45 protein-coding genes (2 of these 45 running past the window's edge) are annotated in these 57,671 nt (G+C 49.6%); 21 read left to right on the forward strand and 24 right to left on the reverse strand.

From position 1 onward, the window contains the following. The 3 genes from ACFVU8_RS26620 to ACFVU8_RS26630 all read left to right on the forward strand — a co-directional run. Positions 1–578: the 3' portion of a carbohydrate ABC transporter permease gene (locus ACFVU8_RS26620; RefSeq protein WP_175372069.1), read on the forward strand. Its footprint begins 307 nt before the window's first position; only the last 578 of its 885 coding nucleotides appear in the window; the start codon falls outside the window, past its left edge; its stop codon occupies positions 576–578. Positions 579–628: 50 nt separating this feature from the next. After that, entirely contained in the window at positions 629–2,260 is a 1,632-nt protein-coding gene (locus ACFVU8_RS26625; protein ID WP_379467019.1) for a type 2 periplasmic-binding domain-containing protein, read from the forward strand. Between the two features lie 72 nt (positions 2,261–2,332). Continuing rightward, positions 2,333–3,682 (forward strand): glycoside hydrolase family 30 protein, encoded by a 1,350-nt coding sequence (locus ACFVU8_RS26630; protein ID WP_387431341.1) that lies wholly within the window; start codon positions 2,333–2,335, stop codon positions 3,680–3,682. 96 nt (positions 3,683–3,778) lie between these two features. Here ACFVU8_RS26630 and ACFVU8_RS26635 read toward each other — a convergent pair whose 3' ends face one another. Further along, positions 3,779–4,162 (reverse strand): hypothetical protein, encoded by a 384-nt coding sequence (locus ACFVU8_RS26635; RefSeq protein ID WP_175372066.1) that lies wholly within the window; start codon positions 4,160–4,162, stop codon positions 3,779–3,781. A 161-nt stretch (positions 4,163–4,323) separates the two neighbouring features. On the opposite strand from ACFVU8_RS26635, the gene ACFVU8_RS26640 reads away from it, so the two are divergent. The 3 genes from ACFVU8_RS26640 to ACFVU8_RS26650 all read left to right on the forward strand — a co-directional run bounded on the left by ACFVU8_RS26640 (position 4,324) and on the right by ACFVU8_RS26650 (position 7,486). Then, positions 4,324–5,025 (forward strand): coiled-coil domain-containing protein, encoded by a 702-nt coding sequence (locus ACFVU8_RS26640; RefSeq protein WP_387431343.1) that lies wholly within the window; start codon positions 4,324–4,326, stop codon positions 5,023–5,025. A 190-nt stretch (positions 5,026–5,215) separates the two neighbouring features. After that, the gene (locus ACFVU8_RS26645) at positions 5,216–6,313 is read left to right on the forward strand and encodes a polysaccharide deacetylase family protein (protein ID WP_387431346.1); all 1,098 of its coding nucleotides are present in this window, start codon (positions 5,216–5,218) and stop codon (positions 6,311–6,313) included. 21 nt (positions 6,314–6,334) lie between these two features. Continuing rightward, on the forward strand, positions 6,335–7,486 hold the full coding sequence (locus ACFVU8_RS26650) for an MFS transporter (RefSeq protein ID WP_379467024.1): 1,152 nt from the start codon (positions 6,335–6,337) through the stop codon (positions 7,484–7,486). 240 nt (positions 7,487–7,726) lie between these two features. Here the strand turns inward: ACFVU8_RS26650 and ACFVU8_RS26655 are convergent, their stop codons facing one another. The 6 genes from ACFVU8_RS26655 to ACFVU8_RS26680 form a co-directional block, all read right to left on the reverse strand. After that, complete coding sequence (locus ACFVU8_RS26655) at positions 7,727–9,058, reverse strand: 6-phospho-beta-glucosidase (protein ID WP_379467025.1); 1,332 nt, start codon at positions 9,056–9,058, stop codon at positions 7,727–7,729. A 5-nt stretch (positions 9,059–9,063) separates the two neighbouring features. Continuing rightward, positions 9,064–10,059, reverse strand: a complete 996-nt coding sequence (locus tag ACFVU8_RS26660; RefSeq protein WP_379467026.1) for an N-acetylglucosamine kinase — start codon at positions 10,057–10,059, stop codon at positions 9,064–9,066. 73 nt (positions 10,060–10,132) lie between these two features. Continuing rightward, positions 10,133–11,122, reverse strand: coding sequence for a LacI family DNA-binding transcriptional regulator (locus tag ACFVU8_RS26665; RefSeq protein ID WP_379467027.1), 990 nt, complete (start codon positions 11,120–11,122; stop codon positions 10,133–10,135). Positions 11,123–11,254: 132 nt separating this feature from the next. Next, positions 11,255–12,634 carry an ABC transporter substrate-binding protein gene (locus ACFVU8_RS26670; RefSeq protein ID WP_379467028.1) on the reverse strand — a complete coding sequence of 460 codons (1,380 nt, stop codon included), beginning with the start codon at positions 12,632–12,634 and terminating at the stop codon, positions 11,255–11,257. 53 nt (positions 12,635–12,687) lie between these two features. After that, positions 12,688–13,566 (reverse strand): carbohydrate ABC transporter permease, encoded by an 879-nt coding sequence (locus ACFVU8_RS26675; protein WP_387431349.1) that lies wholly within the window; start codon positions 13,564–13,566, stop codon positions 12,688–12,690. Continuing rightward, a complete protein-coding gene (locus ACFVU8_RS26680) occupies positions 13,563–14,420 on the reverse strand; it encodes a carbohydrate ABC transporter permease (protein ID WP_175372119.1) in 858 nt (285 codons plus the stop codon). Before ACFVU8_RS26680 ends, ACFVU8_RS26675 begins: the two co-directional genes overlap by 4 nt. A 556-nt stretch (positions 14,421–14,976) precedes the next feature. Between ACFVU8_RS26680 and ACFVU8_RS26685 the strand changes: the two genes are divergently transcribed. Continuing rightward, positions 14,977–15,726 (forward strand): YdcF family protein, encoded by a 750-nt coding sequence (locus ACFVU8_RS26685; RefSeq protein ID WP_387431484.1) that lies wholly within the window; start codon positions 14,977–14,979, stop codon positions 15,724–15,726. 295 nt (positions 15,727–16,021) lie between these two features. Next, positions 16,022–17,119, forward strand: coding sequence for a threonine aldolase family protein (locus ACFVU8_RS26690; protein ID WP_387431352.1), 1,098 nt, complete (start codon positions 16,022–16,024; stop codon positions 17,117–17,119). A 124-nt stretch (positions 17,120–17,243) separates the two neighbouring features. Here the strand turns inward: ACFVU8_RS26690 and ACFVU8_RS26695 are convergent, their stop codons facing one another. The 3 genes from ACFVU8_RS26695 to ACFVU8_RS26705 all read right to left on the reverse strand — a co-directional run bounded on the left by ACFVU8_RS26695 (position 17,244) and on the right by ACFVU8_RS26705 (position 26,632). Next, the gene (locus tag ACFVU8_RS26695) at positions 17,244–21,398 is read right to left on the reverse strand and encodes a S8 family serine peptidase (RefSeq protein WP_387431355.1); all 4,155 of its coding nucleotides are present in this window, start codon (positions 21,396–21,398) and stop codon (positions 17,244–17,246) included. Positions 21,399–22,023: 625 nt separating this feature from the next. Next, the gene (locus tag ACFVU8_RS26700; RefSeq protein WP_387431358.1) at positions 22,024–25,740 is read right to left on the reverse strand and encodes an S-layer homology domain-containing protein; all 3,717 of its coding nucleotides are present in this window, start codon (positions 25,738–25,740) and stop codon (positions 22,024–22,026) included. Positions 25,741–25,819: 79 nt separating this feature from the next. After that, the gene (locus tag ACFVU8_RS26705; RefSeq protein WP_387431360.1) at positions 25,820–26,632 is read right to left on the reverse strand and encodes a hypothetical protein; all 813 of its coding nucleotides are present in this window, start codon (positions 26,630–26,632) and stop codon (positions 25,820–25,822) included. A gap of 601 nt (positions 26,633–27,233) precedes the next feature. Here ACFVU8_RS26705 and ACFVU8_RS26710 point away from each other — a divergent pair. Continuing rightward, on the forward strand, positions 27,234–28,601 hold the full coding sequence (locus tag ACFVU8_RS26710; RefSeq protein WP_387431362.1) for a dicarboxylate/amino acid:cation symporter: 1,368 nt from the start codon (positions 27,234–27,236) through the stop codon (positions 28,599–28,601). A gap of 145 nt (positions 28,602–28,746) precedes the next feature. After that, the gene (locus tag ACFVU8_RS26715) at positions 28,747–29,601 is read left to right on the forward strand and encodes a protein-glutamine gamma-glutamyltransferase (protein WP_387431365.1); all 855 of its coding nucleotides are present in this window, start codon (positions 28,747–28,749) and stop codon (positions 29,599–29,601) included. Positions 29,602–29,778: 177 nt separating this feature from the next. Here the strand turns inward: ACFVU8_RS26715 and hflX are convergent, their stop codons facing one another. The 5 genes from hflX to ACFVU8_RS26740 all read right to left on the reverse strand — a co-directional run bounded on the left by hflX (position 29,779) and on the right by ACFVU8_RS26740 (position 38,142). Further along, the gene (hflX, locus tag ACFVU8_RS26720; protein ID WP_387431486.1) at positions 29,779–31,044 is read right to left on the reverse strand and encodes a GTPase HflX; all 1,266 of its coding nucleotides are present in this window, start codon (positions 31,042–31,044) and stop codon (positions 29,779–29,781) included. 609 nt (positions 31,045–31,653) lie between these two features. Continuing rightward, complete coding sequence (locus ACFVU8_RS26725) at positions 31,654–34,686, reverse strand: DEAD/DEAH box helicase (RefSeq protein WP_387431488.1); 3,033 nt, start codon at positions 34,684–34,686, stop codon at positions 31,654–31,656. A gap of 2 nt (positions 34,687–34,688) precedes the next feature. Beyond that, entirely contained in the window at positions 34,689–36,329 is a 1,641-nt protein-coding gene (locus tag ACFVU8_RS26730; protein WP_387431367.1) for an SWIM zinc finger family protein, read from the reverse strand. A 185-nt stretch (positions 36,330–36,514) separates the two neighbouring features. After that, entirely contained in the window at positions 36,515–37,546 is a 1,032-nt protein-coding gene (locus ACFVU8_RS26735; RefSeq protein ID WP_387431369.1) for a M23 family metallopeptidase, read from the reverse strand. 170 nt (positions 37,547–37,716) lie between these two features. Then, positions 37,717–38,142, reverse strand: coding sequence for a VOC family protein (locus tag ACFVU8_RS26740; RefSeq protein ID WP_379467037.1), 426 nt, complete (start codon positions 38,140–38,142; stop codon positions 37,717–37,719). A 119-nt stretch (positions 38,143–38,261) separates the two neighbouring features. On the opposite strand from ACFVU8_RS26740, the gene ACFVU8_RS26745 reads away from it, so the two are divergent. Then, positions 38,262–39,209 (forward strand): helix-turn-helix transcriptional regulator, encoded by a 948-nt coding sequence (locus ACFVU8_RS26745; protein WP_387431372.1) that lies wholly within the window; start codon positions 38,262–38,264, stop codon positions 39,207–39,209. 234 nt (positions 39,210–39,443) lie between these two features. On the opposite strand, the gene ACFVU8_RS26750 is transcribed toward ACFVU8_RS26745, so the two are convergent. Continuing rightward, positions 39,444–41,138 carry a DUF4127 family protein gene (locus tag ACFVU8_RS26750; protein ID WP_387431374.1) on the reverse strand — a complete coding sequence of 565 codons (1,695 nt, stop codon included), beginning with the start codon at positions 41,136–41,138 and terminating at the stop codon, positions 39,444–39,446. A gap of 257 nt (positions 41,139–41,395) precedes the next feature. On the opposite strand from ACFVU8_RS26750, the gene ACFVU8_RS26755 reads away from it, so the two are divergent. After that, positions 41,396–41,734, forward strand: coding sequence for a sigma factor-like helix-turn-helix DNA-binding protein (locus tag ACFVU8_RS26755; RefSeq protein ID WP_175372049.1), 339 nt, complete (start codon positions 41,396–41,398; stop codon positions 41,732–41,734). Continuing rightward, positions 41,686–41,922, forward strand: coding sequence for a helix-turn-helix domain-containing protein (locus ACFVU8_RS26760; RefSeq protein ID WP_379467040.1), 237 nt, complete (start codon positions 41,686–41,688; stop codon positions 41,920–41,922). The genes ACFVU8_RS26755 and ACFVU8_RS26760 overlap by 49 nt, the downstream gene beginning before the upstream one ends. A 153-nt stretch (positions 41,923–42,075) precedes the next feature. On the opposite strand, the gene ACFVU8_RS26765 is transcribed toward ACFVU8_RS26760, so the two are convergent. Further along, positions 42,076–43,785, reverse strand: coding sequence for a glycosyltransferase family 2 protein (locus tag ACFVU8_RS26765; protein WP_387431377.1), 1,710 nt, complete (start codon positions 43,783–43,785; stop codon positions 42,076–42,078). Then, positions 43,782–44,897, reverse strand: coding sequence for a tetratricopeptide repeat-containing glycosyltransferase family 2 protein (locus tag ACFVU8_RS26770; protein ID WP_387431379.1), 1,116 nt, complete (start codon positions 44,895–44,897; stop codon positions 43,782–43,784). Before ACFVU8_RS26770 ends, ACFVU8_RS26765 begins: the two co-directional genes overlap by 4 nt. 342 nt (positions 44,898–45,239) lie before the next feature. On the opposite strand from ACFVU8_RS26770, the gene ACFVU8_RS26775 reads away from it, so the two are divergent. The 6 genes from ACFVU8_RS26775 (at position 45,240) to ACFVU8_RS26800 (ending at position 51,128) form a co-directional block, all read left to right on the forward strand. After that, positions 45,240–46,853, forward strand: coding sequence for an ABC transporter substrate-binding protein (locus ACFVU8_RS26775; RefSeq protein WP_387431382.1), 1,614 nt, complete (start codon positions 45,240–45,242; stop codon positions 46,851–46,853). Positions 46,854–46,921: 68 nt separating this feature from the next. Next, positions 46,922–47,872 (forward strand): ABC transporter permease, encoded by a 951-nt coding sequence (locus tag ACFVU8_RS26780; RefSeq protein ID WP_066375232.1) that lies wholly within the window; start codon positions 46,922–46,924, stop codon positions 47,870–47,872. Between the two features lie 4 nt (positions 47,873–47,876). Next, positions 47,877–48,722 carry an ABC transporter permease gene (locus ACFVU8_RS26785; RefSeq protein WP_387431384.1) on the forward strand — a complete coding sequence of 282 codons (846 nt, stop codon included), beginning with the start codon at positions 47,877–47,879 and terminating at the stop codon, positions 48,720–48,722. A gap of 15 nt (positions 48,723–48,737) precedes the next feature. Then, positions 48,738–49,742, forward strand: a complete 1,005-nt coding sequence (locus tag ACFVU8_RS26790) for an ABC transporter ATP-binding protein (RefSeq protein WP_379467045.1) — start codon at positions 48,738–48,740, stop codon at positions 49,740–49,742. Continuing rightward, on the forward strand, positions 49,739–50,647 hold the full coding sequence (locus ACFVU8_RS26795; protein WP_387431387.1) for an ABC transporter ATP-binding protein: 909 nt from the start codon (positions 49,739–49,741) through the stop codon (positions 50,645–50,647). Before ACFVU8_RS26790 ends, ACFVU8_RS26795 begins: the two co-directional genes overlap by 4 nt. A gap of 31 nt (positions 50,648–50,678) precedes the next feature. Next, entirely contained in the window at positions 50,679–51,128 is a 450-nt protein-coding gene (locus ACFVU8_RS26800; RefSeq protein WP_387431390.1) for a hypothetical protein, read from the forward strand. Positions 51,129–51,267: 139 nt separating this feature from the next. Here the strand turns inward: ACFVU8_RS26800 and ACFVU8_RS26805 are convergent, their stop codons facing one another. The 6 genes from ACFVU8_RS26805 to ACFVU8_RS26830 are packed head-to-tail and all read right to left on the reverse strand — an operon-like array spanning position 51,268 to position 56,465. Beyond that, the gene (locus ACFVU8_RS26805; RefSeq protein ID WP_387431392.1) at positions 51,268–52,134 is read right to left on the reverse strand and encodes a metallophosphoesterase family protein; all 867 of its coding nucleotides are present in this window, start codon (positions 52,132–52,134) and stop codon (positions 51,268–51,270) included. Between the two features lie 47 nt (positions 52,135–52,181). Next, complete coding sequence (locus tag ACFVU8_RS26810; protein WP_379467048.1) at positions 52,182–52,523, reverse strand: DMT family transporter; 342 nt, start codon at positions 52,521–52,523, stop codon at positions 52,182–52,184. Further along, positions 52,520–53,308: an HAD family hydrolase gene (locus ACFVU8_RS26815; RefSeq protein WP_387431394.1), complete on the reverse strand. Its 789-nt coding sequence runs from the start codon at positions 53,306–53,308 to the stop codon at positions 52,520–52,522. The genes ACFVU8_RS26810 and ACFVU8_RS26815 overlap by 4 nt, the downstream gene beginning before the upstream one ends. 15 nt (positions 53,309–53,323) lie before the next feature. Then, complete coding sequence (locus tag ACFVU8_RS26820) at positions 53,324–54,673, reverse strand: ABC transporter substrate-binding protein (RefSeq protein WP_387431490.1); 1,350 nt, start codon at positions 54,671–54,673, stop codon at positions 53,324–53,326. 41 nt (positions 54,674–54,714) lie between these two features. After that, positions 54,715–55,557, reverse strand: coding sequence for a carbohydrate ABC transporter permease (locus tag ACFVU8_RS26825; protein WP_066375200.1), 843 nt, complete (start codon positions 55,555–55,557; stop codon positions 54,715–54,717). Positions 55,558–55,586: 29 nt separating this feature from the next. Next, on the reverse strand, positions 55,587–56,465 hold the full coding sequence (locus ACFVU8_RS26830) for a carbohydrate ABC transporter permease (RefSeq protein ID WP_387431396.1): 879 nt from the start codon (positions 56,463–56,465) through the stop codon (positions 55,587–55,589). Positions 56,466–56,680: 215 nt separating this feature from the next. Here ACFVU8_RS26830 and ACFVU8_RS26835 point away from each other — a divergent pair, with 215 nt between their 5' ends. Then, positions 56,681–57,238: a GbsR/MarR family transcriptional regulator gene (locus ACFVU8_RS26835; RefSeq protein ID WP_379467181.1), complete on the forward strand. Its 558-nt coding sequence runs from the start codon at positions 56,681–56,683 to the stop codon at positions 57,236–57,238. Between the two features lie 181 nt (positions 57,239–57,419). After that, on the forward strand, positions 57,420–57,671 hold the 5' end (the start) of the coding sequence (locus tag ACFVU8_RS26840; RefSeq protein WP_379467050.1) for an AI-2E family transporter. 765 nt of this gene lie beyond the right edge of the window; 252 of the gene's 1,017 nt are visible here — the first part of the coding sequence; the start codon lies at positions 57,420–57,422; its stop codon lies off the right edge, out of view.

The following is a 57,671-nucleotide window of genomic DNA, read 5'->3' on the forward strand; positions in this document are numbered from 1 at the left end:
TTAGCAAGAAGCATCTTCGTGGCCGTAAGCTGTATGTCGTTATGGGTGTTATTACGATGTTCTTCTCTGGCGGTATGATTCCTACTTACTTGCTGATCAAATCTTTGGGTCTATTGAACAGCTTCTGGGTGTACATTATCCCGGCGCTCTTCAGTTACTACGATGTTGTCATTCTCATGAACTTCTTCCGGAATGTACCGGACGCCCTTGAAGAATCCGCCAAAATTGACGGTGCGGGCGAATGGCGGGTGTTCCTGAAGATCTTCATTCCACTGTCTATGCCGGCTATGGCGACTATCGCCTTGTTTAACGGAGTTGGGCAATGGAACGACTTCATGACAACAAAGTTATATATCACCGACCAAGCCTTGTATCCGCTACAGATGAAGCTGTATGAGGTTATCGTGCAGTCTCAGACACAGTCTATGCAGAATATTGGTTCAGTCATGATTGAAACCACCACCAAAGGGGTTCAACTGGCAACCATTGTTATTACCACCCTGCCGATTGTGCTTATGTATCCATTGCTGCAGAGATACTTTATCTCCGGTATGATGCTCGGCGCTGTTAAAGAGTAAGCTTTCTAGCTAGCAAAACATGTGTATTTACCAAAATGGAGGTTACTAACATGAAGAGATTTGCAAAAGGAATCAAACTCAGTTCGGCTCTCCTGGCCGTTGCACTGACCGTTAGCGCGTGTGGTGGTTCAGGTGGATCAAACACGGCGAGCAGCGAATTGCCAGCACTTGGTGATCGCTATACGCCAAATGCGGATACCCCGGCATGGCAGTTGGATACAAAAAAAGAGACAACTGACCTGACCTGGTATGTGAACGCAGATTGGTGGAATACCGATTTTGGCAAAGATTTGGTGACCAAGAAGATTAAAGAAGACTTGAATATCAACATTAAATTCATTACCGGTGACGATACGAAGCTGAATACCTTCTTTGCCGGAGGAGACATGCCGGACGTAATTACAGTATTCGATTCTAACTCTGCGGTAGCACAGAAGGCGTCTACTTGGGCTTGGCCTTTGAACGATCTGGCTGAGAAATATGATCCTTACTTCAACAAAGTCGCTGCTCAAGATACGATCAATTGGTTCCAGCAAAAAGACGGCAAAACTTACGGATATCCAGACTATTCTAATACACAAGCTGACTATGACAGTGGTGATATTCCAGCTAAACAAGCCTTTATTATCCGTAAGGATGTGTATGAGGCAATCGGCAAGCCTAGCATGAAGACACCAGAAGAATTTATCGCAGCTATGAATAAAATCAAAGTTCAGTTCCCTTCCTTGACTCCATTTGGCTTCAACGCGATCGGTACTGGCTCCGGCTCCTTGGGTGACGGATTCCAGGATTACCTGGGTGTACCGCTCGAAGATAAGGATGGCAAGTTCTACAACCGTAACCTGGATGAAAGTTATTTGGCTTGGCTGAAAACGCTTAATACTATCTATCGTGATGGCGATATTAGTGACGACAGCTTCGCGGATGATGGTACTGCTTTTGATGAGAAAGTGAAGTCCGGTAAATACGCGGCTATATACTTAGATGGTACACCACAGCAAGGTGGTAACCTGCAAGTCTTCATGAGTGCGAATCCGGGTAAAGAGTACATCGCTATTGATGGCCCGGAGAGCACCGTTGGCAACCAGCCGATCCTTAATCAGACCGGTATTACCGGCTGGATGATCAGCTACATCACCAAAAAGGCTAAAGATCCAGCGAAAGTGATGCAAATCTTCACCTACCTGCTTAGTGATGAAGGCCAAATGCTGATGAACTTCGGGATCGAAGGCGAAACCTATAAGAAGAATGCTGATGGCAAAGTAGAATTCCTGCCAGCAATCAAAGATCTTCAGGAAAACAACGCAGATAAGTATAAAAAAGAGTACCGGATCGGCGAGTTCATCTTCTTCGGTCATGACCGTTACAAAGCCCTTAGTGATGATTCCTTCCCGGAATCCATCCGTCAGATGCAAGAGTGGGGTAAAGGCAAGCTGACACCACACTTCATTCTGGAAAATATCAATCCGGACCCGGGTACACCGGAAGCACGTTCTTTGACAGCGATCGACACGACTTGGTATTCCACAATGGTCAGCTTGATCCGTTCTAAGAGCGACGATGATTTCAACAAATCGTTGGATGCCTACAAGAAGGCCCTTGACGATAACAATTGGGCTAAAATCGTAGAAATCCGCAGCGAGAAAATGCAGCAGAACAAAGAAAAGCTTGGCATGAAATAATCAGGATATAACAAAAGGTGCCCCTCTAAAGGGGCCCTTTTCATAACTTGAATGGTTGGAGGGATAACGATAATGACTGAACTTATCATTTATGAGTCCAAGGGAGAAGGCGATCTGTTCGTTGAACGGACCGTGGAGGCTTTAACTCCGGTTGCAGCGGGAGCGGGTCAGACGGAGATTAACCTGGATATAAACCAAACTTATCAGGAGATGGACGGCTTTGGCGCCTCCTTCACCGATTCATCCGCCTATCTGATTCACCAAGTGCTGACTGCGGAGCAGCGGACGGAAGCGATGACCCGTTTGTTTGATGCTCAGAAAGGGATTGGCCTCTCCGTTCTGAGAAACCCGATGGGTGCTTCAGATTATGCCAGAATGATCTATAGCTATGACGACAGACCAGAAGGAGAGACCGACCCATCACTGGAGCATTTCACCATTGCTCATGATGAAGAGGATGTCATTCCACTGGTAAAAGAAGCTTTGAAGCTGAATCCGGCCATCAAGCTGTTCGCTTCACCATGGAGTGCGCCAGCATGGATGAAAACCAGTAGCTCCATGAAGACTGGTGAACTGAAGCAAGAGTTCTACTCGTCTTATGCAGATTATTTTGTGCGGTTTATTCAAGCATATAAGGATAAAGGGCTTCATATTTACGCGGTAACTCCGCAGAACGAACCCTTGTATGAGCCAGCTCACTATCCAAGCATGCTGATGCTGCCGGAGGCACAGGCTGATTTTGTTAAGAATCACCTGAAGCCTAGTTTTATCAAGGGCGACCTGGATACTAAAATTCTCTGTTACGATCACAACTGGGATCGGCCGGATTATCCATTGACCGTACTGGAGCAAGCCAAGGATAGTGTGGACGGTGTAGCCTGGCACTGGTACGGTGGTAAGCCAGCGGCTCAGAGCGACGTGTTCGAGGCTTTTGCGGGTAAAGAAGTACATTTCAGCGAAGGCTCCGGTGGAGAATGGATTCCTCCCTTCGAGCAGGCGTTCTCCAATGTGATGCGGACGGGGATTGAGATTCTCCGCAATCACAGTAAGTCCTTCATTCTGTGGAATATGGCGCTCGATGAGAAGAATGGTCCGACGGTACCGGGCTTTGGCAAAAGCACCTGCCGTGGCATTCTGCTGATTAACCAGCAGACCGGTGAACTGGAGTATACACTGGACTACTATGCGCTGGCCCATTTCAGCAAAGTCATCCGTCCAGGTGCCCTGCGAATCGGCTCAAGTGCAAGCAGTGAGCATATTCGTTCCGTGGCGTTTACCAATACAGACAACTCCGTTGCCATCGTGCTATTCAATGATAGTGATAAAGCGGAGAATGTTAGCATAAAGCTGCAGGGGCAAGAAATTCTGGCCTGCAATCTGGTGGGTAAAAGCGCGGTTTCCGTTCTTGTGCCTCATCAATAATCAGTTAAAAGGCCAGTTTGGCCGAATACAACTAAGTAGTATACGAAATGCCCTCGAGACCGCTGGTACAGCGGGAACGGGGGCATTTTTTTCTCCTTATCCCATTAATCCCTTCAGCTCACCGATGAAAGGCCGGATGGTTTTGATCATATTATAGCCCATCTTCATTAGCGGCATGGTCTTTTGGATCATTCCAAAGAAACCTAGACCGCCGAGGCCGCCACTTGCTTCCCCTGAGCCAAAGCCGCCACCAAATAATGAACCTAACAGTGGCATGAACCCGGAGACCTCCGCTTTCTTGGAACGAGAGCGGCCCTTCTTTCTAGATTTGGGGCTGCGGCTTGGTCTTGAGAGCACCAAAGCTTCTTTTTCAAGCCCAGTTATAAATCCCACATACGACCGTCCATCATGCAGTGTGATGCAGACCGGGCGGCCCTGTAGCTGTTTTGCCTGCTTGCGGATTTTGGTCGATTTTCCCATCTGTGGATCACCTCATTGTTCTTTTTACTATATATTACTCAGGTTTTGAGCCGCTGCTTGTGCGAAGTCACTATCTTTCCAGGCGGTTACATTAACTCTATCTTTGAACAGTCTCTGTAGTTTATAATAGATGGGTTAATTAACCAAAAATGGGGTGCATCATGAAAGTGAAAAAGATAAGTATGTTAATGAGTACGATTGTCCTTGCTGTGTCGCTCACCGGGTGTTCTGGCAACAATACTAGCGCTGCAGGGGAAGAGGCGGAGCAGTTGAAGACCCAGATTGCGAAGCTCCAAGAGGAGAATAAGCAATTAACAGAAGAGAACAACAAATTGAAGGAGGCCGCGACTGCAGTAACGACCGCTTCAGAAGAAGAGCCAGAGAAAGCCCAGTCGGATAACGCGAATCCTGCGGGGGAAGAAACGAAGGCCATTGTAAAGGGACAGCCGTTAGTGTTGGACGGAGTTGCCGAATACACAGTCACGAAGACTTCATTTACTAAGAAAATCGTTCCTTCCAAACCGGGTACATTCTATACATACTACGAAGCCAAGGAGCCTGATACCACTTATCTGGCTATTACGCTGAAAGTAAAGAATCTGGGTGGTTCAGGAAAAGGTGCGGATACGTTCGCCGATATCACTGTCAAATACGATAACCAGTATGAGTACAGGACCTCCTCGACGATTGAAAACAAGGGAGGAGAAGACTTTACCTACACCAACATTACGAGTGTCGAGCCATTAAAATATGGCACGCTGGTGTTCTTCGCCACGGTGCCTACGGAAGTGCAGACAAGTGATAAACCACTTTATGCCGACATTAATATTGAAGGTCAGTCTTACAGATACACGATACGCTAATTCGTTATGCAACAAATAATGGTGAGCTGATGCATGCACTCTAAAGTCCATAGAAGACAATATCAGGATGCCTGGGAAAACTTAATGTTTCCGGCATCTTTTTGTCGTGAAAAGGGTCCAGTAATACGTGGAAAAGACCCCCATCCTCCACTATAATAAATGTATATAATCATAGAAATGAGGCGGCAATATGTCAGCTAAGGCGGTTTGGAGCGGAGATGCCAATCAGGCGATTTGCGCGTTTACGTTTGACGATGGGCCTTCCCGGCTTCCACTTGAATTGTGGCTGGGTGTTCTGGAGGAAGAGGGCGCGGTAGGCACCTTTTTCTTCACAGGAGAATGGATGGATCGCCACCCGGACAAGGCGCGGGAGATTCTGTCCAGAGGACATGTGCTCGCTCCCCATACCTACCATCACCGGCGGATGGCTCAAGTTCCGAAACCAGTGTTTCTGGAGCAGTTAAAACTGACTGAGCTGGCATATCAGGATGCAACCGGTCTGGCGTGTCCCAGCTTCATGCGTTTTCCGTATTGTTCGTTCCGCGAGGAGAACCTGGATTGGCTGGCCGAATGGGGCGGTTATTTGGATATTGAAGGTGTGGATTCGGGCGATTGGGCAGGGATTTCTGCAGAGGAGATTGTTACTCGGGTAGAGCCGGAGCTGAAGAATGGCACGATTGTAGTCATGCATAGCAATGATATCGCAACAGGATCACCGGAGGGGCTGAGACAGCTTATCCGCATTGCCAAGCAAAAGGGGCTGCAGGCCGTAGGTGTTCCTGAAATCCTGGACTCCATTGGTGCTGAGACCGAGTATAGACCATGGAAAATCACCGTGCAGGTTCCGGCTGAGCTGGATCATCCGGTGGAAAAGTGGGTGTCGCTTCAGAACGATAAGCAACTCGCTGATTTGGCGACCCAGACGATTCAGTGGAGCGCTCCACAGTACACCCTTCAATTCTCCTCGGAAAGTGAGTGGCTGGAACATCTGAAGATGCCACTAGAGGAGTTTGGTGTGGTAGAGGACAGGGCAATGTTCACCCTTAGAGAGTTCGATGGCAGCTATTGGGGATACCTGCGCGCTGGAGTCCGTGGCGATACGTTGGTATTATTAGATTTTTCCGCTAAGGAGGCGCAGGCTGACACACTAGTGTATGTGCTTCGCTGGGCAGCTGAAAAAGCGATGTCCCTCGGATTAACCCATATTGAAGCCAGACAGGATCTTCGCAAGATGTACGAGATGTGCAGACAGCTCGGCTGGAGTGCAGAAATCGAAGAGGATCGTTAAGAAAGAGGAGCAGTGTCATTCGTGAGGACATTATCAAGCTATTATTTTTTATATTACCTGGCCATGTCTGTTCTGATGCCGTATACAAGTCTGTATTTCAGTGAGAGAGGCTTCAGCTTTACTGCCGTAGGCTTGATTCTGTCCTTATGGGCACTGGTCAGTGTGGTTGCTCAACCGGTCATGGGGCTCATTAACGACCGTTTGGGTAACCCCAAACAAATCATGCTACTCTCTTCGATCCTGGCTGCGGTGCTGGGCTTTGGCTTTAACCTGATGGAGGGCTTGACCGGAATCATTGTGTTGTCCTTGTTCTTTGCCTGGTTTCAATCCTCAGTTGGACCGGTGGGCGATGCGTTAGCAGTGGAAATTGCCAGCCGTGACGGTTTTTCTTTCGGAAATGTGAGGTTGTTCGGGGCTTTAAGCTATGCGATTGGTACATTCACTACAGGGATTCTGTATGAGCGATTCGGTTATAGTCATATTTTTGTCTATTATCTAGTTATCAGTATGATCGTGTGCGTGACGATTCTGTTCCTGCCCACAACGAAAGTGTCTCGCAGAAAGGTGACGCTATTCGGACAAATGGGTGAGGTTGTCCGCAATAAGCCATTTATGATATTTGTAGTCACCAGTACGTTAATGATGATGTCCGCTTCTATTAATTTGAACTTTCTACCACTGTACTTCAAGGAAATGGGCTTCAATAAAAGCTGGATCGGCAGTGCCTTCGCCATTGCCGCTATTATTGAGGTACCGATGTTCTGGGTAGCCACCCGGCTCAGCAAGGCTATCGGAAGATATCCGCTGCTGTGTCTGGCCGCTGCGATCTATGGCAGCCAGTACCTGGTCATGTTCCTGTTCTCTAATGTATCGCTTACGCTCGCGGTTCAACTGCTGAACGGTGTTGCCTTTGCTTTTGCCGCAGGAACCGCTGTGGAAGTGGTTCAGAGCTACGCTACAGAAGGGACCAAAGCGACATTGCAGACGGTTTATGCAGCGGTGACCTGGGGTCTCGGTGGCATTGTCGGAAATGCTGTCGGGGGAGTTGTCACGGATCATCTGGGCGCGAAATTTCTGTACCTGATCCTCTTCTGCCTGTGCGCCGCAGCCTCATTGTTGTTTATCGTGAACAGGCATCATCAGCCGTCGGTTAACCAAGAGCTTGCCGGGTAGGAAAGTGGCTGGGTGGTGAGGTGCGACGGATATCAGTTTGGAGACAGCGGGATTGTATCCCGGAAGACCGGCTCCCGAATAAGGGGGCGCGGTCTTTTTTAGCCCTATTTTTCGCATAAAAAAACCACTGCCCGTATCAGCAGAACATCCTGCGTACGCGACAGCGGTTTGAATAGGAGGATCTACCCTTCTCATAGTGCAGAGAAGGCCCTACCTTAAACCGTAATCATTGTTTATAAATTATTGTGCAGCAGATGTAGTCTCTTTGGTGAAAAAGTTCGGCAAATACTCTTTGTTCGCTTCCAGCATCTCATCTAGCATCTGAATCGCCACTTCCACGGATGGAACCAGTGGATGATGGGCCAGTGCCTGAATCGCCAGCTCGCGGCTGCCGGTCACAGCGGCTTCAATCGCCAGCTGTTCGTAGGTTTTGACTGCATGAATGAGTCCCTTGGCCATAGGTGGAACGGTAGTCAGCGGGAGTGGCAATGGGCCGTTCTTTGTGACGACACAGTTCACTTCAATGCTGGCATCATCAGGCAAGAAATCCAGAATACCGTTGTTGGCGACATTCAGCGTCTGGATATCATTCGCACCGTTATACAGCGAGCGCATCAGGTTGACAGCTGCCTCTGAATAAAAGGCGCCGCCGCGTTGTTCCAACTGCTTCGGTTTTTCTTTTAGCTCCACGTTGCTGTAGATTTCGAACAGCTCTTCTTCCACACGCTTAACCACCTCAGCTCGGTTACCGCCCTTCTTGAAGGACTCCAACTGTTCTTCTAACATAGCATCGGTCATGTAGAAGTACTTCAGGTAGTAGGAAGGCAAAGCGTGAAGGGAGTTCAGGAATTCCGGGTTCCATTCACGGGCAGGCACGTTCTTGGCGCCATAAGCAGTTGTATCAGCCAGCATTTCATCCAGCTTGCTCTCGCCCTCAACATCAATGCGGGTAATCCAGTGCAAGTGGTTGAGACCCACAAATTCGGCGTATACCCGATCAGGGGCTACGCTGTATTTGGAGGAGACTTGCTTGATCAAGCCGATAGGGGCGTTGCATAGGCCGATGCTTTTGACATTGGAGTATTTCAGGACAGCTTCCGTAACCATCCCTGCCGGATTGGTGAAGTTGAGCAGCCATGCGTTTGGAGCCAGTTCCTCAATATCGCGGCAGACGTCAAGAATCACAGGAATCGTGCGCAGAGCTTTCATCATGCCTCCGGGACCGGTGGTCTCCTGGCCAATAACACCATATTTGAGCGGTATGGATTCATCGCGGGCACGGGCATCCAGCATGCCGACACGCATCTGTGTGCTGACAAAGTCAGCGCCTGCGATGGCTTCGCGGCGGTCTGTCGTCAGATGGACTTCGATTGGGAGTCCGGATTCTTCAACCATCCGTTTTGCCAGGTTGCCGACAATGTTCAGCTTGCGCAGTCCGGGTTCAATGTCCACCAGCCATAGTTCACGAATAGGGAGTTCCTTATGATGAAGAATGAATCCCTCTACGAGTTCCGGTGTGTACGAAGAGCCTCCGCCGATGACGGCGATTTTCAGTCCTTTATTAGCTGTCACAATAATCACTCCTGTCTGGTAGTTTGTTTAATGGATTCGAATTCCTGAAAACCCTTCATCTTGTCATAGACTTCACTACTGATTGTCATCCCGTCGCTTTCCATGGCTGACCATACCGCACCGACCACCGGTTCGGTGGTTAGGGTGACCACGGTTGCCTGTGGGGCAGCAATGGCTACGGCTTGTTCGATGGGGCTACGAATCCAGCCCCGGTCTCCCCGGGTCAGCAGGCTTCCGGCCAGCACGACATCGAAGACGTCCTTTTCCATGCCTAGCCGGTGGATGACAGCGGCAGCAGACTTGCCCAGCTCTACACCTTGCCGGTGCAGGATCTCCAGAGCCACAGCATCGCCCTCAGCTGCAGCCGCGAACAGCAGGCGGGCAGCATCTGTAGGCACGTGCTTCCCGTGATCCAGGAAATCATTGAACATGCGCTCCACAGTCTCATATCCCAGCAATTTTAGCAGCGGGGCAGTCAGGAGGGTAGCTTGTTCCCGCCCGTCCCAAGCCCGAATGACAGAGCGGAAAACTTCAATGTTGAGCGAGCCGCCTCCGCCAAAATCACCATACATATAGTCAAAGCCACCACATTGATAATGCTGTCCCTGTACATTCTGGCCAGCTGAATTGGTACCTGTGCCGCAGATCAGGGAGACACCATATGGACGGTTAGTACCTGCCCGTAGTCCGATCATGGTGTCACAATTGATGGTGTATCTAGTAAAACCGATATCGCGGATGATCGGGTGCAAAATATCATAATCGGCCTCACGGTCGGCACCTGCCAATCCCAGATAAGTGTGCTGAATGTCGTTCAAGCTGAGCCCGGCATCCGCCAAAGCGCCGAACGTGGCTTCACGGATGCTGCTAGCTGCGCGGGCCGCATCTACTTGATGATTGCCGTTGCCGCTCTTGCCTTTCCCGAGCACATTGCCCTTTTCATCACTGAGCAGGGCGTAGGTTTTGGTTCCTCCCCCATCGAGTCCCAAGTAGTAAGTCAATGGTCTTCACTCCTAAGTGAATATATATTATAGAAAACAAAAGATTGCAGCCGGTCTGCAAATGGATGCCAGTCTAGATGGAAATTGTAGATTCACGAATGATCAGCTCCGGATCAATCCGTATGCCAGACCCGCGCTTCATCTTGCCAGAGATGCGCCGCAGCAGCATATCCGCTGCCGCCTGCGCGATTTTGTCCGCAGGTTGCCGAAGGGTCGACAGATGCGGACGAAGCTGTGAGGCGATGTAGTGGTCATCATAGCCGACAACGGCGACCTGCTCCGGTACGGATATCCCCGCCTCCATTAGAGCATTGATAACCCCAAGGGCGATATTGTCATCACCAGTGAATACGGCGGTGGGCAATGGTCCTTCGCTTAACCAGCGTTTACAGGTGTCATAACCAAATTCTATTTCGAAATCGCCCTGTACGATTTCAAAAGGAGTTATTCCTTTTTCCTGCAGTGCCAGTGCGAACCCGTTGCGCCGCTCCCTTGTACTGCGGAACATTTCATGTCCGCACAGATGCGCGATAGAGGTATGCCCGAGCTCCAACAGATGACTTGCCGCCGCGTAGCCACCTTTGAAGTTGTCGATCGTGATCGAATAGGTATCGTTTTCGGGCTCCTGATTATCAATCAGTACATAAGGTATGCCGCGCCGCTTTAGTTGCATGATATAATTCTCTTCCCCGATCGGCGAGAGCAGAATCATGCCGTCTACCCGGTCTTCCTGAATGAGATAGTGGTCCTCATCTGATTCAATGCCTCTGGAGATGGCGATGGCCAGGAAGTAACCATGCAGCGCGAGTACCTCATTCAGTTCTTTGACAACGGCGTCAAAGAACGAATCGTGCAGAGTAGTTACCACGAGTCCGATAATCCCTGTCTTTCCACTGGCGAGGCTGCGTGCAGCCGCATTGGGGCGGTAGTCCAGCTCCTTGATTGCATCTAACACTTTCTGCCGATTCTTCTCGCGTACCGATTCAGCGCCGTTCAACACCCGTGATACCGTCACGACAGACAGACCGGATTTTTTGGCTACATCAAATATGCTCACTTTCATGTCTTGTGCTCCTTGCAGCAGATTTTCCGAATGTATTATCTACCATTAGTATACAGGGTGGAGAGGCGGTCTGCTAAACAATAACATTCCAAGCAAGCATACCGTCCCGGAAGGGACGGTATGCCGTACATGCTAACGTTTGATGATCTCGGTGACCTTTTTCTGAATGGTACCCATGACCTCTTCAAGCGTCTTATGTCCGGTCTCTACCGGCTGCAGCTCGTTGATGAACATATCGTTGATTTGCGAGTAGTGTACGATCAGGTGGTTGAAGGATTCGTAGCCATATTTCACAGCCCCTTCATAAACCTTCTTCACATCTTCAGGATCAACGCCCTCAAAGTGCTTGTAGTATGTTTCAGCAGCTTTGGTGTTGACTGGCGGGTTGCCGCCGCTGAGCTCAATGGATTTCTCCTGAACTTCAGTGGTGAGCAGGAATTTGATGAACTCCATGGCTTCCTTCGGATGCTTGGAATCTTTCAGAATGAGCAGCGGGTCCACGAACAGCGGGCTGCGCACCTTGTCGTTACCGCCCCATGGCACAGCGGCTACGCCAACCTTGAACGGAAAGTCGTTGGAACCGGCCATAATCCAGGAACCACCGACAGACATTCCGATTTTACCTGCTACGAACGGATCGCCATTCTGTCCGGCTACGCTCTTGCTCCATTCAGTATTAGGCGACACTTTATCTTTGAAGATCAGGTCGAAGAACTTGTGATAAGCAGCAATAACCTCTGGTGAGTCAAAATGGGTCTCGGAAGGTACGCCGCCGTTGGTCCAGGTATCTGCAGAGTACGGATCTGCTCCGAAGTACAGCGGACGCATGTCGCGTTCTGACCAGGTGAAATCAACACCATATTGCGTTTTGGTAATATCATCGGAGTGGACCGTCATCTTCTTGGCATCCTCGACCATTTTGTCAAAGGTCCAGCTCTTGTCTTCGTAATCACTTGGCGGATAGGATAACTTTGCCGCATCGAACATATCCTTGTTGTACATCATCAGCGTAACGTACATATTCAATGGAATGCCGTAAGTGTGATCTTTAACTTTGTAGATGTCCATCAGGTGCTCAGGAATGTTGTAATCTTCGGCTTTGAAGCCTGTTTCCTGCATCAGATCGGTGAGGTCCATCAGCATGCCTTTGTTGTAGTATTCTGCGAAGCCGCCGTAGCCGTAGTGGCTCGTAATATCAGGCGATTTGCCCCCGGCAATCAGTGTCTGCAGCTTACTGTCAAACTGCTCGTAAGGCGCCTTTTCCATCTTGACCTTGATGTTAGGATGTTCTTTCTCGAAATCAGGAATCAGCTTCTCGACAAAGGTGCGGTCCTCGGAATCAATGGTGTAGTAAGTAATGGTCACTTTGTCGCCTTTACCGCCGGAGCTGTTGTTCGATCCGGATGAGGTTACATCTTCTACTGATTTGCCGCCGCTACAGCCAGCTAAGGTCGTAAGAAGTAGTGCACTTGCTGCAAAAAGAGTTCCAAGCGTTTTCCTGTTCTTCTTCATTTGCTAATCCCTCCAGGATATCAGTGTATAGTTCCGCCAGTGACGGCGGGTTATTACTTAATGCCTGTAAGTACAATGCCTTCTACAAACTGCTTCTGAGCAACTGCGAACAGGGTCACGATTGGAAGCATAGCCAGCACGGAAGCTACCATCAGAAGATGCCACGGCGGAATACGGAACCGTGAAGAGGTGAGCGAGGCCATGCCGACAGGAAGCGTAAATTTGTCTGATGAGCTTAAATAAAGCACAGGGGTGAGCAGGTCATTCCAGCTGTAGATAAAAGCAAAGATGGCAACAGTAGCTAGAGCTGGTCCTGAGAGCGGAAGCGCAATCTGGCGCCACATCCGCAGCTCGCCGCATCCGTCAATCCGTCCGGCGTCGAACATTTCCTCTGGCAAGGTGGTGAAGAACTGGCGTAGCAGGAAGATGTTATACGCTGAGCCGAAAAATGCGGGCACAATCAGCGGCAGGAAAGTGTCGATCCAGTTCATTTTGGAGAACAGGATAAACTGTGGAATCATGATCGCCGGATAAGGCAGCATCATGGTGCTAAGCAGCAGCATGAACCAGATCTTGCTGCCTTTTCCTTTATATCTGGCAAATCCGTAAGCCACCAGCGCAGAAGAAATCAGTGTGCCAATGACGGACAGGACGGCGATAATAAGGCTGTTCTTGTACAGGGTTCCGAATTGCAGGGTGTCAAAAATCTCCGTGTAATTGCTCCACTGCCAGCTTTCCGGAAGAAAGGTAGGCGGGAACTTCAGCATCTCCTTCTTGGACTTCAGGGAGGTCATAACCATGAAGAACAGCGGAAGCAGCATAAGGAATGTTGTTACAATCAAGGTCAGCAGGCTGATAATCTTGACCGGTCCGACCTTCCGGCGCGGACGTGAACTGGGCGGGCGTGTGGAGAGGCTTGGGATGGAGCTCATTTGTTAACGCCCCCTTCATAATGAACGAATCGGTTGGACAGCTTCATGATAAGAGCCGTACACAGCATAACAACGATCAGCAGTACCCAGGCCAGAGCCGAGGAATAACCGGCCCGATATTCTTTGAAGGCGCTGGTATAAAGGTTGTAGACGTAGAACCATGTAGAGTAGTTCGGTCCGCCCTGTGTCATGACGAAGGCTTGGGTGAATACCTGAAAGGAATCGATTAGTCCCATAATCAACTGGAACAGCAGCACCGGCGAGATCATCGGCAGTGTGATGTGCCAGAAAATCCGCAAGCGTCCGGCTCCATCAAGTTCAGCTGCTTCGACTAGACTGGACGGCACCCCTTGCAGTCCCGCAAGGAAAAGAATCATCCCGGCTCCCGCGCCCCAGAAGGACATAATGATCAGTGCGTAAAGGGCAGTATCCGGATTCATCAGCCAGGAGGGGCCTTGAATGCCGAACCAGGACAGGATGTAGTTGAAGAGTCCGATCTGCGGATTGAAGATCCAGTACCACAGCAGAGACATCGCTACCCCGGATACCATACTTGGGAAGTACATTGCTGTCCGGAAGAAGCCTTTGAGTGGAATCGTCTGATTCAGTAATAGTGCAAAGCCCAGGGACAACAGCATCGAGATTGGCACACCGATAAAGGTATACCTTACAGTGACAACGACCGATTTCCAGAACAGATCGTTATGGAACATCTCGGTGTAGTTGGCCAGCCCAACGAATTTTGGCGGGTGAATAATGTCATATTCGGTGAAGCTGTAGTAAAACGATGACAGAATGGGATACAAGGCGAAGATTAAGAAGCCGATTATCCAGGGTGAGATAAACAAATACATGTAAAATGTTTGCCGCCGACTCTCGCGATTGCTCACGGACACACCAACCTTTCTCTCCTAAAGTATAAGCGCTTTAACTTTTGATCATTAATTTGTTGTCGAAATCAAATTTTATGGGTCTTATTGATATAAAAGTTAAAGTGCTTTAACTTTTAATCCGTCCGATGTCATTATCATAGAGGATTGGATCGAAATAATCAATACCTATTTTTAAAAATAAAGCGCTACCAGTTATATTATATGACACATAATCTGATCTATTTTTATTATCAGCGCTATAAATGACAAGATTTTTTGTTTTGTGTGTCATATTATATTACATAATTGAGGTGGTTGTTTCTATTTAATTTACATATTCAATGTGAAAATAATGATTTACATTAAATTTATGGAAGGTTTCATGCGGTTGAAAATCTAAAAAAATGGGTAATCAGGAAAAGCTCTTTTTCCAAGTGGTGAAAAGGTGCGTAGTGAGAGGATGTCCGGTTATAATTATCGTGTGGATAAAGGGTCATAGTTCAAACCGGGTCTTCCCCGGTTAGGAGGTGCAAACGGTCTGATTTATGTAATCAAATTTATCTATAGCTTCGTACTCCCGCCGGGGCTATTCGTGCTGCTGCTTCTGGTACCGATTATTTGGCTGTGGAAGCGTGAGCGAAGGGCGTCGGTATTTTTGCTCATCGTTACTCTGCTATTCTATTTATCCTCTACGTCACTTGTCAGCGATCTATTCATACGCGGACTGGAGCGGCAATATGCGCAGCCGCAGACCGCACAGGGAGATGTTATCGTTGTGCTCGGCGGTGGAGCCACGCTTACGACGCCTGACTTGAATGGCAAGGGCAATATGCTGGGTTCAGCGGCGAACCGACTGCTGACTGCCGTACGGCTGCATAAGGCCACTGGCTTGCCGATTCTGTTCTCCGGTGGTCAGGTCTTCGCTGATAGCGGTAATGAAGCGAATATTGCAAAACGGCAGTTGCTTGGCCTTGGGGTGGCAGAGAGTGACATTCTTGTCGAGAACCGCTCACTGAATACTAAGCAGAATGCCATTAATACTGCGCTCATTCTAAAGGAACGCGGGTTTGAGCACCCAGTGCTTGTGACCTCTGCTTTCCACATGCCACGGGCGGTGGTGGAGTTTGGTCAAGCTGGTCTGTCGGTGCAGCCTTTTCCGACCGATTATGTATCGGATAGCAAGTTCGCTTTTTATCCAGCTAAACTGTCTCCGAATGCCGGTGCGGTTAGCATTACGGGGCTGGCTTTAAAAGAGTACCTGGGTCTTTTCGTAGCCAAGATTCGTTGAGTTATATAAGACGAACGTGAGATGATAACGTAAAGGCTCGATCGTCACTACGGTGAATATTTGGATTTCTGGTCGCTGTTGCCCCCAGATTTCTTCTTTATAAACCGCTTTTAGCGGTTGAAATCCGGCGAGCGTATGCTTCCGATGCGAGCTTTCCTGCAGAAAGCTTTTTAGGCGAACGCTTTCGCTCCTACAGCTCCAAATTTTCCTCTTCGTTCCTTCTATCTTTTGTTGTTTCTTTTCTTCGTCTTATATATGTGTTATTAAGATATATCTGAGAGGAGCAATTTAGTTTATGCAAGAGAAGCTGTCATTAGCAGAAGCCTTTAAAGAAGCTGTCTTTCAATTGCCGGCTCACGGTAAACGGAATGTGCAAGTGCTGAAAGAGGTTTTCGAGCAGATAGAGGGTCACCTGGATTCCGATATATATGGAACAGGAAAGGTTATTGAAGATTTCCAAGCGAATATGGCCGAAGTGCTGGGGAAGGAAGCGGCGGTGTTCTTTCCGAGCGGGACCATGGCGCAGCAGATTGCCTTAAGAATATGGTGTGACCGCAAGGGCTTAAGCCAAGTGGCGTATCATCCGCTCTGTCATCTGGAAATTCATGAAGAGGATGGATTGAAGCAGTTGCATCATATTGAGTCTGTGCTGCTCGCTGACAAGCATCGTTTGATTACACTTGAGGATGTCCAAGGAATGCCGGAGGAGGTTGCTTGTCTGCTGCTGGAATTGCCACAACGTGAGATCGGCGGGCAGTTGCCGGAGTATAGCGAGCTTGAAGCTATTTCCGCCTATTGCCGGGAGAAGGGGATTTATCTTCATCTGGATGGCGCAAGATTGTTTGAGGTTCTGCCTTATTATCAGAAGAGTGCTGCAGAGGTTTGTGCGCTGTTCGATAGTGTGTATATCTCTGTCTATAAAGGGATCGGTGGGATTGCTGGAGCGGTTCTGGCTGGCGCGGCGGATTTCACAGCAGAATCGAAGGTTTGGAAGCGGCGGCATGGTGGAGACTTGATCAGCTTATACCCATATATCATCCCTGCTGACTTTTATTTTAAACAACGGGTTCATAAGATGGAGAAGTATTATGAAGAGGCCAAAACGCTGGCTGCTTTATATAATCAATGCCATGCAGTCACTACGCTTCCGTTAGAGCCGGTGTCGAATATGTTTCATGTGCATGTATCCTTGCCCAAAACAGTAGTAGAGGATGTTCTAATCGATCTTTATCAAGCCACGGGGATCGGACTCACCTCTTATGTGAGGGAAGTCGACGAATTCTCTTCCTACTATGAAGTGAGCATCGGTGACAATTATAGCGAGGTTCCCCAAGACAAGCTGCAATCATTATTCGTGAGGCTGAACGAGAGGCTGCAACAAGCATCATCTTAGGGGACAGCGCGAAATAAAGCTGTTTGTTCAAATGAGTTGCCCAGTATCTATCGTTGTAAAAAAACGCCCGTCCATTTCCCTGTGGGAAACGGACGGGCGTTTGATGTTTCTGGCTTGGTCCGAATTAGTCGATCAGGCCAGTTTTGCTCAGCAATTGATGCAGGGTAGCTGCAACTGTCTCACGGGTAGCTGCTGTTGTCGGATTGAAGTTCGATCCGACTTCACTGCTAATGATACCCGCAGCAGACAAGGATTGTACGCTATCTTTAGCGTATGGAGCGATCTTGGTGCTATCGGCATAAGTAGTGAACGACGGATTGGAAGCTTTCAGTTCCACGCCAGTCAGTTTCACGGCTCTTCCCAGGATAACAGCAAGCTCTTGACGCGTAACTTGGGCGTTCGGGGCAAATTTGCCATTACCGATTCCCAGAATCAGTCCTGCCTCGGAAGCAGCAGCAACATCATTGGCATACCAGTCAGAGGACTTCACATCTGTAAAGGTAGAAGCCGAGCTAGAACGTAGTCCGAGCGAGCGGGACAGCAGTGCTGTGAACTCGGCACGGGTCAGGTTGCTCTTCGGCGAGAATGTCGTTGCCGAAGTGCCTTCAATAATCAGCTTGTTAGCCAGTGCTGTGATATCGGCAGCAGCCGAGGAGTTGGCGATGTCACTGAAAGTAACAGGGCGGCTCACTGCAGCATAGACCGAGAATCCAGGGCGGCTGACCGTAACAAGAGTCGTACCGTCTGCTTGTACTTTGAACACAGAAGATACCGGAGTAATCTTGCCGTTCGATTCAAACAGAACACCTGCAGTGTTAGGCTCAACTTTGCCTGGAATTGTGAAGGATCTCTTAATGAAGGCGTCATTCGGTACCTTCAGAGGTGTACTTCCGGAAGCTGTAGTCCAGTTGGCTTCAAAGGCAACCGGTGACCCAACAACTGTTGATCCAGCAGATGTCGAGAACTTGGAGGCTTGGTCATCCGCTTTCTTGATGATCAGATCCAGGCTGGCATCGGTAGCGCCGCCAGTCAGCAGGCTTACTGGCAAGGCGAATGCGGAACCTGCAGCATTTACAATAATTGTACTCTTCGCTGGTGCACCAGCGAGCAGCTTCACTTGCTCAGCTGTCAGAGCCACTTTGGCAGCAGCGTCAGTCGTAGCCGGAGCATTGATTACAATAGCTGCCGGAGAAGCGGAAGCAGAGGCGATGGCTGCTTTCAGATCATCGTTAGTTACCGTAACAGTTGCTACGCCATTGCTGGAAGCTACAGCAGCCTTCACAGGCGCTTGCTTCAAGCCTTGGTCAATGACTGCATTGGCAGCGCCGCTAGCCGGAGCAGGAGTTGCGGATGGTGCTGGTGTCGCAACTGGGCCGCCTCCACCGCCTCCACCACTACCGCCGCCACCATTGGTTTCGGAAGAGTTATCTACACGGAAGGAAGAAAAGCCTTTATAAACAATATCGCTGCCATATTGATCTTGTACTACATTGCCCTGGGCGTCTAATTGGGCGGCGATAATTTGGAGCTTATAGACACCATCTTTCAAATGTTCGGTAACCGGCTTGCCTTTAGTATCTACAATTACATTACCATCGGTATCGGTGGGGTGATAGGAACCGTTGATACCCTTTAAGGAATATTGACCAGGTTTGAAGAACTGCTTGACGCTATCTGTTGACAGAGAGTCGATTAGCCCAACAGGTTGGTCATCGAGATTGACAATACCTACTTCATAGTAGTTGGTATCATCTGCGGACAGTCTGAAAGTAAGATCTGTTGCACTTTGGTAAGTTCTATTTGGATAAATAAGCGCATTAGTCAATTTGATTTCCTGAATGCCAAACGGATTTTCAGGCAGTTCTTTACCTACGAAAACAGTGAATGGCAAGTGCAGAACAGGTACGCCAGGAGCAGTCAGGTTCAGTTGTCCTTCATACCAGCCTTCCTCGGCGTTGCTAGCAACATTAAGATTCAGGTTGAAAGTCGTCGTTTTCCCTCCGTCAGCAGTCACAGTAGTAACGCTAGGGGTAACCGTAACGCCTTGGGCATCTTCGAAGTGCCATTCAACTGAAGCTGTGTAGCTCAAAGGTTGGTTACTTGTGTTTTTGAGCTGCAAGTTTTTGATAGCAGATGTTCCTGGCTGAATTACGCCAAAGGCTGCCGAGGAATTATAATTAATTACATTTTGTGGTTTGTAGTTCTTATCAAGAATAGTGATTGGCTCAAGAGCTTGTACCAGGGCTGGTGTGGAAATGGCATTCTCAACATTTACACGTCCTGCACCTTGTTCATAAACGCTGTAATCCTCATTTGGTTCAGCTGTATTTGCCAAAGCTGCTCGAATATCGAATGGTGACCATGTAGGATGAGCTTCCTTGATCAGTAGTGCTAGACCGGCAACGTGTGGAGTTGCCATACTTGTACCACTGATACGATTGTATGCTCTATCATAGGAGACATTGTCTTTGCCTTTGCCATAAGCTGGCCAAGTAGACAGAATGCCTACGCCCGGTGCTGTGAAGTCTGGTTTGATGCTCAGATTATCATCAACATTCGGGCCAAAGGAAGTGAAGCTGGCCAATGTATCGCCTTTGCTGATTGAAGGATGATAATCACTTTCAAAAGTGAATTGGAAGTGGCTTCCTGGGTTGTCTTTGAGGACTCTAGCCAAGGCTCTTCCTTCGGAACCTCTGATGTCAAACGTGGGGATATTTGCAAAGGTATCCCCTAGATACGAGTTAATAAAATTATCCCGATTATTAATGTGCTCGCTTAGATCTACTTCGCCGGCTTTATTAGCGTTGCCGTTAAAGATCACAATAGCTTTCGCCCCGTGCTCTTTAGCTATTGCTATTTTATCGGTAAAGCCCAGTACCCCTCTGGATAACAGCACGATGCTGTCTTTAACATTATTGAGACCTTTGTAGTCTTTTTCTGCGCCTAGCCCGGCGTATACTACATTTACTGGCTCTGAGCCTATAATATGAGCGAAATCCTCACTGGCCAGTTCCCACGCCATAACATTGAATTCCAAATCTCCATATGTGTCGTAGGTTGCGGTAGTTACGGTTTCAGGAACCAATTCAGTTTTGAATTTGCCGGAGAATTGTTTGCCTGGGCTTGTCACCGCCCCAACCGAGATTCCCAGTTGAGAAGTAGCGGGAGAACCAAGTGTGTACTCTCCTGGTCCGGCATTGCCGTTGGCAATTACCGCTGTAACGCCCGAAAGCACAGCGTTATTAATCGCGATGGCATCCGGGGAATTTACGTCTTTTTCCTCATCGGAACCGAGCGAAAGGTTGATGACATCCATGTGGTCTTTTACCGCACGTTCGATGCCGTCAATGACCTGTGCAGATGAACCGGAAGATGTACTTGGTTTTTCCAGATTCCGTCCGAGCACCTTGTAGGCGTACAAATCAGCGCCGTAAGCGACACCTTTTTGCGAAATTTCACCGCTCTTGTTGGCAAATTGCCCAATGATGGTTCCGGCAACGTGTGTACCATGATAAGTACCTTCATAGCCTACACCGTAGGGGTCTTTATCTGGTGTGAGTGCAACCTCTTCATAAGGATCATTATCATTGTAGAATGAGTCATACCCGCCTTTGTAAGCATCTTTGATGTCAGGGTGAGTATAATCAACCCCGGTGTCAATAACGCCCACCTTGAGGCCTTTACCTGTATATCCGTTAGCCCAGGCCCAATCGGCGTGGATCTGCTTTAACGGCTCGTTGTCATTTTGTGGTGTTGTTGCTTCTGCAGCGGCTGCCGAAGTGTCTCCTTCCACTGGAACGGCATACCAAGTGCTGTTCTTATGGATAGAAATGACACCCGGGATTTTAGCCAGATCAGGGATTTCATTCGCAGGAATTGTGACTTCAAAACCGTTCAGTACCGTGTTGTACTTGTAATTGACTTCAAGGTCTAGTCCAGCATTAGCAGCTTTCTTCAAAACGTCGGTTTGCTGGCTGTTTACAGCAGCTTCGGTGGCTGTGGAGGCTAGTGAGGAGATGCCTTGCTTCGCTGCGTATTTGCCGACGGCTGCCGGCTGTCCGCTTAGTTGGACGATAACGCGAATGTCATCTGTGGATTTTGTATTGATCTGAGGCGAGATAAATGTTTTCTGAGAACTCTGAACCAATGTCAGTGCGCTTTGGCCAATTTTAGGCTGCACTGCTCCTGCTGCGGAAACCCCTCCGGGAACCGTGCTGATCGTTACTCCCGCGGCAAGTGCCAGCAGTGATAGTTTACGAGATAATTTGCCCCAATCCAAAAAAAATCCCCTCCGTCATATAATCTTTTCGAAATCAAACTTTTTCCGTCTTCTCGGCGAAATCGCGGCAGAACTCTCCTTTCCTATGAATTCAAAAATTAATTCCACCCAAGCTAGTAGGAAAAATGTTAAGAAGATTTTACCACTGGTAAAATGTAAAATCTATATGAAAATAAAAAATATTTTAGTAGATTTTCAACCCTTATATTGGAATATTAAGATTATGATGGGCAAAAATCGTTCGAAAAGGCTCTGTAAAAGGGATTTTTGTTAACAAATGGTGTTATGTTAATACATACTCTTCTAATAGGGAATAAGGTTCACATCTCCGACAAATGACCTAATTTTTAGTAAAAAATAAGCTTTTAAAACACGTCATTAGACATAAAGTCAGTCGTCAAGCAACACGATTGTTACTAACTGTAAATCGGAAATAGGGATAATTTCGTAGATATAAAGAAACGGTAATATGGATGATGTTAAGAACGATGGAGGACGTTAATAACGGAGGAATGGACGGCCATCACGGTTCGCTAACCTGTTAGGATAAGAAATGGAAGAGCCTCCGAATCCCTATGAAAAGGGGTTCGGAGGCTTTTTTAGAAGATGTAATGCGGGGTGGGCATTACTTGGAAAGAAGATTAAACAGTACCTGTGCTACTTCTGCTCTAGTAGATACGCTGGCAGGGTTGAGCTTGCCATTGTTTCCTGCAATAACTCCAGAGGCAGTAAGAGCCTGCAGGGCTTCTTTAGCGTAGTCTGCGATTTGGCCAGCGTCGCTGTAGCTGGACAGAGCAGGGCCATTCTTAGAAGCTGGAAGCTCTCCCAAGACGTCCAGAGAACGGTACAGTAGCGTGAATAACTCCTGACGTGTGATTTTGCTGTCAGGCTTGAATTGATTCTCGCCAACACCGGTGGTAATCCCCAGGCGTTTAGCAGCAGCCAGATAGCCGGTGTAATACGTGTTCCCGGCGTCAGCAAAATTATCGGTAGCATTCTCGTCGGCATCAATGCCATAGGCCTTCAGCAGCAGAACAGTGAACTGTCCGCGGGTAACCGAGGCGTTAGGGCTGTAGTGGCTGTCGTCTGTTCCGGACGTGATGCTCCGGGCAGCCAGGAAGCTAACGGCATCGTTGTACCATGCATTTGCTGCAACATCGGCAAATTCGACTTTGTTATAAGCAACGATGTATTGGGAGAAGTGGGTAGTGACAAAATCCACTGTTCCCGCAGCGTATTTGCCGCGTACATTGTCGAGACTTCCCGATTCATTAATATGGTAGATGATGATAGAATTCGGCTCTTCGCCAGCTTGTAGCTTGTAAGGAACGCTGATCTGCGCTTTGCCTCCGCCGAAGCTAGAAACAGTAAGGTCTCCTGCTTTGACAGTCAGATCGTAGACAGGTCTATCACCAAGGACCTCTTTACCTTCGTCGGTGAGTGAAACCTTGGCGATCCGAATATGGATATCACCCTCATCTTTAGCTCCGCTAATATTAGCGATTGCTTTGGCATCCAAGGTGATCGTTCCTACGTTGGCATAGTTGATTTTAACCTGAGCTTTTGTGCCAGAAGCAACTGCATTGAATGCGCTTCTTGGAATGGTTAGCTCAGCGGTTTGAGTTTTGGCAGTAGTCTCAACCTTGATTTCCAGCAGTGCTGATTTTCCGTCGGCTTCTGCTTTTTTAGCACTCTCTACAAGCTCCGTTACATCAGCTGCTGTGATGGAAGCTGTGGTAACACCTGTAGATTCATCGGTAGTAGCAACCGCTGTTTTAGAAGCGATGATTGTATTTCCTTGCGCACTAGTAACTGGTGCCGCGCTGGCAGTCGGTGCAGGGCTGCTAACCGGAGTCGGTGCAGGTGAGTTGCCGCCAGTTGATGGACCGGGATCTCCGCCGCCAGTAGGTGCTTTGTACTCAGGTACGACTACATCAGTTACAGGGCTTTCTTTGTAGCCTTCTTTGGCAGCATATCGCACGTTATAAGTACCAGGCACAAGTCCTGTAATTTCGACATCTGTGGCGTATACATAATTGGTAACAGTGGACAGTTTATATTCCAGTGCTGGCGTTGTGCCGGTGATACGTCCGTCATTATTGGCAGATGAAGTAGGGGCGATACCGGTGAGACCGGTTGGCGCTGCTTGCTCTGCGGTATAGGCTGGCACGATTACATCGGCTGCTCTGCCCGCTTTGAAGCCTTCCTTGGCTGCGAATCTGACGTTATAAGTACCCGGTACAAGCCCTGTAATTTCAATATCTGTAGCATAGACATAATCGGTAACCCCCGCCAGTTTGTATTCCAGTGCAGGTGTAGTGCCGGTGATACGCCCGTCATTATTGGCAGGTGTAGTAGGAGCAATACCTACCAGTCCGGTTGGTGCGGCCTGTTCGCCGTACGCAGGGACCTCAACGCGGGTTACAGGGCTGGCGCTGTAGCCTTCCTTGGCGGCATAGCGAACATCGTAGAAGCCAGGCACAAGTCCTGTGATGGCTTCGCCGGTCACTGGAATGTAATCAGCGGCAGCGGCTGGTTTGTATTCCAGGGCTGCATTGGTTCCTGTAATCTGCCCATCATCGTTGGCAGCCGTTGTAGGAGCTACGCCGGTCAGTCCAGTCGGTGCTGCTTGCTGGTGTGTAAAGACCGGAACCACAATTTCGATGGCTTGACCCGGTTTATACGGGATTGCAGGTGCTCCTGCCGGAACGGTAGGGCCTTGATAACCCGGTTTTGCGGCATATCTTACCTGATAGGTGCCAGGTGCCAGTCCGGTAATGGCTTCACCGGATACCGGTTTGTATTCAGCCTCATCGGCACGTTTGTACTCCAGCGATTTGTTCAGAACGCCAGTAATCTGTCCGTCGTTCGCGGTAGCCGAAGTTGGCGCTACGGCTGTCAGTTCAGTCGGGATAGCTTCCAGTCTGGAGAAAAGCTTATCGAGCGCGTTCAGGTAGAAATTGTATCTTGCACCGTTAGCATAACCATTGCTGACATAGTCGGGCTGGATATTTGTCCAGGAGTACATCAATTCGATGTGTCCCAGAATAGGTGCTGTTTGCCCACTGTCATCCTTATTGGTTTTGTTATAGGTGAAGAGATATGGAACTTGCAGACGATCTGCGGAAATTGTCGTATTGTTTTGATCCACATAACTGATTGTTTTAGGTGAGGCTGCTGTGTTGTCTTGTGACTTGATATTTGTCAAATAGTTATTTACGAGGTCCACATATAGCTTAGCATATGCATGGTCGGTGGTCCGGACCTGAAGCTCATCGTTGGTGTGCGGATTTCCATCCTTGACGGAATTGCCGCTATTGTTGTTCGGCAGACCTACCGTCACGCCGGAATCGAGCTTCGTATCCCACAGATATATTTTATTGATGTTGTTCTTCTTGGCCTGTTCGTTAATGTATTTGATGACCGCCTGGGTGTTAGGGCACCAGGAACCCCCGAACAGGATGGCATAGTTGCCGTCGCTGGACAAGATTTCTTTTAACTGATGATAGGTAACATGTTCATAAACGAGATCGCCGTCAGCCGAGGTGAAGATCGTGGGCTTGCCCGGGTTCTCTCCTTCATAGTTCTTGTTAAATGCAGCTTTGATATACTCCGATTCATTGATCGTGTCGTATTTCACGGCTTTGGAGAATACGGATCGAACCTGATCCTTATAGGCATCGACCTTGGTTTGATCAATTATTCCGTTTGTCTGAAACTCTGACCAGGATTTGCTGTCTTTAAGGTAAGAGACAATGGGAGCACTGTTGCCTTGGGCATCCTTGTTGTCCTTGTTGTAGACCAACAGGAACGGAGCTTCAATTTTGTTAGCTGAGACCGTGCTGCCGTCTTTGGCTGTGTAGCTCACGTTGTGCGCTGGATCGTTCTTATCGTAAATATCCAGGTTCGTCAGGTACTTGTTAACCAGGTCTACGTATTTATACGCGAACTTGTTATTGGTATCTGCAATTTGCAGCGTATCGCCATCCAGCTTGGTATCAAAATTATAAATGGTAGAAATGCCGTAATCCTTGGCAACTTCATTGATAAAGCCGATATCCGCTTGTGTGTTCTCATCCCATGCACCGCCTACCAGAACGGCATAAGTGCCTTGGCTTTCAAACAGATGAACGATGTCCTCGTAAGTTGCTGTTTTATAGACATGGTTCGGGTCATTTAATTTCGGATACACCTTGCTGAAATAATCAAAATTAGATAGAGGAGTGGCTGCAGAAACGGCTGTTTCAGCAGCCGCTGCCCGGCCTGCCTGAAGAGGCAGGACAAGCAGGGAGGCTGCCAGCAGCAGACTCACGATTTTTTTTGGCTTGAACTTGATACTCATTGATTTTGCACCTCGATTTCTGTTGTTTTCTGAAAATATAGTTGGCTGGGTCTTAGCTCAGCGGCAATGATGCACGAAATCAAGGGCATACTTCTTCGTCAGATGACGAAGCAGGTGCTGGTGCTGGATCAGAGGCAGGTGCCGGAGCCGGAGCTTGCACACTCTCTGTTGGGGCAGATGGGCTTGATTTGGAGTGAACGGGTTCCGCAGCAGGTGCAGCGGTAGCCTTGGCTTTCACCACTTCGGTCGTTGAGAAGGTGATTTTCTTGGCTGGAGCAGTTGTAGGCTCCGGTGCAGCAGTGGCTTTAGTTTCGGCAGCTGGAGCTTGTGCCGGTGCTGCCGTCGGGTGGGCGGCTTTCACTGCTGGAGCAGGGGTAGCTGCCGGTGTAGTCTTGGAAACCACAGGCGCTGCTGCGACTGCAGGTGCAGTGGTTGCTTGCGGCTGTGCCGGTGTCGTTTGTGCGGCCGGTGCAGCAGTGGCTTGTGCCGGCGCAGCTACTTTGGCAACGGCGGTGTTCACGGTTGTAGCTTCTGCAGCTGGTGCAGAAGCAGTTTTCACCTGTGCAGCTTCGGCTTGCGCAGGAGCTTCTGTTGCTTGCGGCTGCTGAGCAGTAGTCACAGCGGCAGCTTGATCGGCAGGCGCTGCAGTGGCCTCAGCCTGCACGGTTTCTGCAGCTGGCGCAGGAGTCGCTTCCGGCTGAACGGTCTCGGCTACAGTTTGCACAGCTGTCTGTGTGCCTGCCGCGGAGGCGGTGTCAGTAGTACTAGCGGCAGCGGTATTGTTCTGTGCCGGCGCAGCCTCCGGTGTTTTCTGATTGGCCGATACGGCGGCATAAGTCAAAGCGGAGAAGACTACAGCAGCAGTAACGATCGAAATAGTGAGCTTTTTCATAAGAGTAATCATCCTTTTCTTTGCGCCCTGGACCAGGCAGACAAGGCGGCTAAGCCTGTCGCCTTCGGGCTTATTTGTAGTGCGTTTTGCGTATACAGTCTGGGCTTTACAACATGTCCTGCGTGTTACGTGAATATTCATTTCTGCAAGCTTGGTTCCAGCGGAAACAACAAAGAGACTCAGGCAGGTGGTGCAATGACATCACCCGCTGAATCTCTGGCTGTCCAGTAGACTCAGTCCTCCGCTAGTTATGTATGCTCATGCTGGATTGCTCGGCTGAAGTCTTCATCCCTCCCTTTTGCGCCAATAAAAAAGCCAGAGACTCAAGAGAACGCAAACCTAGCGCTCTAACTCGAATCTCTGGCTGTCCAGTTGATTCTATCCCTTTGGTGATCCAGCAAATGATGCATGCATCGTGTGATGTTTTTAATATTATTCAATGGCGAAAGTAGTTGTCAATCAATATTTATTTTTCATACCGAAATTATCGGGATTAAATGAAATTAACATATAATTACATTGACATTCATAGGTTTTGTATATACATTATTTATCATTATTCATATCAAATAAGTGGGGTATTGGGAGGGTTTTAGAAAGAATGAAGAATATAGACAATAATCTACTCTCGGCGATTCAAACAAACTGGTACGGATTTGTAGTTTCCATCGTTGTCTTCGGAGTTTTATTTCTGTTGGCACGCAAGCGTGTAGGGTTTGGTACCCGAGTCATTATCGGTTTGTTAATCGGACTTGTAGTTGGGATTGTTTTTCAAAAGCTGGAATTTGAGACCAAAGCCATCAGCACCTTTGGTAGCATTTATGTAAGTTTGATCCGCATGCTCGTTATTCCCCTGGTATTCGTTCTCGTATTGAACAGCATCGCGTCTCTGACCAACCTGGAGTATCTGCGTAAAGTTGGTATCAAGACCTTTGCCTGGTTCCTGGGGACAACGGGAATCGCTTCTATTATAGGGCTGACAGTAGCCCTGCTCTTCAATCCCGGTCAAGGGATCCAGCAGGAGGTGCCGGCAGACTTCACTGCCCGTGAGATTCCGACCTTCTCGCAGGTCATTCTCGACCTCGTACCTTCTAACCCAGTTAATGAAGCGGCGACTGGTAAAGTGGTTCCGCTGCTTATCTTCGCAGTCTTCCTGGCGGTGGCAATTATCAAGATTGGCTCTAAAAAGCCAGAGGCAGTAAAGCCTGTACGTGATCTGATCGAATCTCTGACCTTGATTCTGCACCAAGTCGTCAAATTCATTATTCGCTTAACGCCATATGGTGTGTTCGCACTCATTGCTGCGATTACGGCGCGTTATGGATGGGAGACCTTGCAGGAGCTTGGAAGTGTTATTATTACCTCCTATGTAGCCATGATCATCCATTTTGTGCTGATCTTCGGTGGCCTGGTATTCTTCGTAGCCAAGGTCAATCCGATTAAGTTCTTCCGCAAAATCTATCCGACCATCGCTGTAGCATTCACCACGCGCAGCAGCTATGCTACGCTTCCAGTCAATCTGGAAGTCATCACTAAGAGATTGCATGTCTCGCCGCGTATTGCGAGCTTTATCGCTCCGCTTGGCGCATCTGTGAACTTCAACGCCTGCGGCGGCATCTGGCCGGCAATTGTGGCGGTGTTCACTGCTCAAGTATTTGGTATCAATTTAACCGTAACAGACTACATCGTTCTCGTACTTGTTAGTATTATTTCTTCTATTGGTGTAGCTGGAGTTCCAGGTCCAGCGGTAATCTCTACTACAGTTGTATTAACTGCGCTAGGCTTGCCGCTTGAAGGTATCGCTATCGTGGCCGGTGTAGAAGCTCTCATCGATATGGGACGTACTGCCGTGAATGCGACAGGAACTACTGTTACAGCTCTGCTGGTTGCTAATTCGGAAGGTGAATTTGACCGTGAAGCCTTCAATTCGGATAACGAAGACGATGAGATCGCACTTGGTACTGCATAATTTAACCTAATATTAAAAATAACACTACAACCCTCCAGTTCCTGCACATGTGCAGTGGTACTGGAGGGTTGTTTTGCACATCCACAGGAGTTGCAACGTACAATAACCCATATTAAGAGAATAAAGATTCATGGGAGGTACGGCAGTGATTACGTTCTTGAATGGCGACATCAACGGAATTAACATGTCAGGCTTGACCGGGGTAGAGCGGGAAATTGTAGCGGAGAAACAGAGAAGCCCGGAGAACTATGTGTATGAAAGTCCGGCGGCGCTGGAATTCGAGCTGAATACAAGAAAGCACATTGTGAATGCGGCAAGGGGACTGGATGCCAGCGGAGCAGAATTTGCCTCTTTTGAGACTACCCGGGGTAATCCGAATTATTGGACCCGGACCAGCAAAGGCGGGCTACAGCTGAGAAGCGGGGTTCAGCCATCCGATGGGATCAACGACATTTTTCGTAACGGTTATCTTTATGCATTTGAATGCGCCACAGCAACGGTAGTGGTTTTATACAAGGGTGTGTTGGATACGCTGGGCCCGGCTGTATTCAACTCCTATTTCAATGATCTGCTACTGTATGACTGGCATTATGATAGCGATCTGCAGCTTACTACTATTAATAACAATCTGGAAGCCTATCCTGGCGATGTGCAGTATTTCAAGAATCCCGACCATGATCCGAACAAACCCGAATGGCAGGGTGAGAATGTTATCGTCCTGGGGAATGGGGAATATTTTGGTCACGGCATCGGTATAAGCTCCGGGGCGGGCATCATTGCTGCGCTGAACGAGGAGAGAGTACCGGGAAGCACAACGTCTGCATATCTCTTGGATGAGACATTTCATCCTGATTTTGAGTATTTGCGGAAATTATCGGAGGGGCGAAGCCGCTCGTCTTCCGTAGTCAGAGCTTCAGACCTGGCGGTCATCGCCAGAATTGGGGGGCATCATTATATTTATACGTATAAAAAAGCAGACCTTCCGACTACATCGATATAATATTGATGATTTCTGAACTTTTATTAGGCTTACAAAGCATCAAAAAACCGGCGCTACACTACGTCATGGACGCGTGCAGGCCGGTATATATCTGCCTTTTAGAAGTTCTCAGAAAGACAAGCAGTCCCCCGCCTCAATCCTGTGCAGAAGTCGGGGCTTTCTTGTCTTTCTGATCCTTTAAAGCTCGATGAAGTCGTTCCGGTACTTCTCGAAGTCTGCTATTTTGCACTCCAGCGTCATCCGGGTGCCATTTTCCTCATAGCTGACCGATTGGACATGAGCGTTCTCGTTGAAGTAAGAGACCAGACGTCCCTGATCAAAGGGCACGAGGATCTCGCATTGCATGTAGTCATTAAACACATGATCGCGAATCAACTGTGTTAGTTCAGGAATGCCCTTATTTTGCTTCACGGACAAGTAGAGGTTATCCCCTTCAACAAGCGGATAGGACAGGTCTGTCAAATCCGCTTTATTGTAGGCGTAGAGGACAGGAATCCCGTCTGCGCCGAGCGCTTTTAAAGTCTCCTCCGTCACTGCCATATGTTGCTTGTGCTGTGAATCAGCAATATCAACGACGTGGATTAACAGATCCGCTTCGGTCACTTCTTCAAGCGTGGAGCGGAAGGCTTTGACCAGATGGTGCGGCAGCTGGCTCACGAATCCTACCGTATCCGTCAAGAGAAAGGTTTTATGATCCGGTAAATCGATGCTGCGTACCGAGGTCTCCAGGGTGGCGAACAACATATCCTTCGCGAATACCTGTTTGTTGGAACCCGGATGGTAAGTCTCAACCATAGCGTTCATCAAGCTGGATTTGCCGGTGTTGGTGTATCCAACGAGACAGACCACAGGCACTTCATTCTTATGACGTTGCTTGCGTTGAATTTGGCGCCGCGACACTTGCTGGGTTAGCTCAGTCTGGAGAGCAGAGATGCGCTCTTCAATTCTCCGGCGGTCAAGTTCAAGCTTTGTCTCCCCGGTACCTTTGTTCTTCATGCCGGCACCACCGCCCTGACGTCCCAATGATTCACGCAGGCCTGACAGCCGGGGGAGCATATATTGCAGCTGGGCGACTTCCACCTGGAGCTGGGCCTCCTTGGTCTTGGCTCGTTCAGCGAAGATATTGAGGATCAGAATCGTCCGGTCAATAACTTGCCGATCCAGTGTAGATTCCAGGTTGCGGATTTGGGAAGGGGATAGTTCATCGTTGAAAATAACAAGTTCCGTACCTGCTGCTTCCATTAAAGCTTTCAATTCTTCGATTTTACCAGTCCCAAGATAATGGGAAGGGTTGATTCGGCTGGTCTTCTGGCTCAGTTCCCCGATAACCTCGATATTGCATGCAGCTGCCAGATTGCGCAGTTCTTCCATAGAATAAGCGAAGTTATGGTCCTGTTGCAGCTGGACCCCAACAATGATCGCTGTTTGTTGAGTAGGTTCCATCATATATAATCATCCTCCGTTATTTAGCCAAAATTAACATACAACTTTAGCGAAAATGAAAAATAAAAAAGCACAGGCTATCTGCCTGTGCTTACAGTATCTGTAGAGGACTTCAGAACAAGGACGCGAGGGAAGACGTACTTCCGCTGCGAGACCTGGTCTTCCATAGGATGCAGGACACAAATAGCCTTCACATGAGAAAAGATGAAGATGTATGACATCTCCCCCTGCGATAACAGGCTACGCTTGTGTTCATGGGTTTCTATGGAGGTTTCTAAAGGAGGAACGCTGAAGAGGATGATGCTTCTTCGGGCAGTCCATGATTGTGGGTTACCTTTAAAATGGCAGACCTATCCTGAGTCCTCTGCACATGGGCAGAGCTTGAGCGCTATTCAATTAGCCGCGCAACGTACGAACTCGGATAAAGTCTATCACACGTAACCCTCCGTTCAATAAAAGTTAAGTCGATTCTAACACATACACTAATTTATGGCAAACCGGAGGTGCATCGGGTTCACTTCAAAGCTCTGCTAATCGAAGTAAAGCCCCCATCGCCTGTAACGCACAAGAATATAAGAACTCTCAGCGTTTATGGGTAGGCTCACCACTTTACGCCATCCATTCTCTACGTAAGGTGAACAGATCCTTGAGTGCATCTGTAGACAGCTCGGTAATCCAGCCTTCCGAGCTGGAAATCACGTTGTCGCTAAGCTGTTGCTTACTCTCCAGCATCTCATCAATACGCTCTTCAAGTGTACCAAGCGAGATGAATTTATGGACCTGAACATCCCGGGTCTGGCCCATCCGGTAGGCCCGGTCGGTTGCCTGATTCTCGACGGCGGGATTCCACCAGCGGTCGAAGTGGAACACATGGTTGGCCGCGGTCAAGTTGAGGCCGACTCCACCGGCTTTCAGGGAGAGGATGAAGACATTTGGCTGATCGGACGATGCTTCAGCCGAATCTGTTCGCGCGGGAGCCTGGAAGCGATCGATCATCCGATCCCGTGCAGTTTTGGAGGTGCTGCCATTCAGATATAGCACCGGCTCTCCGAGCTCTTGCTGGAGCACGGCCTGCAGCATTTGGCCCATGCCAACATACTGTGTGAAGATGAGGCAGCGTTCATCCTCTTCGCGCAGCTCACGGACCATGGCCATCAAGCGCTCCAGTTTGGCTGAACGCCCGATCAGGGCCGGGGTGTTCAGCGGTGCCATCGCTCCTGAATCGGGGTCCATCTCCTGCAAGGCTTCCTTAGATAGCAGTGCTGGATGGTCACATAGCTGCTTGAGCCGGGTAAGCGCCGAGAGAATAGCGCCTTTGCGCTCGATGCCTTCGAGCTTCTGCACACGTTCCAGCAGTTCATTGACGGTTTGGTCATATAGCGCAGCCTGCTCTGCTGTCAGGTGAATATAGGTCTTCATCTCGTTCTTGTCCGGCAGATCCAGTTGGATTGCCGGATCTTTCTTCTTGCGCCGCAGCATGAACGGTTTAACGAGTCGTTGCAGCTCATTTGTACGGCGCTCATCGCGCTCCTTCTCGATGGCATTGCTGAACCGGTCCTGGAACGACTTGGAGCTGCCGAGGTAACCGGGCGTGATAAAGTCGTAGATTGACCACAGCTCAGAGAGCCGGTTCTCGATCGGCGTGCCTGTTAGCGCAATCCGGTGCAGCGCCGGGAAGCTGCGAACGGCGACAGACTGTTTCGTCTGCGCGTTCTTGATGTTCTGCGCTTCATCCAGGCAGATGCATCCCCAGGTGAATTGTTTCAGCAGTTCCTGATCCAGCGAAGCGGTAGCATAAGACGTCAGTACCACATCAGCCTGCGAAGCGGCTCCGTAGAAGTAGCCAGCCTCCAGACGTTTGCTGCCGTAGTGCAGCATAACGTTCAGAGACGGGGCGAAGCGGGCCAGCTCCTTCTGCCAGTTGCCGAGTACCGAGGTCGGGCAGATGATGAGCGACGGCCAATCCGTAGGGGCCGCGTGGGGATCCTGTTTGGCTGCCGCATCCGGTTTGGGGGCGGCGGCATAGTTGTCCTTCAGGTGGAGCAGATAGGTGATCAGCTGCACCGTTTTGCCCAGGCCCATGTCGTCGGCCAGGCAGGCGCCCAGCCCGAAGCGACGCAGGAAAGCCAGCCAGGCGAAGCCGTCGTGCTGGTAGCTGCGAAGCTCGGCCTTAAGGCCGGCCGGCACCTCGGGCTTCGGCCACTGGGCCTGTTGTCCGAGCTGGCCGATGAGGCCGAGCAAGTGTCCGTTCAGCTCCACCTCCAGGCGGAGCCGTGTGGCCTCCTCCTGAAGCTGCTCTTCGGCGGCTTCAGCGTTCTCGGCTTCATCGCCTGTACCCAGGAGATGAAGCTGCAGAACATCCTGGAAGGACAAGCCCTGCGACTTGTCCATGCCAGCCATGGCCCGCTGAATCTGGGCCAGGAGGGCGGGGTCGAGCGGAATCCACTGGCCGCGGAAGCGGACCAGACGCTCGCCCCGGGCGACCAGCTCGGCGAACTCGGACTCCGAGAGGTCCGCATCACCGATGGAGATTCGCCAATCGAAATCGATTAGCGAATCCAGACCGAACAGCGACTGGCCGCTGCGCTCGCCTTCGCCAGAGCTGACCTTGGCGCGCAGGCGCGGCTTCTTCCGGCTGGCGGTTTCCCACCACGCCGGGAGCAGCACCTGCCAGCCCGCTTCCAGCAGACGGCGGCTGTCCGCCGTCAGGAAGCGCCAGGCCAGCTCATTACTGAGCGGCGCGCCTAGCATATCGGCGCCGCTTAAGAGCTGCTCGCGTGGCAGGCTGGCGAGCAGACGGGCGGACCAGCCTGCGGCGCGTTCGGTGACATGGGGCGTCCACGCCGCAGGCCACTTCCCGGCGGCTTCGCCTTCGCCGCTCAGCTGTATCGGCACCAGCACGGACTCGTCATACTTGTCCTGCAGCACAAGCTTCAGCACCCAGTGTAGCTCATCGCCTTCCGGCTCCAGCAATTGCAGTGCCGGGCGGAACGGGGCGGTGTCGGCCTTCCAGCCGATGGAGATCAGCCAAGCGGCTTCATCCATACCTGCCGTGCCCGTGCCGCTTCTATCGAACAGCAGCGGGTATTCGCTGCGCAAATCGCCAGCGGTGGCTTCGGTTCCGTAATATTGCTGGGACACCGCTGCCGAGAACGCTGCACGGAGTCCTTCCGTGAAATCGGAGCTCTCAGTGAGCATCTGCTGTAGAGTAGATGACTCGTTCCTGTCTGTGGCGGCCCGCTTCAGCGCGGCATCATCCCAGGTCCATTGCAGCCGCCCTTCCCGATAGGCGGCCAGACGTGGAATATATTTTTTCCCCTTCAGGCAGTCCGTCAGCAGGGGGGCTAATACATTAAGACGGGCAGCACCGCCTTCCCAGTTCCAATGCACATGGCTCAGAAGCTTGGGATCGGAGAAGAAAGGGATGACCTGCTCTGCAGGCAGAACCACCACTTGAACGTCTTCCACCTGCCGCACCGCTAGTTCTGTACCATAGAAAGAAGCTTCGTGCCAGGCGAACAATCGCTGTTTGAGGGTCAAGCCAGGAACATAATCGTCCCGTTCGTTGAGCCCGAATAATAAAGCATCGCCGTACTCGCTCAAGGCGAGCTTCACGGTGATCGTATTCAAATGCATATTGATGCTCATGTAATCAGTTTTCCTTTCCGAAGCTCTTCCTGCAAGGCGCGCAGTCTGCTATTGCGAACGGAGAACGAATGGATATACAGTTCCCAGCGCTCCTCCTGCTTCATTTTCTTGTATAGCTTGGATAGCCGCTTCAATAACTTAACCGCTGCTTTATAGCTTTGCCTGTTCTTGTCCAGCACGAATCGTTCTACAGCCTGATGGTAGAAGGGGAGCAGCGTTTCCGGTGCGTGCTTCTCCAGCGGCTGAAGGTCCCGGACACGGAAGTCGGCAGGTTCTTTGCCGTTCGCGAGTTGGTAGTCCATCCAGACTTGCCATTTCTCATGGAGGAGCAGCTTTTCGCCATAGATTTCACCTGCCAAAGGCAGCATTTCGCTCAGAGTACTCCACATCAATGGCTCACTTTCTGGGCGCTGGGACACGACCGCATCCCAGTAGCTCGAATAATCCTTCAGATTTCCGTAGATTCGGCTACCGAGCAACGGGCCAGTCTGGACGAGCCAGTTCACCAGCCGGTCCCAATCCCCGGCGCTGTATAAGGGTTCAAGGAAGCTGAGCAGGTCTTCCGGCTGCAGAGCAGGGGTGTCCGCAGCGGTGCGAAGATGTGCCCAGGCCGGGGGATCGTCCCCGAGGTAGAAATACATCCGGCTCTGGGCTAGCAGCCAGGCATGCCGCGAGAGCGAAGTCCCAAGCTCTGTCTCCGCTGTACGTAGCTGATCAAGCTCCTCTTCGTATAGCTTGTTGTCACTGAGGTTGGGTTCGAGCCAATGTTCCCAGTACAGCTCATAAGCTATACGGAAATAAGGCTGCTCACGGGAACGGCCGCGTGGCTCAGACAGCATTTGCAGGCGCAGGTAGTCCAAAATTTCCATCGCCCGAGGCCATTGCTGCGATTCTACCCTCAGCGGAAGGGCGCTAGTCAGGAGCTGCCCGATAGAATCTTGCAGCTCTGTGACAGTCATATGGGCGAAGTAGCCCATGGAGGAAACGAACGTAGTCTGCGCCGGACCCTGGGGTTTAGTTATCGTTTCTAGCACAAAGAGGTGGGCATGGAGTAGGAACAGTTTCTCTGTAGCCGGTGACATCGACGGTTTATATTTCAGGATGGCCGCGAGGGCTTTCTCGGCATAACCCGGCGTCCGGCTCGTGTGAGCCAGCGGCGCGGTGCAGCTTACACAGAACTCACGCCACTCCGCAACCCCGGCTTCCGGTATGCGGCTTGCCTGTTGTTGAAGCAGATCCTGTCGCGCCAGCATTGAAGCCGCCCCAGGGGGAACCTTGGGACTGGCTGGACGCTGCAGAGAAGCGGCGGCCTTAGCGTTCGCTAGTGTCTGCACGGAGCGCTTCTGCATGTCTGCATAATGCATCAGCACGGCGGCCATATGCTTGCAAGGTCCTTTGACAGGACATTCGCAGCGGCTATTTCCGAGATTGTCGAGATCGATAACCACGGAGTAATCATCGTTACCCTCAACGAGGGTAATGATTTTACGCGCATCGGTCACTGCAAACGGCCGGACACGCTTTTGCTTATAATATTGAAACCCACGTTTGAGCGTCAGATCATCGAAAAGATACGCCACATCCTGAATGAGCTTGTCCCACAGTTCATCATCCATGGCATCTATAGTAGATTGCATCGCTTTATTCTCCCGTTAATATATAGTTGCTATTATCTCCTTCTATTATATCATTTATTATCTGTCGTTCTCTTCATCGGCTACGGCAGCTTGGAAGGGCAATTCATAAGCCGAAAGCCTGCTATTAATATAAGCGACAAAAAGAAGCAACTCAGATGTCCGAGTTGCTTCTTTTTATTCGATCATTAAGGTGCTTTGATATAGATGCCTTGTTCGTAATCATCGGCGTCTTTCCAATTCACGCGCAGGGACTTCGTAGTATAGAGCTCTGCACTGTCGGCTACCTCGAAATGCAGATGCGCTTCACTCGAATTACCCGAGTTGCCGCATTTGCCAAGCGCATCTCCGGCTTTCACCTGATCGCCGACTTTGACGCTGACCGAGCCCTTTTGCAGATGGGCATAATAGCTGAACTCTCCATTGCCGTGATCGATAATCACATGGTTTCCGGCAATCTCCTTCGTGTTCTCCGTTCCGACAGGGCTGTTGTCATGGATGTTATTGACTACTTTCACTACCTTGCCTGCTGCGGCAGCGAAGATAGGTTTACCAAAAGCGTAGTAGCTTTCATTTTTGGTGGGATCACCTTTGTAACTGAATCCATTGTTAACGACGATCAGGTCATACGCATATCGCTGTTGTACAGCACCATAGTGGTAGTTGATCAGCTCATTGGGTCCTCCCCAGAAGACAAACCAATTCCCTTTAAAGGGAAGCTGAAAGGTCGTCTGCGTACGCTTTGCATCGGTCTCAGGATACAATTTCAAAGTATCAAAGATAAGGAACGCGATCTGATTTTTACTGTTAAACATGACCTGAATCGTTTTTTCACCTTTAGGGTCCGTCCAGGCATAATAGTTGGTATTGTTCAAGGCTACGTGACTTTTCAATTTATAGGAAGTGACGTTACTGTGGTATAGGCGAGCCGCTTGCTTGAAGTCTTGAAGCGGGAACGCCTTTTTGAATTCGGCTATTGTTTGTCCATAAATCACTTCATATTTTTGTTGCTGTAACAGCTGCAGTAGTTGATCAGGTTTGAAGGAAGAAGCTTGGGGCTGCGATTTCGAATTGACTGCCGCTACCTTCGTGACAGAACTCAAGGGTGCTGCGACAGGCTTGAGCGGATCAGCCGAAGCTGAGACGGCTAAGGAACCTACACTTAATGAGCCAACAAGACTTAACAGCACCAGGCTTTTTTTGCTAATAAAATCATTCATCGGTTTATCTCCTTTATCGTTGGTTTCATAGCTGAGTCTATCCGATGAGTGTTAACACGTGGGTAACTGAATCTTATCATTGTATTAATCCCGGAGGTCTAAATTAAGATGCTGTTAAGACTAGCTCGCAACCCTTTTATCTAATTGAAAAAGGAAGGCTTGAAGTGTTTCTATGACTGTCGTTTGGTGAAAATTTGAAAGGTTACGCCGAACTTATCCTTAACCATCCCGTAAGCCGGACTGAAATAGGCCGCTTCCAACGGCAGAACAACCTGACCGCCTTGTTGCAAGAGCTGATAGAATTGCTTGGCCTGATTGCTGTCATCCGTGGTGAGACAGATCGTCAAGATGTTGCCCTGTTGGAGTGCTAACCCCGGAATGGAGTCGGCTACAAATATCTGTGTATCGCCAATCTTCAGAATGGCGTGCGCAACGAGTGCCGTGTCCTCTGCCTTCAGCGGAGAATCGGGGTTCTGTGGGCCTTCACCAAAGGTTTGTTTGAAAAGCAGCTCGGCACCTAAAGCTTGTTCATAGAATTGGATGGCTTCCTTAGCCTGACCGTCAAGCATAATGTAGGGAATTAATTGAAAAGACATTCTTATACATCTCCTTAGGTTGAATTATGGTGTGGTGTTCTTGTTCTGGTTGTAATCTTATTGTAAAGTCTAATAGTGACAACTCTTGTCATTAATAAAAAAATAATGGAGTCTGCCATATGCCAAAATCAAAACGTCTGCTGGAGCTGATGATGACCGTCAACCGGAAACGGAGATTTACCGTCAAGGAACTAGCCGAGGAATTCCAAGTCTCTACAAGGACTATCCTGAGGGATCTGCAGGAGCTTAGCGAGCTAGGTGTTCCTCTGTATTCAGAAGTGGGTCCGCACGGTGGTTATCAAGTGTTAAAAGAAAGCATTCTGCCGCCCATTGCCTTTACGGAGGAGGAAGCGGTTGCACTGTTTTTTGCCAGCCATGCCCTGCGTCATTATACTTCTCTACCCTTTAAGGAAGAATCTGCGGCGGCGCTTCAGAAGTTCTACCATTACATGTCCAGTGAAGTTCGAGATCGTATTGATCAGGTGAAAAATCGCTTCGATCTTGTGACCCCTGTACGGCAAACAGAGTCCCCTTATCTATCGATACTGTTGGAGGGGGCGATCGGGCAACGGGTGATGACTGTTGAATATGAGGCAAAGGGAGAACGTTCGCAGCGGCAGATTCAGCCCATTGGAGTCTATGCCCAAAATGGCTTGTGGTACTGTCCAGCTTATTGTTTTCTCCGTGAGGGCATTAGGGTCTTCCGCTGCGATAGGATGTATTCCGTTGATTTCGATACATCAGGTCTTACGCCGATGGATTTGCGGGAAGTTCATTTGGGCAATCGGAAGGAAGTATTGCACAAGGAGACGGAGACGATATCCCTGCTTGTTGAACTGGGCAGGGCAGGGGTTCAGAGATGTGAAGCGGAATTATGGCTGGTCTCCAAGCTGCATATCCGTGACGATGGCACCGGGTGGCTGGAAGGAGAGGTTCCGAAGCATGACCTTGCTTTCCTGGCCGACTTTATGATCAGCCTGGGTCATGAGGCAACTGTGCAACAACCGGCAGAATTGGTGAACCAGATGGTGACCAAGCTCTCGCGGATAATGTCCAAATACGAATAGGAACGATGAAGCCAGGATGTACCGGTGCGCTGGATATAAGCCGGTAGGTGCTATCCGCCTTTCCTTTCTGTAAGGTATCGTACCTGTGTTGCGAGAAATCCCTTTCAGGGACAGGGACAGGGACAAGGACAAGGGCAGTAGCAGTAGCAGTAGCAGTAGCATAATGAGCAGCAGCCCGTTCCACTTTCTGTGGAGCGGGCTGCTTTATTTGGCTTTGGAGTGGGAAGAATGACGCTATTCCAGATTCAGTGCCGGATTCAGCGTAATTTCAAAGGCACGGCCCCAGATGAAGTCCGGGTTCTCGTATGGGAGTATCGCGCAGGCATATTCAGCATAAGTCCAGTCAGAGCCGCAGATCTGGAGGATCGCTGAGTTGCCGGCTTGAAACGCTGCTTTACCGGCAAGTGTGGCGGTATGGATCTGCATCTGCTCCCGCAGGACAGCCTGCATATGAGTATAATCGGCAGGTGAATTGAACAGCAGCATATTCTGATCGGCAAGCGCTGAAGTATTAGTGTACAAGGAATGATCTCTGGAATAGGTTCGAATCTGGACGATGGCGAGTGTTTTATAGTAGTAGTCTTTCAAAAAGCGTTTGAACAGTAATGATCCATGAGCGTTCATAGCCGCCTTAAGGGCGGTTTCATTCGTCTCTGTCAACAAGTAGGCATACCGTGCTTGCCCCATACCAAGTGCGAGCCCCATTTTGTTACCGGCAGTATTCCAGGCACAGTATCCCAGAAGACGGCCCGTGTGTTCGCTACCCAGCAGGGCCTCTGTGACTGCAGGATTACCTTTGCCCAAGTCGACGAAATCAATGACAATGGTCGGAATACACTCGTTGCTGTTGGTAGTAATTCTATTCAGAGCTGCGGGTAATTGATCTGCAGCAGTAATTGCTACGATCTCCACTGCAGGGTGGTCCGATACCATGCGGCCGCCGATGATATCCACATGCCGCTCTAAATTTTGATGCACATCCATATATTCATAGGCGCTAGTAATGGTGGAGCCGTGGGGGCCAAAATAGTGTACAGCATAACCAGGTTTTACCCCGCTGCGATATAGTTGGTTCGCCATACGAGCCACCAGCGCTTGCCCCAATCCATCCGCATCTGGAAGAATGATGGCTCGATCCGGATTCTGTCCATTACTTCCACCCCCCAGCCAAGCTTGAATGCGTCCTTCCACATACTTGATCTCATTGATTTGCACACCTTGGGTGTTGGCGTCGTCCACACCAATCGCAAGGAAATCGATATAGCCCTCTTTCACCAGGGACTCTAGGATATAACGGTTGGATTTGAATTTGTGCTGGCGAGTATTATAGTACTGCTCTTTATCAAAATGAATGGTATCTCCATAGGAGGAACCAGGAGACAGGTTATACCCCTCCAAAATATCGTCAAATGCAGTAAAGGTTCTTCTTGGTTGCAGCATGAGCCCACGCGATTCATTATAGGCGTCCAAAGTAAGCCCCTCAGTAAACACGGTTGTCGCCAGCCGCATAATCGTATCTAGAACAAACACTGGTTTGTCCGGGTAATCTTGCTTAACGAGACGGATAACATCCAGCAAATCTGTTGTTGTCGCATCATAGTCCGGGTAAGCCCCGCCACCATTTGTACGAAGTCTTCTGCTGCCGATCAGGCCCCCGTAGGCCAGCATATCACTCGAAATAATAAAGCCGTCCACTGAAGCGGCATGGTTCAGAATGAAATGGCGGATATTCGCCGGATGGCCATAGGTTGGTGAGGAGGTACTGTCCAGCGTGGTGCCGGAGGAAGTTTTCTCGGAATCCGGGCGGTTCCTGATATCATCAAGCTTCGGTGTAATAATCTGGATGCCGGCAGATCTTCCTTGGACAATGACATCATCCAGGTTCACCGGGCGATCATCGAGCGGTACATACAGCACTTTTTTCATCATATTAGCTCCCTTTGGTTGGATAGGCTGTCATAGCCTTCACTTATATAGGTGATCTCGTGTAGAGAATAACAACCGGAAATCTATTTTTTGCGGAAAAGCACTTAGCCAACGCCATTTGAAATAGAGAATTGACAGCTCATTTCACAATCCAGTTAAATAATGGTACTATAAACAAGAACAAATGTTCCTATTTTGGTTGTAGGAAGTTCTCTTGAATTTCCCTACTATAGACAACACTAGAGAGGAGAGTCTTAATTGTGGACAAGCAGACATCGGTCTATGAGCGCTGTAAAAGCGAGATCTATCGCATTGGATGGAGAGTGCAGTATCGGGCCAGAAAAATCAGGAGCCGGGAATGCTCCTTCTATGACAATCCCCTTCACGGTGCCGGCTTTGCCGTTTCTTCTGAAGAGAAGGTGTGGGTCCGGCAGCTTGTCGACACATTGCCTCCGCAGGGAAAAGTCATTATAGATAAACTTTACTTTCAGGATTTGACGGAAGCCGAGGTTGCCCGGCAGCTGAATATCAGTCAACAGGGGGTGAATAAATGGAAACGAAAGATGATCCGGGAATTATCCCGGACCGTGAAATCCTAGAATTGCTGCGTGCTGCCAAGCAAGGAGACACCGAGGCCATGCTGCAGCTTATAGATTTATATGAAGAGGATATTCTGCGAATCAGCAAATTCATTCATTTGCCGGAGGAGGATGCGGTGTCTGCGATTATTCTGGAATTTTTGGAGTTTATTCAGGGGGAGACTGAGGCCTTCGACGGGCGATCTTGAGCATGCTGGATCATGAATACCGTGAAAGATATGCAGGTTAAGGCTAGCAACAGGGGCAAAGTCATACGAAAAGGCCAACCGAAATCGGCTGGCCTTTGTTTTTGCAATGAGTCTGGACTCGCCGTAACCATCATCCGAAGTGAGCTTCCCCGCTCACTCCACCCAAGGTACCAGATGAGGCTGCTCGTCAAGGATGGAGATGTACTGTTCTTTCCACCCATATTGTCCTTCGGGGTCAAGGTGCATATATCTTGCGAATTTCTCCAGACGAAACTCCAGTCTAGACCATCCCAGATGCTTGATACGTAGAAGGCTTAATTGATGGGGCACTTCGAACACGTTCTCCGGTAAACGTCCACAGTGCTGCGGCGAATTTTTCCAAGTATAGTTCAAGTCTTTGTTGTAGCGGAGCAGGAATGGCCTGAAGCTGTAGTGGGAACTCCAATACTGATCATCCCTGTAGTGATTCTCATCCCAGAAATCATAGAGCCGGAAGCAGAGCAGATCAGACTTTGTCTGCCGCAGCAACTCGTCGACCTGTTGGGCGAATCTGTTCTCGAACAGTTCATCTGCATCGAGGGTGAGAATCCATTCCGGATCGGTTTGGACCACTTCCTGCCATAACTGTGTGCGCAGTTCATATTCATTGCTGAATCTGGACTCGGTGTTGCGTACAAGGGTGACAGGAAGGCCTGCCAGCACCTCCAGACAGATATCTGCCGTATCATCTGTGCTGCCATCATCGATAATCACGGCTTCATCAATATATTTGCGGTGTTCTTCCAGTACCTGTCGCAGAAAGCGGTTGGCCTCATTTTTGACGATCATAGCCAAGGTCAGCTTGGGGCGCTTTTCGGAGGCTGGAATAGCTGATTCTTTCTCAAGAAGCGGATCTTCTTCCGGCGGGGTTGATTCTAACGATCCTACGGGATTATCCGGACTCCCGGAGCTTTCCGATCCTACGGAGTCTTCAGGCTGATTGGAGTCCTCCTGTGAAGGCGGGGACACCGGTTCGCTACCCGGCGGTATGCCTGCCTCACCCGACGTACGCTGTACAAATTCATCAACTTTACTGAGATCACTATCCCTGTAGAGATGCAGCGCAGGATAGTGAGTGTCAACGAACAGGGGAATACCAAGCGCTGCGGCGCGAATGCAGAAGTGACGGTCTTCTCCCCAGAAGGAGATATTTTTGACAGGATTATAGCTAACGCCTCTCACGATGGCTGCTTTACTGATGAGTGTACAGGCTCCGAGACCACCGACTTCATAAATTCCGGGAACCTGCATTCTGTTGATGAACTCGTGGAACCTGCTGCGGGTATCCTCAGCGGATAGGTTCTCACCTGGTAGTTGATCCCACTGATTGTATTCATCGTGCATCCAGACCTGGGGCTGGAACATCGTGTCCGGCTGCCACTGCGTCCAGAAGACCTCAGAAATAATATCTTTCTCCGTGCTGATGAGATGACTCAGCGTATCAGGATAGAGGATCAGATCGGAGTCGATCAAAAATAAATAATCATAGTCCAGAATCTGGGCCCGCTGGATCATAAGGTTCTTGAAGGTGGCCACCTTCCAGACCAGGTTAGTGCTCCAGAAATGGGTGGTATCGTTCCGGATATAAGTATCGTTGTAGCCCGAGGGTTGAATCAGAACATTGCCCGTATTTGCTTCGGTACTTGCTTTGAACGCTTTAAGTAATTCGGAAGACTGCCCATCCTGATTGTCGTCGATAAAAAAGAAATCAAGTTGAATTCCCTCCAACTTCAAGCGGCCCAGTGACTCCAGAAAATGCTGCAACACAGTTGCCTTCTGATGAATAGGGCTGCCAAGCAGCACGCGGATCGGTTGGTCACTCATACGTTACCCCCCTGGTTGGTGTCTGACTCCGCTTGTGTCTGCGGATTAAGGACAGCCTCCAGATAAGCCTTGTTTAACAGTATACGTTCGTCACTCGGACGGTAGGTCCGGGCCGCCTCGTTATGGGCGTAAGCCATCTGATGCTGGCCGATTCTGTCATAGCAGACGCAGAGCTGAAGGTGGGGTAGCCAGGTAGAGCAGGCCAGGTTGCGCAGTCCCCATTGATCGCCGGAAGGCTGGTCGGCTACAGCTGCCTTATACCAGAAGATGGCCGCGTTGATATTATTTTTATTGAGAAAATGGTATCCGATCCGGCAGCAAAATTCCGCGCGTGGCTGATCATACCGGAAGGACAGAAGGGCGGCTTCCAGCGCCCGGTCCTCATCCTTCAGCCCGTGGTAGCAATCCGCCAACTTGCCGCAGGCAGCGATGTTGTCCTCAATCCAGCCCAGCCCGGTCCCGAGGAACTCCCCATAGAAGCGGATGGCCCGCTCATACTGGCTGTGATCCAGCAGCTCGTTGGCGAAGTAATATAAGTCCCGAGGTGAGAATTGCTCTCCACCAGCCAGACGTTCTTCATAGATATTCAGGTTACGTTCGCTGTCATGATGGATGCTGCTGTGGGTAACGGCGATATCACTGTTGATGATGTTCCCGCTAACCTCCAGATATTCATGGACGGCTCCGATCCAGCGGAAGCCATTGCTTCTCTTGACCAGCCGGTTGCGGCGTAGACTGGACACCACATTCCCTTCTTCATCAAAGGCCAGGTGATAATTCATGGTAACAGAGTCGACCGCCGGGTCCAGCGTGTCCTTGAGGGCGCGCAGGCGCTCACGATCCACATCCTTGAAGACATCATCTGCATCCAGCCAAAGGATATATTCCTTCGTCGCTTGTGAGAAGGCGTGATTACGGGCAGCGGCGAAATCATAAATCCATTCAAAATCAAACACCTGATCACTATACTTGCGGATGATCTCTTTTGTAGCGTCTGTCGATCCTGTATCGACAATAATAATCTCATCGACCAAATCGGCCACGGAGCTCAGGCAGCGGTCCAAGGTATCCTCTTCATTTTTTACGATCATGCACAGACTTATTGTGATCATAAGGTCCTCCCGTTCTCAAAATACATTTGTGCGTTTGGTTTAATATATTTAGAAAACGTGAATGGTGACCCTTATATTTTCAGGGGTTGTCTTTTTTTTCGGTTAAAACCTTAATAATGGAGCAAAATAGGGTTGTAGTGTTGTCGACATGTTTTAAAATTGATGCAAATGCTGTACAATAACTTCAGTGCATCATTACAAAAGGTAAGGATGATACACTTAGTCACCTATTTCCTTTTTGTTGCATTTATGTGAAATTACATCCATTGTAATCCCTAGTATTCCGATATATAATTAAAAAAACATCTTGGGATTCAATAGAGAGATATGGGGGAAAGAAACATGCGTAAACGACTAACTGGTTTTATCGGCGTGATATTATTGACACTCCTGGTGAGTGCTTGCTCCGGCGGAAATAACGCAGCACCTGCTGCAAGTAATGCACCTGCAGAATCACAGCAACCTGCTGACAATGGCGCACCAAAAGACGGCGGTAATCTAATCATTGGAGTAGCTGCCGATCCGGTCATCCTGAACCCGAACTATGCGGGCGACCGTGTCAGCCTGACCATCGACCAAGCGCTGTATGCACCATTGTTCCAAGTGAATAACGGAAAGAAAACTTTTTATCTGGCAGACAGCCTGACAGCATCTGCAGATAACCTTACTTATACATTGAAGCTGAAGAGTGGACTGACTTGGCATGACGGCGAGAAGCTTACAGCTGACGATGTTGTGTTCACAATCAACAGCATTTTGGACGAGAAACAGAACAGCCTCTTGAGATCCAATCTGATTATCGGTGACAAGCCGATCCAAGCGGTTAAGGTGGACGATCTGACTGTGGAGTTCAAGCTTCCGCAAGTCGCACCAGCTTTTGAAGCCACACTGGTACAGATTTCCCCGATTCCAAAGCATATCTTTGAGAATGAGGCAGACATCGAGAAGAGCCCTAAAAATGCCGCTCCAGTCGGCTCTGGCCCGTTCAAATTCAAAGAATACAAAACTGGTGAATACCTGACTTTGGAACGCTTCGATAATTATTTCGGCGGCAAGCCGCATCTGGATTCCGTGACTTACCGGATTGCTAAAGACACTAACAGCGCGAACCTTGCACTGCAAAACGGCGAGATTAACGTGAAGTATCTGGATCCGCAAGACGTAGCCACATTCCAAGCGACGAATAACTTTGAAATTCTGCCTTACAGCGAAGGACGTTTGGCATACCTGCTGTTCAACGCTAACAGTGACAGAGGTGCTCTTGCTAAGAAAGAAGTGCGTGAAGCTCTATCCCTGGCGCTGAGCCGCGATGAGTTGATCCAAACAGCTTATACATCCGGTGATTATGCTGAACCGGCAAAATCATTCGTAACACCTGATGGTTTGTTCTTTACCAATGACGTAACTTCGTATGATAATGACGCGGCTAAAGCCAAGGAACTGTTGGACAAAGCTGGTGTCAGCAACCTGAAATTGAGATTTATCACAACGAGCGGCAATAAGGTACAAGAGGCAGTTTCCTTGTATGTTCAACAAAAGCTGAAAGCGATCGGTGTGGATGTGGAATTGCAAAGCGTTGATGCTTCCGCATACTCCAAACGTTTCACGGATAAGGACGCTAAAGACTTTGAACTTGCTCTGGCTGGATATATAATGGGTTATGACCCGGATGCATACCGTATTCTGTACAGCTCTACCGGGAATTCCAATTACTCGCACTATAACAATCCGGAAGTAGACAAATTGTTTGATGCAGGTGCTAGTGAAGCAGACACTGCTAAGCGCGGAGAAATTTACAAAAAAGCACAGGAGATCGTAGCTGAAGATGCACCGATCTACCCTATTGCGTATACCAAGACCATCGTAGCTGTCTCTAAGCAATATGGTGGCATTGAAGAAGCAGTATTGAAGCCTGTCGTTATTTTTGAAGATTTGTCCAAAATCTACCTTAAATAAGAACGGGAAAAAATAAGCTGGTTAATCCAGCTTATTTTTTTGCCGATATGAGCTGGGAGAGTATACGAATGAGACAACTCATCGTCCGTAGATTGCTGCAAACCGTACCGCTGCTGTTCTTCGTATCAGTGGTATGCTTTTTCATGATCAAACTGGCGCCGGGCGATCCGGTGCTTTCCTTCGTAACCCCGAATATGCATGCCGAAGATATCGAGCGTGTCCGGCATAATTTGGGACTGGACAAGCCGGCCTACATCCAATATTTCATCTGGCTTAAAGAATTGCTTCAAGGTAATTTCGGTTATTCACTGATCAATCACCAGCCGGTGCTGGACCAAATTTTGGAGCGCCTGCCGGCTACCGCCGGTTTGATGGGGAGCGCCATTGCTCTAGCTGTGCTACTCGCGATTCCGCTTGGCCTTCTGGCCGGAGCGAACCGCAACCGCTGGGTGGATAAGCTGATTAACTTTATTTCGTATATCGGTATTTCCGTGCCCCTCTTCTGGTTGGCTATTCTAATGATTTATTTATTCGCGATCAAGCTTCATTGGCTTCCTAGTATGGGAATGCGTACTATTGGCGTGGAGTCGGCGGCAGATATCTTTAAGCATGGAATTCTGCCTTGTACGGTGCTGGCTTTTGGATTCCTGACCAGTTACGTTCGGTATATTCGCTCCAGCACAATTGGTCAGCTAAAAGAAGAGTACGTGCAGATTCAATATGCTTTTGGAGCTTCGAAGACTACAGTGCTGTTTCGCCATGTAATGAAGCATGTGCTGCTGCCGGTAATTACGCTGCTCGGGATGTCCATGGGTGATCTTGTAGCCGGAGCGATTGTTACGGAGACGGTATTCTCTTGGCCCGGCATTGGCTCTTTGGGCATGACTGCGGTTAGGGGTATGGATTACCCTGTTATTATGGGTATCACTTTATTTTCTTCTTTGATGCTGATTATAGGCAATCTGGCAGCGGATATCCTGTACAGCTTCGTGGATCCGCGAATTAAACTAACGAGGTGACCTCATGAATCGCAGTAAATGGAAAAATGTCGGAAGTGAGCTGCTGGGAAATGGTATGGGTGTCGCTGCCCTTATCCTTCTGTTGCTGTTCACGCTTGCCTCGGTCTTCGCGTTCTTATCCGGCCATGATCCGAATGAACTGAATGTAATGGCACGTTTGACTCCACCCGGAGCAGAGCATTGGTTCGGAACCGATGATTTCGGACGGGATTATTTCGCCAGAGCGCTGTACGGAGGCCGGGTATCCTTGTTAGTCGGCTTTACTGCCATGATTATTGCGACTGGTATTGGTGTAACAGTAGGTGTGATCAGCGGCTACTTCGGCGGCTGGCTGGACAACCTTCTGATGCGTATGCTGGATGTAATATTGTCGATACCTACGTTTCTGATCCTGCTGCTGCTCAGCGTATTTTTGAAGCCGAGCGTCGGCAATATTATTGTCATTATAGCTTTGCTGATGTGGATGCACATCGCCCGGGTCATCCGGGCGGAGACGATGACTCTGAAGGAGCGGGAATTTGTACTATATGCCAAGGCCTCGGGTCAAAGTGCGTTCGGCATCATCCTGAAGCATATTATGCCGGGCTTGATCCCGGTCATCATTGTAGGGGCTACGAATAACATCGCTTCGGCGATTATGATGGAGTCTTCCCTGAGCTTTTTGGGCTTTGGGGTACAACCTCCGAATGCAACATGGGGCAGCATGCTGAACAATGCGCAGGGTTATATCGCTCAGGCGCCATATTTGGCGGTGTTCCCGGGCTTACTGATCCTTTTGACTGTACTGAGCTTTAATATATTGGGCGATATTCTGCGGGTTGGCTTTGAACCGAAGCTAATCAAGAGATAGGAGTGTGGAGACATCATGACGGAACGTCTACTGTCTGTTGAGGATTTGAAGGTTTCGTTCTCCACGCGGGATGGAGAGAATCAAGCCGTGCGCGGTGTTAGCTTCCATATCGATGCCGGGGAGACCGTGGGTATTGTCGGTGAGTCCGGCAGTGGTAAGAGCGTGACAGCCAAGGCGATCATGTCTTTGATCACACCACCCGGCAAAATCACCTCGGGAAATGTTAACTTCCGCGGTGAGAACCTCCTGAACCTGTCGGAGAAGCAGTGGAGAAAACTGCGCGGTAACCAGATCGCGATGGTCTTTCAGGACCCGATGACCTCGCTGAATCCTGTCAAAAAGATTGGTCAGCAATTAACAGAAGTGATCCGCAGACACCGCGGATTAAATAAAGAAGCGGCGTTGACTGAAGCGGCTAATATGCTGCGTCAGGTTGGGATTAGCCAACCCGAGCAGCGCTTGCAGCAATATCCGCATGAATTCAGCGGCGGAATGCGGCAGCGGGTGATGATCGCCATGGCGCTTTCCTGCCAGCCGGAGCTTTTGATTGCGGATGAGCCAACAACGGCGCTGGATGCGACGATCCAGGCGCAGATTCTAGACCTATTTAAGGAACTGAAGGGTAATTCACATACTGCAGTCGCGCTAATTACCCATGATCTGGGCGTAGTGGCCCAAGTCTGTACCCGGGTCATTGTCATGTATGGTGGATTGATCATGGAAGAGGGAACGGTTGAGGATATCTTTTACCGTCCGCAGCATCCTTACACCAAGGGTTTGCTGCGCTCTATTCCGAAGAATGGGGGCAAGTCGAAAGAACGCCTGGTGCCGATCGAAGGCTCACCGCCGGATCTGCTGGATCCCCCGCCTGGTTGCCCATTCATGGACCGTTGCCCGCATGCGTTTGCCCGCTGTGCGGAGCGGCCTCCGGTATTCGAACTGTCGGCGGGACATCGCTCGATGTGTTGGCTGGCTGATGGTGAGGTATCTGTAGGTGTGGAAGGAGGGACGTTCGCTTGAGTGATAGCAAAATATTGGTCGATGTAAAAAATCTCAAGAAGCATTTCTCCAAAGGCAAAGATATCTGGGGACGTGATACGGATGTGCTGAAGGCGGTGGACGGCGTTAGCTTCCAGATCCGCAAGGGTGAGACCTTTGGTCTTGTCGGCGAATCGGGGAGCGGCAAGTCGACAGTAGGGCGCTGTCTGCTTCGTCTGTATGATTATACGGATGGAGAAGTATCTTTCGATGGGCAGCAAATCGGCGGATTGGGCGAGAAAAAGCTGAAGCCGTTTCGCAGACGTATTCAGTCGATTTTCCAAGACCCGTATTCTTCGCTGAATCCCGGTCTGAATGTGCTGGAGCTGATCAGCGAGCCGATGAAGATCCACGGTACCCACCAGGGCGAAGATCGTAAGGAAATCATTGCGGCCCTGCTGGAAAAAGTGGGACTTAAGCGAGAGCATCTGTACCGCTTCCCGCATGAGTTCAGCGGCGGGCAGCGCCAGCGGATCTCCATTGCCAGAGCCCTGTCAGTGAGACCGGAATTTGTCGTCTGTGACGAGCCCATCTCTGCGCTGGACGTTTCCGTTCAAGCCCAGGTCGTGAACATGCTGGAGGATTTGCAGGCTGAGTTCGGACTGACGTATCTCTTCATCGCGCATGATCTGTCAATGGTGCGGCACATCTCCGATCGCATCGGAGTAATGTATGCTGGCCGTTTGGTTGAGGTTGCCGAAAGTGATGAATTGTACGAGAACCCACAGCATCCTTACACACAAGCGTTGTTGTCTTCCATCCTGGAGCCGGATCCGAAGAAGGCCGGTCAACGCCTGAGCCAGAACGGTTATACAGCAAAGCGTGGTGGCGAGGGGAATTCCGAGCTTCGCGAAGTAAGCCCTGGCCACTTCGTTGCTGATTTCTAAACCATCTTATCGAAAATGGGAGGAATAAGAGATGTCGGAGAATTTGAACAGAGTGAAGCTGTCCCAGTGGGATGCCTTAATCCTGGAATCGTTGCGTACCTTAGGCTGGTCTGATGACGAGCTGCTACGCAGAGTAGCCTCAGGTGAGCTGCCTGTGGACGAAAGCGAGTTCCATTTTGATTATAAGCAGCTTGCGGTGCTGCAGGCTGAGCAGCCTGAACTATTCGAGCGGGCGGTACGGGAAGGCTATCAGATCAAATACAATACCATTCGCGGTGTTCGCAGCTGGATTTTCGTTGCCTTGGGCAAAGAGCCTGTGCTGGAACTTGAGCCGGGTAAGGAAGCTGTAGGGGTATCGTTGACGGCAGCCGAGAAGGCGCGGCTGGAAGGGGTACTATCCTTCGGCTGGGAGATTCATGAAGGAACCGGAGCCTCGGATGCGGAGACTTCGAGCTACCGGATTGAGCCTGTACAGCGTTAAGATATAGCTAAAAGCTAGCGCTTGAGCTAGGATTAGCGAAAAAGACTTCAAAAAAAACGATTGCTCTGCAAGGCTTTACAGCCTGCATGCAATCGTTTTTTTGTATGATCATATTTAAAATTAGATGGATGGTAAAGTGTTACACGTTCTCTGCGGGAAAGGCTACCTCGTACTGTGCAGCGGGAATCCAGGTTCCGGTCTTGAAGTCGCGGCCTCGCACCAGCACCTTGTCGCTGTAGATTTCCACATAGAAGCCTTGGCTTCCATCCTTGTGCTCATCCTCGTTCGTCCATAGATAGGCAGTTGATGCGGCATTGAACATCGTTGCAGTCTCCCCGTGGCCTGGATACATCGTATTGTCGACTTCCATCTCCCAATGGGTGTGCCCTGTGAACAACAAGGTCTGCGGATGCTTGGAAAGGATGGCCCGCAATTCCTGGTCCTGAGTCACGCCGTACCACTCCTGGGATTCCAGCGAGCCGGCCACAGTATCCTTGAGCGGCTGGTGGAGGAACAGGAAAACCGGCTTGTCCGGTGAAGCTTCCTCACCGAGTTTCAGATCCAGCCACTGGAGCTGTTCCTTGGAAAGGTCGCAGAAGAGCGGTAGATTCTCTTCCGTGCCGATAAAGATAAAGTGGTAGCCGTCTATCCAGTGATCGTGATAGGGGCCGGGCATTCCTGTCCGGGAGGCATACAGCGCAAGGCGTGAATGCCAGTCACCCAGGCCAACGTCATGGTTGCCGAGGGTGAAGCGGACAGTCGGTAGTCCTGTTTGGTGTAAGCCCAAGATACGGCGTACTTCCTCATACTCTTCGGGGAATCCGTGGTCCGTGACATCCCCAATGTGCATGATGCCGCTGCTTCCTTCAGCGTGGCTGGCGATATCGCGCAAAGCCAGTCCGAAGTTAAGATTATACTCATGATTAGGATCGACAGTGACGTGTGTATCTGTAATGATCTGAAAGCTGGCAAGAGGTTTTGCCACTTCTGCAGAATTCATGTTCATATGGAACAGGCACCTCCTGGAATAATATGATGGGGACGCAGAAGCACTTAGTGGCTTTTGTCGCTAAGATTGAGTCCGACAATCCCCACAACGATGACGGCAATCCAGAGCAGGGAGGACATGGGCATCCGTTCTTTGAATAAGAAGATGCCTGCTACGGAGATCAGTATGATTCCGGCTCCCGACCATATGGCGTATGCCATGCCTACCTTAATAGAGGTGAGGGCATAATTAAGCGATGTGAAGCTTATCGCGTAGAACAGAAACATGAGCACAGAGGGCCATAAGCGGGAGAACCCTTGAGAGGCTTTCATCGAAATGGTGCCAGATAGCTCGAAGACAATGGCCATGCCCAGGAAGATCCAGGCCCATGCTCCTTCCGGCTTCATTTCCCGGGTCTCCCGACGCTTAGATCTTCGTAGGTACGTACGATGACATCGGCATCAGACAACAGATTGCTTACCTCATCATCCGAAGCTGAACCTGGGAGTCCGATAGCCAGGGCGGTACCTGCCGCCTTGGCCATTCTCATATCGCCGTTCGTATCTCCGATCACCACTACCCCGGAAGGGTCAATCCCAAGTCTGCCACAGGCCAGCTGAACCATATCCGGAAATGGCTTCCCTCGCTCTACCTGATCAGTTCCGATCACCTCAGAGAAGTAATCTCGGATGCCGAGCCAGCGCAGATGCTTCTCTGCCGCATCGGTTTCATCGGCGGTGACCACCGCCATAGGCACACCATGGCTCCGGGCCTCCTCCAGGAAGCGTGTCAGCCCCGGCAGGGGGACGACTGGCCGCATCTCGTCCATCATGGCGTCCGCTTCCTTCCGGCACAGATCAACGATCTCCATCGTCTCTGCCCAGGATAGACCTTGCAGGTAGCCCTGCCAGGCGAGAATGGCGTAGAGATCAGCCATCGTACCCATGGCGAGCGGGCCGTTGCGGTCATAATCCGTGATGTTCCCGTCCCCGTTGTGCACGGTACCGAATAGGGATGGGATAGTCTCCGGCTGGAGCGTGAGCTGGCGGCTGTTTAGATGTGCGCCGAAACGCTCCAGCAGGCACTTGGCCCAGACTCCCCAGAGGGATACGAATTCCAGCAGGGTCCCGTCCTTATCGAACAGGATAGCAGATACAGCTTGACGCCCTTGCGGAGTAATAAGATCAGACATTACGATTAGCCACCTTTATTTCAATTTATCCAAAGCCGCTTGTGCGGTTTTCTTCGCTTCTTGAAGTGCCTGTGCTGCAGGAATGTTCTGGATTTCTACCTTGTCAGCTGCAATCTTCAGTGCATCAGTGATTTTGCCGCCAGTTGGGTCCTGGAATGGTGCAGAACCATGTGCTGCTTGCATGAGCGGAATCTTGATTTGTGGATTGCTCTCGCTGAACTTCACGAATTCCGGATCTTGCAGTGCGGATTGACGAACAGAGATGTATCCAGTTTGGATCGACCAGAACGCTGTATTCTCGGAATTAGTGAAGTAGGCCAGCCATTTCATAGCTGCTTGCTTTTGATCGTCGCTAGCTTTGGAAGGAATACCAGCCATCAGTGCTTGAGCGACAGGCTTGCCTTCGCCGACACCGGCCCAACCTGGTTGTTCCATAGCAGCTACGACACCAAAGTCCAGATCGCCTTGGTCACCGCTGGAACCGGTGTAACCTGCAGCTTGACCCTTCATAACATCGTCAATTGTTTTGTACCAGTACTCCCAGCCTTGACCGCCGGAGTGAATGCGCATGATTTTATCTTCATGAATCCATTTGCGGAACGAATCCCATGTCTGTACCCATTCCGGAGAATCGATCGTTACAGTTTTTCCGTCTGCACTAAGGACACTTCCGCCCTTGCTCAGCACAGCATCATACATATTCTCATAACCCCACATTGGCTCCCAGCCGTAGAAGGAAGTTTTGCCGCCGTCTTTAACAGACATTTTCTCAGCTGCTGCCGCGAGATCTTCCCATGTCTTCAGTTTATCGGCTTCGATTCCGTTCTTCTCAAAAGCATCCTTGCGATAGTACATCACTTGTGTAGTTCCGTACATTGGCAGGAAGAACTGCTTGCCGTCCACTTGTCCCTGAGTCAGGAAAGTCTGTACAAAATCCTCTTTGTTGAAGTCCGGCAGTTGCGCGATCAGATCGTCCATTGGAGCGAAGTAGCCTTTACGCGCCCAGTCTACATTGGAAGACAGTACAGCAGCAGGTACTTGTCCAGTTGCGATAGCGGCCTGGAGCTTCTGTTCGGTCTCTGTATAGTCGCTCTGTACAATTCCTTTGACGATAACGTCCTTCTGTGAGGCGTTGAATTTCTGAATCAGCTTGTCCATGTTCTCGCCCAGCTTACCGCCGAGTCCGTACCAGAATTCAATGGTTACTGGAGCACTAGGTGCGGAAGAAGCCGGAGCGGTCGTCTCAGCAGCAGCATTCGTTTTGCCAGCGGTGTTTGTAGTGTTCGCAGTGTTTCCGCCACAGGCGGTGAGCAGGGTGAAGCTGGCAACCAGGGATACTGCGGATACTTTTTTCAAAACGTTCATCATCATTCTCCTTCAAATTAAGTATTATGGTGATAAGAATATTAACCTTTGCTGGACCCGGCGGTCATGTTGACGCTGGACATAATTGTTTTTTGCGCCACCAGGAAGACAAGCAGCAATGGAGCGATTGTAAAGGCGCTAGCAGCCATGATCAGCGGCCATTTTAATCCGTATGCACCTCCTTCAACGAAGAAGCTACGAAGTCCGGCAGATACCAACTGGAGGTTAGGGTCTTTGGTGATCAGCGTCGGCCAGAAATAGTTGTTGTATTGATCAATGAACGTGATGAGGGCCAGCACCGCAAAAGAAGAGCGGGCAACGGGAACGAGAATGGTCCAGAGAATCCGCATATGTGAGGCACCATCCACTTCACCGGCCTCCACCAGTTCATGGGGAACTTGCAAGAATGCTTGTCTAATCAGGAAAATTGAGAAGACGCTGACACAGTTGGACAGAATCAGCCCGGCATAGGAATTGAGCAGGCCAAGCTGGGACAGGACGAGATAGCTTGGAAGATAAACGGCTGTGGCCGGAACCATGTAGCCGAACAGGATGATTCCGGAGAACAATCCTTTGAGCCGGAATTTCATATGGGTGAGCGCGTAGGCCATCATACCAGAATTGAACATTTGGATCAGAACGATGGAAGTAGCAACGATGATACTGTTACCCATATACCGGGAGAACGGTGCTGCATGCCAGGCCTCTGCAAAGTTGCCCCATAACGGTGTTTGTGGCCATAGCGTTGGCGGGGATTGCCAGATCTCATCATTGGTTTTGAGCGCATTTGTAATCATCCAGTAGAATGGAAAAGCCATGATTAAAGCAAGTGCAGCGAAGAACAAATGGCGTGACAGCTTGCCTATGTGCGAAAGAATACTCATAAAGCCCTCCTAGATGGCTAGTTTCATTATTAATAGTGAGTGTTTCGGCTGCTGAAGATAACGGACAGCAGGGATAGTAGCATACATATGAAAACAAGTGTCATGGCTATAGAGGAGGCTTCCCCGATCTGGAACGATTCGAAAGCAGATTGGTAATACATGTATAGTAAGGTACGCGTGGAACCAGACGGTCCACCTTGAGTCAGTACGTTAATCTGATCGTAAGCCTGTAGCGCCTGAATAAGTTGAACAATAAACAGGAACAGGGTAGTCGGCGAGATCAGCGGGAGCGTAATGCGGAGGAACTTATGGACAGGACTCGCTCCGTCCAGGTCAGCTGCCTCCATAAGATCGGTAGGTACATTGCGCAAGGCTACCAGATAAAAGATCATCGCCCAACCGACAGATTTCCAGATGGTGACGAGCATTACGCCGACGAGCGCCCAGGTTGGGTCTTGTAGCCAGCCGAGCTTTTCGAATCCCAGAAAGCTTAAGACTGTATTGGCGAGGCCGATCTCCGGCTCGTAGATCCACGACCAGACGATGGATACGGCTACCGTTGGAGTCACCCAAGGCGAGAACAACAGAACCTGATAAATTGCGGAGCCTTTCAGCTTCTTGTTCATTAGAAGGGCCAATCCAAGGCCGATCGCGATGACCGGAAGCACGGTGCCTGCACAGAACAGCACGGTGACCCGTAGTGCCTGGTAAAAAGCAGGGTTGCTCAGCAGGTTGATGTAGTTGTCGAGCCCGACAAAGGTTTTCTCCGGACTCATGAAGTCCCACTCGGTAAAGCTTAGATACAAGACGTACAGCAGCGGTGCAAGCCAGAACACGGTGAACGGAATCATGGCTGGCAGTGTGAATAGCACTGGCTTTAAGCCGCCGATAAACTTCGATCGAATCATTGTGTATATACCCCATTCCATCTTTTCAATTTCACTGTATAATTTGGAGTAAAGCTTCTCTGTTCAAAAAAAATTGTACACTCAATATCTGCAGGTGTGGTAAAGACGGCGTAAAACGGAAGCTAGATTTATGTAAAATTCTTAAAAAACGCGATAAAAGTTTCAGTTTTGTGTAATGTAGAGGATAGATTCCACAGGAAGTGAAGGTGTGCATGATGAAGCGAGAAGGAATTGGAGAGTTAGATTTGGAGCTGACGCCGCGGGTGCAATTGCAGCGCAGAATGATCGATGCTATCGCGCAGACGATGGATTTATACGGAGCCAATTATTCATTCGGGCAGTTGTACGGGATCATGTTCTTTGAAGATCGACCGATGACGCTTGAAGAAATGAAGCATATGATGAGCATGAGCAAGAGTAATATGAGCTATGGGGTTCGTTCCCTAATTTCTTCGGGCATGGTTACGAAGCTGGAGGAGAAACAGGAGCGCAAAGATTTGTATATGGCGGAGACGGATTTCTTCCGGGCATTCAGAAGTTTCTTCACAATGAAGCTGCAGCGGGAGATTGATGTAATGAATGAAGCGCTGGAGCATGTGTTGCCAGGTCTTCAGGAACTATTGGAGTCAGGAGAGCTATGTGAGGACGAGCGGGAGCGCTGCTTGATGGACTACGCCAAGATACAGCATGCGGTGGAATTTTATCAATCGTTGCAACAATTTGTGGACGAATTGCGTGTAGGGGATATTTTACCATATAAAGGGGGAGCCTAGACGGATAGCAGGACAAATTGGTAGGTACGGATGCCTAAATTCTGCAATATCTCTTGTTTTTTTCTAAAAAAGCACAAAAATCGCGAAAATACGACCGATTCGGAGCCCGTTATTTGCTATAATTGTTTTCATTAATGTAGACTATAATAAGGTGCTAATTGCAAGCGAATGGAGAGGAAGCATGGAAGTGTTCAAGCGTTTTTTTGAAAATTTAACTGTTCGGCGTTTCGGAATATTATTTCTGATCTGCCTACTGTTGTTCAGTATCAGAGATATGCTCAATCTGGTGCTGCTGACCTTTCTGATTGCTTATGTCATGAACAGCTTTCAGGTGATGCTAACCAAACGGCTTGACAAATATGTCCGGATCAACAGCAAGGTTATTATTGTTTTTCTGTACCTGGCTTTGATTGCTACGATTGTTTTCGCACTC

It is taken from the genome of Paenibacillus sp. NPDC058177 (assembly GCF_042883835.1).
Classification (GTDB): domain Bacteria; phylum Bacillota; class Bacilli; order Paenibacillales; family Paenibacillaceae; genus Paenibacillus_AQ; species Paenibacillus_AQ agri.

Coding starts and splice junctions, on each gene's coding strand:
- ACFVU8_RS26765 (WP_387431377.1), bottom strand. CDS start 43,785: ATGAGTGACCAACCGATCCGCGTGCTGCTTGGCAGCCCTATTCATCAG.
- ACFVU8_RS26830 (WP_387431396.1), bottom strand. CDS start 56,465: ATGATTCGATCGAAGTTTATCGGCGGCTTAAAGCCAGTGCTATTCACA.
- ACFVU8_RS26835 (WP_379467181.1), top strand. CDS start 56,681: ATGAAGCGAGAAGGAATTGGAGAGTTAGATTTGGAGCTGACGCCGCGG.
- ACFVU8_RS26670 (WP_379467028.1), bottom strand. CDS start 12,634: ATGAAGAAGAACAGGAAAACGCTTGGAACTCTTTTTGCAGCAAGTGCA.
- ACFVU8_RS26805 (WP_387431392.1), bottom strand. CDS start 52,134: ATGAACATGAATTCTGCAGAAGTGGCAAAACCTCTTGCCAGCTTTCAG.
- ACFVU8_RS26775 (WP_387431382.1), top strand. CDS start 45,240: ATGCGTAAACGACTAACTGGTTTTATCGGCGTGATATTATTGACACTC.
- ACFVU8_RS26810 (WP_379467048.1), bottom strand. CDS start 52,523: ATGAAGCCGGAAGGAGCATGGGCCTGGATCTTCCTGGGCATGGCCATT.
- ACFVU8_RS26645 (WP_387431346.1), top strand. CDS start 5,216: ATGTCAGCTAAGGCGGTTTGGAGCGGAGATGCCAATCAGGCGATTTGC.
- ACFVU8_RS26625 (WP_379467019.1), top strand. CDS start 629: ATGAAGAGATTTGCAAAAGGAATCAAACTCAGTTCGGCTCTCCTGGCC.
- ACFVU8_RS26640 (WP_387431343.1), top strand. CDS start 4,324: ATGAAAGTGAAAAAGATAAGTATGTTAATGAGTACGATTGTCCTTGCT.
- ACFVU8_RS26750 (WP_387431374.1), bottom strand. CDS start 41,138: ATGATGAAAAAAGTGCTGTATGTACCGCTCGATGATCGCCCGGTGAAC.
- ACFVU8_RS26800 (WP_387431390.1), top strand. CDS start 50,679: ATGTCGGAGAATTTGAACAGAGTGAAGCTGTCCCAGTGGGATGCCTTA.
- ACFVU8_RS26790 (WP_379467045.1), top strand. CDS start 48,738: ATGACGGAACGTCTACTGTCTGTTGAGGATTTGAAGGTTTCGTTCTCC.
- ACFVU8_RS26675 (WP_387431349.1), bottom strand. CDS start 13,566: ATGAGCTCCATCCCAAGCCTCTCCACACGCCCGCCCAGTTCACGTCCG.
- ACFVU8_RS26770 (WP_387431379.1), bottom strand. CDS start 44,897: ATGATCACAATAAGTCTGTGCATGATCGTAAAAAATGAAGAGGATACC.
- ACFVU8_RS26740 (WP_379467037.1), bottom strand. CDS start 38,142: ATGTCTTTTCAATTAATTCCCTACATTATGCTTGACGGTCAGGCTAAG.
- ACFVU8_RS26815 (WP_387431394.1), bottom strand. CDS start 53,308: ATGTCTGATCTTATTACTCCGCAAGGGCGTCAAGCTGTATCTGCTATC.
- ACFVU8_RS26700 (WP_387431358.1), bottom strand. CDS start 25,740: ATGAGTATCAAGTTCAAGCCAAAAAAAATCGTGAGTCTGCTGCTGGCA.
- ACFVU8_RS26690 (WP_387431352.1), top strand. CDS start 16,022: ATGCAAGAGAAGCTGTCATTAGCAGAAGCCTTTAAAGAAGCTGTCTTT.
- ACFVU8_RS26735 (WP_387431369.1), bottom strand. CDS start 37,546: ATGAATGATTTTATTAGCAAAAAAAGCCTGGTGCTGTTAAGTCTTGTT.
- ACFVU8_RS26680 (WP_175372119.1), bottom strand. CDS start 14,420: ATGTATTTGTTTATCTCACCCTGGATAATCGGCTTCTTAATCTTCGCC.
- ACFVU8_RS26630 (WP_387431341.1), top strand. CDS start 2,333: ATGACTGAACTTATCATTTATGAGTCCAAGGGAGAAGGCGATCTGTTC.
- ACFVU8_RS26785 (WP_387431384.1), top strand. CDS start 47,877: ATGAATCGCAGTAAATGGAAAAATGTCGGAAGTGAGCTGCTGGGAAAT.
- ACFVU8_RS26665 (WP_379467027.1), bottom strand. CDS start 11,122: ATGAAAGTGAGCATATTTGATGTAGCCAAAAAATCCGGTCTGTCTGTC.
- ACFVU8_RS26825 (WP_066375200.1), bottom strand. CDS start 55,557: ATGAGTATTCTTTCGCACATAGGCAAGCTGTCACGCCATTTGTTCTTC.
- ACFVU8_RS26780 (WP_066375232.1), top strand. CDS start 46,922: ATGAGACAACTCATCGTCCGTAGATTGCTGCAAACCGTACCGCTGCTG.
- ACFVU8_RS26705 (WP_387431360.1), bottom strand. CDS start 26,632: ATGAAAAAGCTCACTATTTCGATCGTTACTGCTGCTGTAGTCTTCTCC.
- hflX (WP_387431486.1), bottom strand. CDS start 31,044: ATGGAACCTACTCAACAAACAGCGATCATTGTTGGGGTCCAGCTGCAA.
- ACFVU8_RS26745 (WP_387431372.1), top strand. CDS start 38,262: ATGCCAAAATCAAAACGTCTGCTGGAGCTGATGATGACCGTCAACCGG.
- ACFVU8_RS26710 (WP_387431362.1), top strand. CDS start 27,234: ATGAAGAATATAGACAATAATCTACTCTCGGCGATTCAAACAAACTGG.
- ACFVU8_RS26760 (WP_379467040.1), top strand. CDS start 41,686: ATGGAAACGAAAGATGATCCGGGAATTATCCCGGACCGTGAAATCCTA.
- ACFVU8_RS26820 (WP_387431490.1), bottom strand. CDS start 54,673: ATGAACGTTTTGAAAAAAGTATCCGCAGTATCCCTGGTTGCCAGCTTC.
- ACFVU8_RS26730 (WP_387431367.1), bottom strand. CDS start 36,329: ATGCAATCTACTATAGATGCCATGGATGATGAACTGTGGGACAAGCTC.
- ACFVU8_RS26635 (WP_175372066.1), bottom strand. CDS start 4,162: ATGGGAAAATCGACCAAAATCCGCAAGCAGGCAAAACAGCTACAGGGC.